Origin of the sequence: Chachezhania sediminis, from assembly GCF_009765275.1 — a bacterium.
Lineage (GTDB): Bacteria > Pseudomonadota > Alphaproteobacteria > Rhodobacterales > Rhodobacteraceae > Chachezhania > Chachezhania sediminis.
The window spans coordinates 1-55,587 of record NZ_VOPH01000010.1 but is presented as its reverse complement, the minus strand read 5'-3'; the positions used below and the strand labels follow the sequence as shown (position 1 = coordinate 55,587).

General features: G+C 65.5%; 56 protein-coding genes and 1 riboswitch. Of the genes, 42 read left to right on the top strand and 14 right to left on the bottom strand.

Annotated elements, in window-relative coordinates; translation table 11 throughout:
• Positions 1-410 precede the first annotated feature (410 nt).
• From FQK05_RS21350 to FQK05_RS21325, 6 genes are all read left to right on the top strand, one after another.
• Entirely contained in the window at positions 411-1,988 is a 1,578-nt protein-coding gene (locus FQK05_RS21350; protein WP_158970734.1) for a hypothetical protein, read from the top strand.
• A gap of 64 nt (positions 1,989-2,052) precedes the next feature.
• Positions 2,053-2,259: riboswitch (cobalamin riboswitch) on the top strand.
• Positions 2,260-2,400: 141 nt separating this feature from the next.
• Positions 2,401-4,347, top strand: a complete 1,947-nt coding sequence (locus FQK05_RS21345; protein WP_158970732.1) for a TonB-dependent receptor plug domain-containing protein — start codon at positions 2,401-2,403, stop codon at positions 4,345-4,347.
• A gap of 2 nt (positions 4,348-4,349) precedes the next feature.
• On the top strand, positions 4,350-5,174 hold the full coding sequence (locus FQK05_RS21340; protein ID WP_233270622.1) for an ABC transporter substrate-binding protein: 825 nt from the start codon (positions 4,350-4,352) through the stop codon (positions 5,172-5,174).
• Positions 5,171-6,163: a FecCD family ABC transporter permease gene (locus FQK05_RS21335; RefSeq protein ID WP_158970730.1), complete on the top strand. Its 993-nt coding sequence runs from the start codon at positions 5,171-5,173 to the stop codon at positions 6,161-6,163. Before FQK05_RS21340 ends, FQK05_RS21335 begins: the two co-directional genes overlap by 4 nt.
• Positions 6,160-6,918, top strand: a complete 759-nt coding sequence (locus FQK05_RS21330; protein WP_158970728.1) for an ABC transporter ATP-binding protein — start codon at positions 6,160-6,162, stop codon at positions 6,916-6,918. The genes FQK05_RS21335 and FQK05_RS21330 overlap by 4 nt, the downstream gene beginning before the upstream one ends.
• Positions 6,915-7,568, top strand: coding sequence for an adenosylcobinamide amidohydrolase (locus FQK05_RS21325; protein WP_407644515.1), 654 nt, complete (start codon positions 6,915-6,917; stop codon positions 7,566-7,568). Before FQK05_RS21330 ends, FQK05_RS21325 begins: the two co-directional genes overlap by 4 nt.
• Before the next feature lie 12 nt (positions 7,569-7,580).
• On the opposite strand, the gene FQK05_RS21320 is transcribed toward FQK05_RS21325, so the two are convergent.
• Positions 7,581-8,012 (bottom strand): helix-turn-helix domain-containing protein, encoded by a 432-nt coding sequence (locus FQK05_RS21320; protein ID WP_158970726.1) that lies wholly within the window; start codon positions 8,010-8,012, stop codon positions 7,581-7,583.
• A gap of 163 nt (positions 8,013-8,175) precedes the next feature.
• On the opposite strand from FQK05_RS21320, the gene FQK05_RS21315 reads away from it, so the two are divergent.
• Genes FQK05_RS21315 through modC form a run of 4 tightly spaced genes read left to right on the top strand, consistent with a single transcriptional unit; the run spans position 8,176 to position 11,524 of the window.
• Positions 8,176-8,976, top strand: coding sequence for a TOBE domain-containing protein (locus FQK05_RS21315; protein ID WP_158970724.1), 801 nt, complete (start codon positions 8,176-8,178; stop codon positions 8,974-8,976).
• Between the two features lie 30 nt (positions 8,977-9,006).
• Positions 9,007-9,765 carry a molybdate ABC transporter substrate-binding protein gene (gene modA, locus FQK05_RS21310; RefSeq protein WP_158970722.1) on the top strand — a complete coding sequence of 253 codons (759 nt, stop codon included), beginning with the start codon at positions 9,007-9,009 and terminating at the stop codon, positions 9,763-9,765.
• Between the two features lie 20 nt (positions 9,766-9,785).
• The gene (modB, locus tag FQK05_RS21305) at positions 9,786-10,439 is read left to right on the top strand and encodes a molybdate ABC transporter permease subunit (RefSeq protein WP_233270621.1); all 654 of its coding nucleotides are present in this window, start codon (positions 9,786-9,788) and stop codon (positions 10,437-10,439) included.
• Positions 10,436-11,524, top strand: coding sequence for a molybdenum ABC transporter ATP-binding protein (gene modC / locus FQK05_RS21300; protein WP_158970718.1), 1,089 nt, complete (start codon positions 10,436-10,438; stop codon positions 11,522-11,524). Before modB ends, modC begins: the two co-directional genes overlap by 4 nt.
• 6 nt (positions 11,525-11,530) lie before the next feature.
• Here the strand turns inward: modC and hisD are convergent, their stop codons facing one another.
• Positions 11,531-12,859: a histidinol dehydrogenase gene (gene hisD, locus FQK05_RS21295; protein WP_158970716.1), complete on the bottom strand. Its 1,329-nt coding sequence runs from the start codon at positions 12,857-12,859 to the stop codon at positions 11,531-11,533.
• Between the two features lie 562 nt (positions 12,860-13,421).
• Here hisD and FQK05_RS21290 point away from each other — a divergent pair.
• From FQK05_RS21290 to FQK05_RS21260, 7 genes are all read left to right on the top strand, one after another.
• Positions 13,422-14,165: a FadR/GntR family transcriptional regulator gene (locus FQK05_RS21290; protein WP_158970714.1), complete on the top strand. Its 744-nt coding sequence runs from the start codon at positions 13,422-13,424 to the stop codon at positions 14,163-14,165.
• A complete protein-coding gene (locus FQK05_RS21285) occupies positions 14,162-15,055 on the top strand; it encodes a crotonase/enoyl-CoA hydratase family protein (protein WP_158970712.1) in 894 nt (297 codons plus the stop codon). Before FQK05_RS21290 ends, FQK05_RS21285 begins: the two co-directional genes overlap by 4 nt.
• Complete coding sequence (locus FQK05_RS21280) at positions 15,052-15,831, top strand: enoyl-CoA hydratase-related protein (RefSeq protein WP_158970710.1); 780 nt, start codon at positions 15,052-15,054, stop codon at positions 15,829-15,831. The genes FQK05_RS21285 and FQK05_RS21280 overlap by 4 nt, the downstream gene beginning before the upstream one ends.
• 96 nt (positions 15,832-15,927) lie before the next feature.
• Positions 15,928-17,064: a C4-dicarboxylate TRAP transporter substrate-binding protein gene (locus tag FQK05_RS21275; RefSeq protein ID WP_158970708.1), complete on the top strand. Its 1,137-nt coding sequence runs from the start codon at positions 15,928-15,930 to the stop codon at positions 17,062-17,064.
• Positions 17,065-17,144: 80 nt separating this feature from the next.
• Entirely contained in the window at positions 17,145-17,681 is a 537-nt protein-coding gene (locus FQK05_RS21270) for a TRAP transporter small permease (protein WP_158970706.1), read from the top strand.
• Positions 17,674-18,981 (top strand): TRAP transporter large permease, encoded by a 1,308-nt coding sequence (locus tag FQK05_RS21265; protein WP_158970704.1) that lies wholly within the window; start codon positions 17,674-17,676, stop codon positions 18,979-18,981. The genes FQK05_RS21270 and FQK05_RS21265 overlap by 8 nt, the downstream gene beginning before the upstream one ends.
• Before the next feature lie 52 nt (positions 18,982-19,033).
• Complete coding sequence (locus FQK05_RS21260) at positions 19,034-20,614, top strand: acyl-CoA synthetase (protein ID WP_158970702.1); 1,581 nt, start codon at positions 19,034-19,036, stop codon at positions 20,612-20,614.
• A 58-nt stretch (positions 20,615-20,672) separates the two neighbouring features.
• On the opposite strand, the gene FQK05_RS21255 is transcribed toward FQK05_RS21260, so the two are convergent.
• Entirely contained in the window at positions 20,673-21,992 is a 1,320-nt protein-coding gene (locus FQK05_RS21255; protein WP_158970700.1) for a glycosyltransferase, read from the bottom strand.
• A gap of 3 nt (positions 21,993-21,995) precedes the next feature.
• Complete coding sequence (locus FQK05_RS21250; protein ID WP_158970698.1) at positions 21,996-22,919, bottom strand: GntR family transcriptional regulator; 924 nt, start codon at positions 22,917-22,919, stop codon at positions 21,996-21,998.
• A gap of 177 nt (positions 22,920-23,096) precedes the next feature.
• On the opposite strand from FQK05_RS21250, the gene FQK05_RS21245 reads away from it, so the two are divergent.
• The 8 genes from FQK05_RS21245 to FQK05_RS21210 are packed head-to-tail and all read left to right on the top strand — an operon-like array spanning position 23,097 to position 30,450.
• Positions 23,097-24,143 carry a polyamine ABC transporter substrate-binding protein gene (locus FQK05_RS21245; protein WP_158970696.1) on the top strand — a complete coding sequence of 349 codons (1,047 nt, stop codon included), beginning with the start codon at positions 23,097-23,099 and terminating at the stop codon, positions 24,141-24,143.
• A gap of 60 nt (positions 24,144-24,203) precedes the next feature.
• Positions 24,204-25,055 (top strand): ABC transporter permease, encoded by an 852-nt coding sequence (locus FQK05_RS21240; protein WP_199252734.1) that lies wholly within the window; start codon positions 24,204-24,206, stop codon positions 25,053-25,055.
• The gene (locus tag FQK05_RS21235; protein WP_158970694.1) at positions 25,055-25,846 is read left to right on the top strand and encodes an ABC transporter permease; all 792 of its coding nucleotides are present in this window, start codon (positions 25,055-25,057) and stop codon (positions 25,844-25,846) included. Before FQK05_RS21240 ends, FQK05_RS21235 begins: the two co-directional genes overlap by 1 nt.
• Positions 25,843-26,907, top strand: coding sequence for an ABC transporter ATP-binding protein (locus FQK05_RS21230; RefSeq protein WP_158970692.1), 1,065 nt, complete (start codon positions 25,843-25,845; stop codon positions 26,905-26,907). The genes FQK05_RS21235 and FQK05_RS21230 overlap by 4 nt, the downstream gene beginning before the upstream one ends.
• A gap of 46 nt (positions 26,908-26,953) precedes the next feature.
• On the top strand, positions 26,954-28,240 hold the full coding sequence (locus FQK05_RS21225; RefSeq protein ID WP_158970690.1) for a nucleotide disphospho-sugar-binding domain-containing protein: 1,287 nt from the start codon (positions 26,954-26,956) through the stop codon (positions 28,238-28,240).
• Entirely contained in the window at positions 28,237-28,599 is a 363-nt protein-coding gene (locus FQK05_RS21220; RefSeq protein ID WP_158970688.1) for a cupin domain-containing protein, read from the top strand. Before FQK05_RS21225 ends, FQK05_RS21220 begins: the two co-directional genes overlap by 4 nt.
• A 13-nt stretch (positions 28,600-28,612) precedes the next feature.
• Entirely contained in the window at positions 28,613-28,957 is a 345-nt protein-coding gene (locus tag FQK05_RS21215; RefSeq protein WP_158970686.1) for a cupin domain-containing protein, read from the top strand.
• Positions 28,954-30,450 (top strand): aldehyde dehydrogenase family protein, encoded by a 1,497-nt coding sequence (locus tag FQK05_RS21210; protein WP_158970684.1) that lies wholly within the window; start codon positions 28,954-28,956, stop codon positions 30,448-30,450. Before FQK05_RS21215 ends, FQK05_RS21210 begins: the two co-directional genes overlap by 4 nt.
• A gap of 45 nt (positions 30,451-30,495) precedes the next feature.
• Here the strand turns inward: FQK05_RS21210 and FQK05_RS21205 are convergent, their stop codons facing one another.
• Both FQK05_RS21205 and FQK05_RS21200 read right to left on the bottom strand, forming a co-directional pair.
• Positions 30,496-31,110 carry a pyridoxamine 5'-phosphate oxidase family protein gene (locus FQK05_RS21205; RefSeq protein ID WP_158970682.1) on the bottom strand — a complete coding sequence of 205 codons (615 nt, stop codon included), beginning with the start codon at positions 31,108-31,110 and terminating at the stop codon, positions 30,496-30,498.
• 300 nt (positions 31,111-31,410) lie between these two features.
• Positions 31,411-32,166 (bottom strand): SDR family NAD(P)-dependent oxidoreductase, encoded by a 756-nt coding sequence (locus FQK05_RS21200; RefSeq protein ID WP_158970680.1) that lies wholly within the window; start codon positions 32,164-32,166, stop codon positions 31,411-31,413.
• 166 nt (positions 32,167-32,332) lie between these two features.
• Here FQK05_RS21200 and FQK05_RS21195 point away from each other — a divergent pair, with 166 nt between their 5' ends.
• The 4 genes from FQK05_RS21195 to FQK05_RS21180 all read left to right on the top strand — a co-directional run bounded on the left by FQK05_RS21195 (position 32,333) and on the right by FQK05_RS21180 (position 35,885).
• Positions 32,333-33,715 carry an aldehyde dehydrogenase family protein gene (locus tag FQK05_RS21195; protein WP_158970678.1) on the top strand — a complete coding sequence of 461 codons (1,383 nt, stop codon included), beginning with the start codon at positions 32,333-32,335 and terminating at the stop codon, positions 33,713-33,715.
• Positions 33,716-33,717: 2 nt separating this feature from the next.
• Entirely contained in the window at positions 33,718-34,488 is a 771-nt protein-coding gene (locus FQK05_RS21190) for an N-formylglutamate amidohydrolase (RefSeq protein WP_158970676.1), read from the top strand.
• Positions 34,489-34,567: 79 nt separating this feature from the next.
• Positions 34,568-35,158, top strand: a complete 591-nt coding sequence (locus FQK05_RS21185; protein ID WP_158970674.1) for a helix-turn-helix domain-containing protein — start codon at positions 34,568-34,570, stop codon at positions 35,156-35,158.
• Position 35,159: 1 nt separating this feature from the next.
• Positions 35,160-35,885 (top strand): glutamine amidotransferase, encoded by a 726-nt coding sequence (locus tag FQK05_RS21180; protein WP_158970672.1) that lies wholly within the window; start codon positions 35,160-35,162, stop codon positions 35,883-35,885.
• Positions 35,886-35,906: 21 nt separating this feature from the next.
• Here FQK05_RS21180 and FQK05_RS21175 read toward each other — a convergent pair whose 3' ends face one another.
• From FQK05_RS21175 to FQK05_RS21145, 7 genes are all read right to left on the bottom strand, one after another.
• Positions 35,907-37,298: a glutamine synthetase family protein gene (locus FQK05_RS21175; RefSeq protein ID WP_158970670.1), complete on the bottom strand. Its 1,392-nt coding sequence runs from the start codon at positions 37,296-37,298 to the stop codon at positions 35,907-35,909.
• Positions 37,295-38,380 carry a branched-chain amino acid ABC transporter permease gene (locus tag FQK05_RS21170; protein WP_158970668.1) on the bottom strand — a complete coding sequence of 362 codons (1,086 nt, stop codon included), beginning with the start codon at positions 38,378-38,380 and terminating at the stop codon, positions 37,295-37,297. The genes FQK05_RS21175 and FQK05_RS21170 overlap by 4 nt, the downstream gene beginning before the upstream one ends.
• 1 nt (position 38,381) lies before the next feature.
• Positions 38,382-39,281 (bottom strand): branched-chain amino acid ABC transporter permease, encoded by a 900-nt coding sequence (locus FQK05_RS21165; protein WP_158970667.1) that lies wholly within the window; start codon positions 39,279-39,281, stop codon positions 38,382-38,384.
• 3 nt (positions 39,282-39,284) lie between these two features.
• Complete coding sequence (locus FQK05_RS21160; RefSeq protein WP_158970665.1) at positions 39,285-39,983, bottom strand: ABC transporter ATP-binding protein; 699 nt, start codon at positions 39,981-39,983, stop codon at positions 39,285-39,287.
• A 15-nt stretch (positions 39,984-39,998) separates the two neighbouring features.
• Complete coding sequence (locus FQK05_RS21155) at positions 39,999-41,150, bottom strand: ABC transporter substrate-binding protein (protein WP_158970663.1); 1,152 nt, start codon at positions 41,148-41,150, stop codon at positions 39,999-40,001.
• Positions 41,151-41,154: 4 nt separating this feature from the next.
• On the bottom strand, positions 41,155-41,916 hold the full coding sequence (locus FQK05_RS21150; RefSeq protein ID WP_158970661.1) for an ABC transporter ATP-binding protein: 762 nt from the start codon (positions 41,914-41,916) through the stop codon (positions 41,155-41,157).
• Positions 41,917-42,126: 210 nt separating this feature from the next.
• Entirely contained in the window at positions 42,127-43,407 is a 1,281-nt protein-coding gene (locus FQK05_RS21145; RefSeq protein ID WP_158970659.1) for an ArgE/DapE family deacylase, read from the bottom strand.
• A gap of 226 nt (positions 43,408-43,633) precedes the next feature.
• On the opposite strand from FQK05_RS21145, the gene FQK05_RS21140 reads away from it, so the two are divergent.
• The gene (locus tag FQK05_RS21140) at positions 43,634-43,906 is read left to right on the top strand and encodes a MurR/RpiR family transcriptional regulator (RefSeq protein WP_233270620.1); all 273 of its coding nucleotides are present in this window, start codon (positions 43,634-43,636) and stop codon (positions 43,904-43,906) included.
• 133 nt (positions 43,907-44,039) lie between these two features.
• On the opposite strand, the gene FQK05_RS21135 is transcribed toward FQK05_RS21140, so the two are convergent.
• A complete protein-coding gene (locus FQK05_RS21135; RefSeq protein ID WP_158970655.1) occupies positions 44,040-44,831 on the bottom strand; it encodes a helix-turn-helix transcriptional regulator in 792 nt (263 codons plus the stop codon).
• 85 nt (positions 44,832-44,916) lie between these two features.
• Here FQK05_RS21135 and FQK05_RS21130 point away from each other — a divergent pair, with 85 nt between their 5' ends.
• The 12 genes from FQK05_RS21130 to FQK05_RS21075 form a co-directional block, all read left to right on the top strand.
• Positions 44,917-45,987 (top strand): ABC transporter ATP-binding protein, encoded by a 1,071-nt coding sequence (locus FQK05_RS21130; protein WP_158970653.1) that lies wholly within the window; start codon positions 44,917-44,919, stop codon positions 45,985-45,987.
• On the top strand, positions 45,987-46,907 hold the full coding sequence (locus FQK05_RS21125; RefSeq protein WP_158970651.1) for an ABC transporter permease: 921 nt from the start codon (positions 45,987-45,989) through the stop codon (positions 46,905-46,907). Before FQK05_RS21130 ends, FQK05_RS21125 begins: the two co-directional genes overlap by 1 nt.
• Complete coding sequence (locus FQK05_RS21120; RefSeq protein ID WP_158970649.1) at positions 46,907-47,713, top strand: ABC transporter permease; 807 nt, start codon at positions 46,907-46,909, stop codon at positions 47,711-47,713. The genes FQK05_RS21125 and FQK05_RS21120 overlap by 1 nt, the downstream gene beginning before the upstream one ends.
• 23 nt (positions 47,714-47,736) lie before the next feature.
• Positions 47,737-48,762, top strand: coding sequence for an extracellular solute-binding protein (locus tag FQK05_RS21115; RefSeq protein WP_158970647.1), 1,026 nt, complete (start codon positions 47,737-47,739; stop codon positions 48,760-48,762).
• A 2-nt stretch (positions 48,763-48,764) separates the two neighbouring features.
• Complete coding sequence (locus FQK05_RS21110) at positions 48,765-49,526, top strand: carbon-nitrogen hydrolase family protein (RefSeq protein WP_158970645.1); 762 nt, start codon at positions 48,765-48,767, stop codon at positions 49,524-49,526.
• A gap of 3 nt (positions 49,527-49,529) precedes the next feature.
• Positions 49,530-50,894, top strand: a complete 1,365-nt coding sequence (locus tag FQK05_RS21105; protein ID WP_158970643.1) for an aminotransferase class III-fold pyridoxal phosphate-dependent enzyme — start codon at positions 49,530-49,532, stop codon at positions 50,892-50,894.
• 15 nt (positions 50,895-50,909) lie between these two features.
• On the top strand, positions 50,910-52,160 hold the full coding sequence (locus FQK05_RS21100) for a flavin-containing monooxygenase (RefSeq protein WP_158970641.1): 1,251 nt from the start codon (positions 50,910-50,912) through the stop codon (positions 52,158-52,160).
• 14 nt (positions 52,161-52,174) lie between these two features.
• Positions 52,175-52,594 carry a RidA family protein gene (locus FQK05_RS21095; protein WP_158970639.1) on the top strand — a complete coding sequence of 140 codons (420 nt, stop codon included), beginning with the start codon at positions 52,175-52,177 and terminating at the stop codon, positions 52,592-52,594.
• Complete coding sequence (locus FQK05_RS21090; RefSeq protein ID WP_158970637.1) at positions 52,594-53,268, top strand: DUF1028 domain-containing protein; 675 nt, start codon at positions 52,594-52,596, stop codon at positions 53,266-53,268. The genes FQK05_RS21095 and FQK05_RS21090 overlap by 1 nt, the downstream gene beginning before the upstream one ends.
• Positions 53,268-54,362 carry an acetylornithine deacetylase gene (gene argE / locus FQK05_RS21085; RefSeq protein ID WP_158970635.1) on the top strand — a complete coding sequence of 365 codons (1,095 nt, stop codon included), beginning with the start codon at positions 53,268-53,270 and terminating at the stop codon, positions 54,360-54,362. Before FQK05_RS21090 ends, argE begins: the two co-directional genes overlap by 1 nt.
• 496 nt (positions 54,363-54,858) lie before the next feature.
• The gene (locus tag FQK05_RS21080) at positions 54,859-55,248 is read left to right on the top strand and encodes an MbcA/ParS/Xre antitoxin family protein (RefSeq protein ID WP_158970633.1); all 390 of its coding nucleotides are present in this window, start codon (positions 54,859-54,861) and stop codon (positions 55,246-55,248) included.
• Positions 55,245-55,587, top strand: a 343-nt coding sequence (locus FQK05_RS21075; protein ID WP_158970631.1) for an RES family NAD+ phosphorylase, incomplete at its 3' end; no start/stop codon positions are given. The genes FQK05_RS21080 and FQK05_RS21075, both read left to right, overlap by 4 nt.

Genomic DNA, 55,587 nt, shown 5'->3' with positions numbered 1-55,587 from the left:
TCGCCTGTGTCGCAGCCCCACGTCGTGCCCCGGACGTCACGACCGGGCGGAGCTTCACCGCGCCGCGGTAAACGGGCGGGGACCAGAAGGCCTGGCCGCGGCGTTCTAGCCGGACCTGGCGGTCGATCCCGGGGACTGCCAGGTACGTCGGAAGCCATGGCCGGCATCGCGAGATCCCAGGCAGTTCCGGTGTCCGGGACCGGCCTGTAACTGCGCCGAAGTGGCATCTGATCCCACGGATCATTGCGCGACGCGCGGGGCCCAGCCCGGCGGCAGTCCTTTTCCCCCGTCGCGTTTGTGCGGCGGCGCCGCCACGCCGCGCGGAAAGGCGTGGGCGGCAAGGGGAAAACGCGTGCGATGGCGGACGAAAGCTGACAGCGTCGAATGCGGCGCTGTTGGGGGTGACTGTGATGAAAAGCGTTCGCGCGCGCGTCTTTCGGTCCATTGCAACGGTGCTGGCCGGTCTGGGGCTCTTGATCCTGTCCTCCTGCGGCGATGCCGAAGGGCTGAAGCCGCCGCAAAAGCAGGTGGTGACCACCGTCCCGATGCCGGCGCTGCGCTTTGCCGGGGACGTCGCCTTCAAGGTGCTGCAGTCCATCGCCACGCCCAGGGGTGACCTGCCGCTGGCGCTGTACGTGGGCCTTGCCGCGGAATCCCAGACCCGCATCGCAATGACCGCGGCCGTCGACCTGCGCCAGGTCCAGCGGGACCTGCCGGTCCTGCTGTCGGGGGAAAAGGATGCCGGATGCGGCATCGCCCTGACCGTCCGGCTGGCTGAAACCGTTGGTCAGGGCACGGACGTGCGGGCCAAGGGCACGGTGCGGGCCGACCTTTACAAGTGCAAGGGCCGCGACACGGCGGACGAGGTGCGGGGGATCCACCTTCTCAGCCAGACAGTCCGGTTCGAAGCTCTTCTGGGCACGGATTTCGGCAATGACTGCGTGACCTTCCAGCTGCGCGACCTGCAGGTCAGCCCCAGCGGCTTCATCGGCTGGATCGCCGATACCATCGGCGTGACCGAACGCATCCGCGCGGCGATCCTGGAAAAGGGCAACGCCGCGCTGCGGGACAAGCCCATCTGCCCGGAACTGCCCCCGGCCTTGCAGGTCCTGGAACCGCACTTCACCGACGGCGGCCCGTTCGAGATCGGGGATGGCGGTATCGGCGCGGGTCTGTCGGGGTCGGTGTCGACCGGTGCCGCGGAACTGATCGCGCTGTTGCGGCTGCTGCAGGCCAAGGGGCACCTGCCGAAACCGCCCGAGGCGGAGATCGGCCGGACCTTGCCCGAAGGGCAGACCGTCGCCTTCGGTATTTCCGGCAACCTCAAGGGACTGTCGGAACCGGTCGACTATCGCCTGGCCCTTGGCATGAAGGCCGTCGCGCCGACCCGGATCGGGCTGGCCGCGATGCTGGACCTGCGCGACATCCAGAAGAAGGTGCCGGCACTGGCCAAGGGTGCACTGCTGGTCGACAGCTGCGCGTCGCAGGTAGAGGTCGATAGGCTGAACGTCGTGGCCTCGGGCCGGAACATCATCGCCCATACCGAACTGGAGGCCCGAAGCTATGCCTGCAAGCGAACCGGCGAAGGGTCATGGGAACGCGGTGCGCAGACCCGGACGGAACGGATCGGCATCCGGGCCGAAGCCTCGGCCAGCATCAAAGACAACTGCGTCGTGTTCCGCCTGGTCGAGGTCGCCCGCGACCCGAAACCGGTGAACGAGGATCCCAGCAAGGCCGAACGGGCCGCTGCGCTGCGGGTGCTGTTCAATCAGGGCGTCAACCTGGTGCTGGAAGGCCGGCCGCTCTGCCCCCAACTGCCGGCAGAGTTGCAGGTTCTCGACCCGGACTTCTCGGTCGGGTCGCCGCGCGAAATCGGCAATGGCGGGCTGGGCGTGGATATCGCGGGGTCCGTCGACCTTGGCGCCCAGACGATCCTGGCGCTGCTGAAGGTCCTGCAGCAGAAGGGCATTCTGCCGCCCGCGCCGTGATGGCAGTTCTGCAACGCATGGCGGCCTGATCCCGCTTTCGGCTTTTCTTTGGCGACTGCCTGGGTCAGGTTGCGCGCGTTCTGGTTCGGGCGGTTCGCCGTCCGATGAAAAGGGAACGCGGTGCGGGGTCTTCGGGTCCCAAGACCGCGACTGCCCCCGCAACTGTAAGCGGAGAGCAGCGTCGAACATGCCACTGCGGTGAACCCCGCGGGAAGGCCGGCGCCTGCATCGACCCGCAAGTCAGGAGACCTGCCAGGACAGATCACCCGGTTCCCGTGCGGGGCGCGCGGCGGACGGCGGACCTTTCCGCAGTGGTGGCAGCAGCCGTCTGCGGATCGGGGCCTTCCCCGTCCAGGACATGATCAGTGATCCCGGTGCGGGCCGTTGCCCGTCGCCGTTTCCGGGGACCGAAATGAAGACTACCCTGTTTTTCGTTGGCGCCAGCGCTCTGGCCGCTTCTCCTGCCCTTGCGCAGGACACCGCCCCCTTCGACCTGGGCGAACTCGTCCTGGGCGGGGGCCTGATCCCGATCGAGGCCGAACGCTATGGCCGGGCCGTGACCGTGATCACCGCCCGTGACCTAGAGGAACGCCAGATCCGCCACGTGTCGGATGCCCTGCGTGCGCTGCCCGGCGTTTCGGTCAGCCAGTCGGGCGGCACGGGCGCCCTGACCCAGGTCCGGATCCGCGGCGCCGAAGGCAACCACACGCTGGTCAGGATCGACGGGGTGGACGTGTCGGACCCGTCCAGCGGCGCCTATGACTTTGCCGACCTGCTGGCCGACGACATCGAACGGATCGAGGTCCTGCGCGGCCCGCAATCTTCGATCTATGGCTCGAACGCCATCGGCGGCGTGATCAACATCGTGACCAAGTCCGCAACAGAACCCGGGCTGGTCACGACCGGAGAGCTGGAAGTAGGCACCGAGGACACGCTGGGCGGCCGCCTGTCGCTGCGCTATGCCACCGACCGGCTGCGGCTTTCGGCATCCGCTGCGCAACGGCAGACCGATGGCTATGACGTGTCCGGCAGCGGCGGCAAGCCCGACGGCGACCGCAACACGACGCTGAACGGCCGGCTGGAATACGACCTGACGGATCAGATCACCGTCGGCGGCACGCTGCGGCGTGTTCAGCGGACATCGGACTACGACCAGTTCAACTGGGGCGCGGCCACGGTTTCGGGGCTGGTGACCGACGCCGACCTTCAGACGAAGGAGACGAACCTCTTCGGGACTGCCTATGCGAAGATCGACCATCTGGGCGGGCTTTATCGCAGCGACTTGTTCTATGGCATGGCCGATATCGATGCCGTGGACACCAACAGCGGGGTCAAGACCTCGGATTACTCCACCACGCGGCAGACCTTCAGCTATCGCGGGTCGCTGGCACTGGATGGCGGTACTGTCGAAACGGCAGGGCAGGTGCTGAGCGTCCTGCTGCAACGGCAAGAGGAGACGTTCCAGAACAACGATGCCAGCCTGGTCTTCGACCCGGCGATGATGGCGAAACAGAAGCGGCGTCAGCAAAGCGTGGCCCTGGAATACCGCGGCAGCTTCCTGGCGGACGCGCTGAATCTGCAGGCCAGCGCACGGCACGACGACAACGATGGCGGCTTCGCCGATACCGACACGTGGTCGCTGGGCCTGTCCTACCTTCTGCCCAACGGGACGACCCGGGCCCATGCCTCTGCCGGGACGGCGGTCCAGAACCCGACGATGACCGAACAGTTCGGCTATAACCCGGGGACGTGGATCGGCAATCCGGACCTGCTGCCCGAAGAAAGCACCGGCTGGGACCTGGGCGTGGAACAGCGCTTCATGGGCGACCGTGGCGTGATCGACGTGACCTATTTCCGGGCCGACCTGACGAACGAGATCAACAGCACCTACAATGCCACGACCGGTGAATCGACGCCCTATAACGAGGACGGGCGCAGCCATCGCAAGGGGGTCGAGGTCTCGACCGATTTCGCCTTCGATAACGGGTTGACCTTGGGGGCGGATTACACCTGGCTGGATGCGACGGACCCGAAGGGCGGGACAGAAGTGCGACGGCCGCGCAACGAACTGGGCCTGCGCGCCTACTACCTGTTTCCGAACGGCTGCACGGAAATCGGGGCCGACATGCGCTACGTCGGCGGCCTGTGGGACTATGACTATACCGCGCCGTCCTATGGGTCGGACCTGTTGAAGCTGAAGGACTTTACCGTTGTGAACCTGACCGCCCAGCACCGGATCAACGCGGCCCTGACCCTGACGGCCCGGGTCGAGAACCTGTTCGACGAACAGTATCAGGAGGTCCTGGGCTATGACGCGCCCCCGCGGACGGCCTATGCCGGCCTGAACATCCGGTTCTGATCGTGCGCGCCCTGCGCCTGTCGGCCCTTCTGGGCCTGCTGGCCGTCCCGACCCCGGTCGGGGCGGCGCCGGCGCGCGTGGTGTCGATGAACCTTTGCACGGACCAGCTGGCGATGCTGCTGGCCGCGCCGGGGCAGCTTCTGTCGGTGTCGTGGCTGGCCCGCGACCCCCGCAGTTCGGCCATGCCGGAAGAGGCCGAGGCCTATCCCTTCCATCATGGCGGGGCCGAGGAGATCTTTCTGCTGAACCCCGACCTTGTCATCGCCGGCCGCTATACCGGGCGCGCGACGGTGGCGATGCTGGAACGGCTGGGCATCCCGGTGCTGATCGTTGATCCGGCCCGTTCGCTGGACGATGTTCGGGACCGGATTGCCGAAGTGGGCGCGGCGCTGGGGCGGGCAGAAGAGGCGGACCGCCTGATAGCCGGCGTCGATGCCCGGCTGGCCAGTTTGCGCGCCGCGGCCCCCGCGATCCGCAAACGCGCGGCGATCTATGCTGCGCGGGGCTATACTTCCGGCCCGGCCAGCCTGTCTGGGGCGATCCTCGATGCCGCCGGACTGGACAATGTCGCGGCCGAGGCCGGGTTTGCCGGTGGTGGGCAGCTGCCGCTGGAACAGTTGGTGATGCTGGACCCGGACCTTGTCGTCCTGCCGACCCGCTGGCCGGCGGCCTCTGTGGCCGAGGAAATCCTGGACCATCCCGCGTTGCGGTCCCTGCAGGCGCGCGCGCGCGTGGCCCCCCTGACCGACAGCGACTGGGTCTGCGGCACGCCGGCCGTCCTGAACGCGGTCGAAACGCTGGCCAGGGCGGCGGAGGCGCTGGAATGATCCGTTTCGGCTGGCTTCTGGCGGAGCTCGCGGCCCTTGTCGCAGTCCTGTTTGCTGCGTCGTTGCTGATCGGTCCGGCCGGGCTTCCGGCCGGTGAAAGCCTGCGGGCGCTGATCGCGGGTGACGGCGGTGTGATGACGCTGGTCATGCGCGAGATCCGCCTGCCCCGGGCCATCCTGGCCGTGCTGGTCGGCGGTTCCCTTGGTCTTGCCGGGGCCGCGATGCAGGGCTATCTGCGCAACCCGCTGGCCGAACCCGGGTTGCTGGGGGTCAGCGGATCGGCCGCACTTGGGGCCGTGCTGGCGATCCAGACCGGCCTGTCTGCCGCCTTCGTTCTGGCGCTTCCCGTCGCCGCGCTGGTCGGTGCGGGCCTTGCGGCGGTGCTGCTCTTGGCGCTGGCGGGATCCCGGGGCGGGTCGCTGACACTGATCCTGGCGGGCATCGCGATTTCGGCTCTGGCGGGTGCGCTGACCTCGCTGGTCCTGAACCTGTCGCCCAATCCCTTCGCCGCCTCCGACATCATGTTCTGGATGATGGGCTCGTTGGCGGACCGGTCCTTCCTGCATGTCTGGCTGTGCCTGCCTTTCGTGCTGGCCGGTGCGGCCCTTCTGATGCCGCTCTCGCGCGGGCTGGATGCCCTGACGCTGGGCGAGGACGCGGCCGAAAGCCTGGGCATCTCGCTGGTGCGGCTGCGGTTGCGGCTGGTGGCGGGGGTCGCCCTGCTGGTCGGCGCCACGACGGCCGTGACCGGAGCCGTGGGCTTTGTCGGACTGGTCGTGCCTCATATCCTGCGCCGGGCCGTGGGTGCGATGCCGGGCCGCTTGCTGCCGGCCTCGGCGCTGGGTGGAGCGGCAATGGTGCTGGCCGCGGACATTGCCGTCCGCCTGATCCTGCCGGACCGGGACCTGAAGCTGGGCGTCCTGACCGCCATCGTCGGCGCGCCGCTGTTCCTGCATCTGGTCTTCCGCACGCGGAGGGAAGGTGCATGACTCTGCTGACCCTTGAAGACCTGACCGTCCGGCGCGGTCCCTGCCCGGTGGTGGAAGGCGCCTCGCTTTCTGTCGCGGGGGGTGAGGTCGTGGGACTTGTCGGCCCCAACGGCGCGGGCAAGACATCCCTGATGCGCGCCACGCTGGGCCTGTTGCCGCATGACGGCCGGTCCTCGCTGGCAGAACTGCCGCCGAGGGCCCGGGCCCGTCAGGTCGCCTGGTTGCCGCAGGCGCGCGAGATCGCCTGGCCCGTGACTGTCGAACGGCTGATCGCCCTGGGCCGCGTGCCCCATGGCCGCAGGGCAGGGCCGGCCGATGCGCAGATCATCGACGCAGCTATCGCGCGGATGGACCTGGACGCCTATCGCTACCGCACCGCGACGCATTTGTCGGGGGGCGAGCAGGCGCGCGTCCTGCTGGCCCGGGCGCTGGCGCAGGGGACGCCGCTGCTGATAGCGGACGAACCGATTGCGGGCCTCGACCCCGCGCACCAGATCGCCACGATGGAGGTCTTTGCCGGTCTGGCAACGGAAGGGGTGGGCACCGTCGTCTCGATCCACGACCTGGGTCTGGCGGCGCGCTTCTGCACGCGGCTGGTCCTGATGGACCGCGGCCGGATCGTGGCCGATGGCAGGCCGCTGGAGGTCCTGACGCCCGAACGGCTGGCCGATGTCTTCGGCATCACTGCCTGGGCTGCGGACACGCCCGAAGGTCCGGTTCTGCAGCCGATGACCCTGTCCCGGAGGCCGCGGTGAAGGTCACCCACGACGCGCCCTGGCTGATTGCCGATCTTCGCGAACCGATGCGGGTGCTAAGCTGGGCCCTGAACCTGCCGGGTTTCGTTGCGGCGGATCGGGTCGTGTTCCGCGAGGTGCGCGACAGCGACCTGCCCGAAGGGCTGGATGCCATGGTCTGGTTGCAGCAGGCGCTGGACGGGGCCGGGCTGGACGATGCCCCGACGCTGCTGACCTCGCGCTCGGTCGCGAGTTACAGGCTTTGCACGGCGCAGGTCGGGGAGCTTACGGCCACCTGCCTTGCGACGGTCGGCCTGTCGAACGCGGAACGCGTCGGTCGCCGACGTGCCCCCGGGCACCGGATCGGCACTATCAACATTGCCGTCGAAACCTCTGCCGGGTTGACCGAGGCTGCCCAGATCGAGGCCCTGACCATCGCTACCCAGGCCCGCACCGCCGCAGTGATGGAGGCCGGCCTGCCGGTTCCCGGCGGCATGGCCACGGGCACCGGCACCGACTGTATCGCGCTGGCGGTCATGCCGGGGGAGGGGGCCTTTGCCGGGCTGCACACCGAGGTTGGCGAGGCCATCGGCCGCGCGGTCTATCAGGCCGTCGCAAAGGGTTGCGCCGATTGGCTGACGCACCGACCGGACCTTCGCGGCGGCGCCTGAGCGCGATCGGCGTCAGTCCTCGTCCGTCTCCAGCCCCAGCCTTTGCGCCTCGCGCCTCGCCTTGTAGGCGAAAAGGTCCCCGGCCCGGATGCGGCGGTGCCGGCCGGTCAGGGTGAAGGGTATTTCCCCGTCCTCCAGAAGCTTGACGACATGGGGCCTGGACATGCCCAGAAGGTCGGCGGCCTGCTGGGTCGTCAGGTCGCGTTCCACCGGGATCAGGTGAAACCCCCGCCCGGCAGAGGCGACGCGCAGCATGTCCAGAAGTGCATCCGCCAGCGCCGGTTCCAGCGTCAGGTCGTGGTCCATGCCGTCGGCCCCGGTCAGGGTCATCCGGGTCGGCTGCCCATCGGTCGTCAGCGCGGCAAGGATTTCGCGCAACTGCCGCGCGCTCCGGATCTCGGCCGGGTCGGACAGGGCGGTGGGCATTTCGCGTGGTCCGGTCATTCAGCCTTTGTCCCCGGTTCGGTCGTCGAAAGGGTAGGGGCGGCGCGGATCATTCGCAATATTCGAAACGACCCCGAAGCCCGGCGCGACTTTCCGTTGGATTTCCGTATGTGGATGGCGATATGTAGACAAAGTACATATCGATTCAACCCCTGAGGATCCGATGACCGACGGCCATCTGAAAGCAGCCCTGTCCCTGGCCCGCGACGGCGCCTCTCGCGTCGGGCATGACCGGATCCGGCTGCTGCAAGCGGTGGACGAACACGGCTCCATCGCTGCCGCCGCGCGCGCCGTGGGCCTGTCCTACAAGGCGGCCTGGGATGCGGTGGGGACCCTGAACAACCTCTTCGCCCAGCCTGTGGTCGAGGCCGGCAAGGGCGGCAAGTCCGGTGGGGGTGCGACGGTGACACCGGCCGGGCAGGCGCTGATCGACAGCTTCTTCCGCATGGAAAAGGCGCTGACCCAGGCATTCGCACAGCTTGAATCCGAACTGGGCACCGCGCCCCTGGCCACCACCAACCTGTTCCGGAGCATCACCTTGCAGACCAGCACCCGCAATGCCTTCCGCTGTACCGTGACCAAGGTGACCGAGGGTGCCGTGAATTCCGTCATCGACATGAAGCTGACGGACGATCAGTCCCTGACGGCGGTGATCACGGAACGCAGCGCCTCCGCCATGGGGATTGCCGAGGGCAGCGTGGTCTATGCCCTGATCAAAGCCCCCTTCGTAACCCTGGCGCCGGGAGAGCTGACGACCCCGATTTCGGCCCGGAACGTTCTGGTGGGCACCGTGTCCGCCCGCCACGACGGCGCCGTGAATTCCGAGGTCACGCTGGATATCGGCGGCGGCAAGACGGTGACGGCGATCATCACCATCGACAGCGCCGACCGGCTGGACCTGAAACCGGGCGACACCGCGACGGCCTTCTTCAAGGCCGGCCACGTCATCGTGGCCCTTCCCTGACATCCTTCCCAAGACCCCAAAGGACCGACCATGATCCGATTTGCCCCGACCGTCCGCAGCGCCGTCATCCTGGCCACCATCGCCTTTGGCAGCAACGCCATGGCAGGCGAGACGACGGTTGCCGTCGCTGCCAATTTCACCGCCGCTGCGCAGGAGATTGGAACGGCGTTCCAGAATGCGACCGATCACTCCGTGACCTTCACCTTCGGCTCCACCGGGCAGCTTTACACCCAGATCACCCAGGCCGCTCCCTTCGACGTGTTTCTGGCTGCCGACCAGGTCCGCCCGGAATTGGCGGAAACCGATGGCTTTGCCGTACCGGGCTCACGCTTCACCTATGCCGAAGGCCAGCTGGTGCTGTGGAGCGCTGATCCCGCTGCCATCGACGGAACGGCGAAGGTGCTGGAAAGTCCCGCCCTGACTCATGTCGCCATCGCCAACCCGGCCACGGCCCCCTATGGCGCCGCGGCGGTCGAGGTGCTGCAGGCGCTGAACCTTTATGACGCGCTGCTGCCCAAGCTGGTCGAGGGCAAGAGCATCAGCCAGACTCACCAGTTCGTGGCGACTGGCAATGCGCAGGTCGGTTTCGTGGCGCTGTCGCAGGTGATCAAGGACGACAGCGGGTCGGACTGGCTGGTTCCGGCCGCCATGTACAAGCCGATCCGGCAGGACGCCGTCCTGCTGAAGATGGCCGAGGGGAACGAGGCCGCCGCGGCCTTCATCGACTTCCTGCAGGGACCCGAGGCGCGGGCGATCATCGAAAGCTACGGCTACCGCGTGGGCGAATAGGTCCGATGTTCGATGCGGCGATGACCCAGACGATCGTTCTGACGCTGCGCCTGGCGGGGCTGACGACGGTGCTTCTGCTGCTGCTGGGCACGCCGCTGGCCTGGTGGCTGGCCCATGGGCGCAGTTTCGGCAAGGATGTCGTGTCGACGCTCGTGTCGTTGCCCATCGTGCTGCCGCCGACGGTGCTGGGCTTCTACCTGCTGATCGCGATGGGGCCCAACGGTCCCTTCGCCGCGATCCTGGGCCGGCCGCTGTCCTTCACCTTCTGGGGGCTGGTCGTGGGGTCGGTGGTCTATTCGCTGCCCTTCGTTGTGAACCCGATCCGCAATGCGTTCGAGGCGATGGGGCCAAGACCGATGGAGGTCGCGGCGACGCTGCGCGCCTCGCCGCTGAACGCCTTCTTTACCGTGGCCCTGCCGCTGGCCAGTCCCGGCCTGCTGACCGGGGCGATCCTGGGCTTTGCGCATACGGTCGGCGAATTTGGCGTGGTGCTGATGATCGGCGGCGGCATCCCGGGGCGGACCAAGGTGCTATCGGTCCAGATCTTCGACTACGTGGAAACGCTGGACTGGGGCAAGGCGCATCTGCTGGCCGGTGGCATGCTGGTCTTTTCCTTCGCCGTGATCCTGTCCATGACCGTGATCGAACGCCGCCTGACGGGACGCCGCGCATGATCGATGCGCGTTTTGCCGGCCGCCTCGGCCGCTTTCGCCTGGACGCGGCCTTCACCGCGCCGGGGCAGGGGGTGACCGCCCTTTTCGGCCCGTCCGGCTGTGGCAAGACGTCCGTGTTGCGCTGCATGGCCGGGCTGACCCGGCTGACCCACGGCCATCTGACAGTGAACGGAGAGACCTGGCAGGACGGCCGCCACTTCCGCCGGACCCACCGCCGGCCCTTGGGCTATGTCTTCCAGGAGGCGAGCCTGTTCGCCCATCTCTCGGTCCGGGCCAACCTGGACTATGGCCGGCGGCGCAGCGCGCCGGCCGACGGGCAGGACATCGGCTTCGACGAGGTGGTGGAGCTTCTGGGGATCGAACGGCTGTTCGACCGCCCTGTCGCGATGCTGTCGGGGGGCGAACGTCAGCGCATCGCCATCGGCCGGGCGCTGCTGTCGCAGCCGCGCCTGCTCCTGATGGACGAACCCCTGTCGGCGCTGGACCGGATCAGCAAGGACGAGATCCTGCCCTACCTTGAACGGTTGCACGCCCGCCTGTCGATCCCGGTGATCTATGTCAGCCACGATCTGACCGAGGTCGAACGCCTGGCCGACACGCTGATCCTGATGGAGGCCGGCCGCGTCCGCGCGCAGGGAGCAATTGCCGGGATGCTGGCCGACCCGGACCTGCCGCTGATCGGGATGCCCCGCCCCGCGGCCGTGATCGACGGAGAGGTGATCGGCAGCGATACCGAATATGGCCTGACCCATGTGCAGGTGCCGGGCGGTGTGGTGATCGTGCCGGGGCTATTGGGCGCGCCCGGTACGCGGACGCGCCTGCGGGTTCCGGCCAGCGATGTCAGCCTGGGCCGCAAGCCGCCATCCGACACGACGATCCTGAACGCCCTGCCGGCGGTGATCCTTGGGGCGGAGCCGACGAAGAACCACCAGGTCACCGTCCGGCTGCAGCTGGGGGCCGACGGGGCTGGGGCGCCGCTTCTGGCGGGGATTTCGCGGAAATCCTGGGATACATTGGGCTTCCGGCCCGGCGAGACCGTGGTGGCACGGCTGAAGGCGGTGGCTTTGGACGTGCCGTCCGCCTGATCGCGCCTATTCCGCCGCTTCGGGACGGGTTGCGGATTCGCCGAAGGGCACGTTCCGCCCGCCATAACGGCGGACGCGCAGATTGCACTGTTCGGCATGGCCGACAAAGCCTTCCAGCATGCAAAGGCGCGATCCGTATTCACCGATCATCACTGCGGCCTCGTCCGTCTCGACCCGTTGATAGGTGTGGGTCTTCAGGAACTTTCCGACCCACAGCCCGCCGGTATAGCGCCCGGCGCGGCGGGTGGGCAGCGTGTGGTTGGTGCCGATGACCTTGTCGCCATTGGCGACATTGGTCCGCGGCCCCAGGAACAGCGCGCCATAGCTGTGCATGTTCTGCAGGAACCAGTCGTCCCGGTCGGTCATGACCTGGACATGTTCCGACGCGATGTCGTCGGCCACCGCCAGCATTTCTTCATGGGTGTCGCACAGGATCACCTCGCCATAGTCCCGCCAACTGGCCGACGCCGTGGCGGCGGTGGGCAGGATCGTCAGCAGGCGATCAATTTCGGCCAGCGTACCTTCCGCCAGTTTCCGCGAATTGGTGACAAGGATGGCGGGCGAGTCAAAGCCGTGTTCGGCCTGCCCCAGAAGGTCGGTCGCGCACATCTCGGCATCCACCGTGTCGTCCGCGATCACCATGGTCTCGGTCGGGCCGGCGAAGAGGTCGATGCCCACCCGGCCGAAAAGTTGGCGCTTGGCCTCGGCCACGAAGGCGCTGCCGGGGCCCACGATCATGTCGACGGGCCGGATCGTTTCCGTGCCCAGTGCCATTGCGCCCACGGCCTGCATGCCGCCCAGCACATAGATTTCATGCGCGCCGCCCAGATGCATTGCCGCGACCATCGCCGGATGGGGCACGCCGTCCCGGGGCGGCGCAGAGGCCACGATCCGCGGCACGCCCGCCACGGCAGCGGTCAGGACCGACATATGGGCCGAAGCCACCAAGGGAAACTTGCCCGCGGGTACGTAGCAGCCCACCGACTGGACCGGGATATGCTTGTGCCCCAGGATCACGCCGGGCAGCGTCTCGACCTCCACATCCGTCATCGACGCGCGCTGCGCTTCGGCGAAGCGGCGGATCTGGGTCTGGGCGAAGCGGATGTCCTCCATGTCGCGGGTGGACACCTTCTGCATCGCGGCCTCGATCTGCGAGGGCGTCAGGCGAAAGCACTCGGGTTCGAACCGGTCGTACCTGGCCGACAATTCGCGGATCGCCGCGTCGCCGCGGGTCTCGATATCCTTCAGCGTCGCCTCGACTATGGCGCGCACCTTCTGGTCGTCTTCGGCGCGCTCCGTTTCGGGTTTGCCGGATTTCAGGTGTTCAATCGCCATGGGCTTGTGCATTCACTGGTTGAAGTGGAAACGCCTGCGGATCGCCGTTCCGCAGGTTAATGGGTTCGTACCTTTCACAGGCCAACACATTCGACAAGTCAGACCCGCAAGAACCGGGTGGAGCCCGTCAGGGCCGATCCGTGCAGCGCCGCGATTCCCCGGGTGCACACCCACGTGGGCCTGACCGTCTGGCCGGTTTGGCCCTTTCCCTGAGGGGAACCCGGATTAGTGTCGGACACTAAGGCCCTGAACAGGTTTCAGCTGCGCATTTCCCTTACGTCGATCACGTCGTTGTTAGACCACTGAACGGACATTTTCCGCTGCGTCTCGCAGGATAAATAGATATTTATTACAGCACAATATACGGTTTTTCGCAATGCGAAACGGATTTCCGAAAATCGTTAATGGACGGTTGACAGCCCCCCGGACTCTCGGCCAATTTGCGCTAATGTCGGACTATGGAGGGAGGAGCCAGATGTCCAGACGGCCATTGTGCTGCTGTCTTGCCGTGCCGGGGAGGCCGGCCGCCATGTGTCCGTGTCGCGAAGCGTGACCCTGCATCATGGCCTTGACAACCAAGACCGACCATGTCGGCTTTGCCTATCAATTGATCGCCGAGGAAATCGAGACCCGCATCCTTCGGGGCGATCTGAAGCCGGGCGACCAGTTGCCGGGCGAGGCGGAGCTGGGCACGATGTTCGGCGTCACCCGCTCGACAGTGCGCGAGGGTCTGAGGCAATTGGAAAGCGACGGGTTGGTCCACCGGCCGTCGCCCCGTCGGCTTGTCGTGACCGTTCCGCCGACGGATCAGCTTGCCACGCGTTCGGGGCGTGCCATGGCGCTGATGAAGGTGACCTTCCGCGAGCTGTGGCAGGTGACCATGGTCACGGAACCGCTGGCGGCACGGCTGGCTGCGGACCATGCCTCGGCCGAGGAGATCGAGAGCCTTCAGGCGCTTCACGCGGAACTGGTCGGCGTCGAAGGCCAGATGGCCGCCACGATCGAGCTGGACGAACAGTTTCATACCCGCGTCGCCGAGATGGGGAACAACCGCGTGCTGGGACTGGCCCGCGAACCGATCGCGTTGCTGCTGTTCCGGGGGTTCGCCCAGATCGCGCCGCACGCGCCGCACTTCTACAAGCGCCAGATCGAGGCGCATTCGAACATCATCGCCGCCATGCGTGATCGCGACTGCGAAAGGGCCGAGAAATGGGCCCGCATGCATATCGAAGACTTTTGGCGCGGCGCCCAGATCGCAGGTCTGGAAGATGCCGTGGCCATGAACCCAAAGGCCCTTTCCGCATGACGTTCCAGACGATTACGACCGACATCGATGATGGCGTCATGACCCTGACGCTGAATCGTCCCGACCGCCTGAACAGCTTTACCCTGCTGATGATGGAGGAGATGATCGCGGCGCTGGATCTGGCCGATGCCGACGACGCGGTGCGGGCGATCATCGTGACCGGTGCCGGCCGGGGCTTCTGCGCGGGCGTCGATCTGGAAGACCCGAACGCCTTTACCTCGGCCCGGGTCGATCCGCGTTCGACGGACCCTGACCTGTGGGCCGATCCGGCAAATCGCGACATGGGCGGCATCCTGGCGATGCGTCTGTTCAACTGCCTGAAGCCCCTGATCGCGGCCGTAAACGGGCCGGCGGTGGGCATCGGTGCCACGATGCAGCTGCCGATGGACATCCGCCTTGCGTCCGAAAAGGCGCGGTTCGGCTTTGTCTTCGCGCGGCGCGGCATCGTGCCGGAAGCGGCGTCGTCCTGGTTCCTTCCGCGGCTCGTCGGCATGTCGCAGGCGCTGGAATGGTGCTATTCCGGCCGGGTTTTCGGCGCTGACGAGGCGCTGGCCGGCGGGCTGGTGCGGTCGGTCCATGCGCCCGACGACCTGTTGCCGGCGGCCCGCGCCATCGCGGCCGAGATCGCGGCGAACACCGCGCCCGTGTCGGTCGCGCTGACGCGGCAGATGATGTGGCGCATGGCCGGGGCCGATCACCCGATGCAGGCGCACCGGATCGACAGCCGCGCCATCGCCGCCCGCAGTTCCGCCGCGGATGCTGCAGAAGGTGTCGCCAGCTTCATGGAAAAGCGCGCCCCGGCCTTCCCGGACAAGGTTTCCACCGACATGCCCGGCTTCTTCCCGTGGTGGACGGAACCCGGCTGGACCGACGCGGAGGAGCAGGCATGAGCGGCGAGATCCTGATCGAACCCAGGGGCCCTGTTACCGTCCTGCGCCTGCATGACCCGGCCACGATGAATGCGCTGACACCGCAGATGGCGCTGGCGCTGCATGCCGCGCTGGACAAGGCCGTGGCCGACGGCGCCCGCGCGATTGTCCTGGCCGGTTCCGACCGCGCCTTTTCGACCGGCGCCAACCTCAAGGCGGCGATCCCGGCCGACTTGGCGGATTTCGACGTCGGCGGCACGCTGGAAGCGGAATACAACCCGCTGATGCTTACGATCCGCGACCTGCCGGTGCCGATCATTTCGGCCGTGAAGGGGGCTGTGGCGGGCGTCGGCGCGTCCATTGCGCTGGCCTGCGATATCATCGTGGCAAGCCGGTCGGCCTATTTCCTGGAAGCCTTTGCCCGCATCGGTCTGATCCCCGACGGCGGTGCGACTTGGCTTTTGACCCGTGCCGTGGGCCGGGTTCGGGCGATGGAGATGATGATGCTGGCCGAAAAGCTGCCTGCGGAAACGGCCCACGACTGGGGTCTGATCACCCGCCTGGCCGAGGATGACGCGGTCGAGGAGACGGCGATGGAGATCGCCGCCACGCTTGCCCGCGGACCGCGGCGCAGCTATGCGCTGATCCGCAAGGCGGCGTGGAGCGCGGCCGACAGTGGTTTCGAGCAGGCCCTGCAGACCGAACGGCAGCTTCAGAAGCAGGCCGGCGAGACATCCGACTTTGCCGAAGGGCTGGCGGCGTTCATCGAGAAACGTCCCCCCGTCTTTCCCGAATGACCCCGCTTGCCGCGGGCCGGTCCGGGACGAAAGGTCCTGGACCGAACCCCGCGAGGCGGGACTGTAGATGACATGGTTTACCGGAGGAGAAACACCATGAAGACCAAGATGAAGGCCCTGCTGGCGGGCGCGGCACTGATGGCCCTGGCCGGCGGCGCGCAGGCGAACCAGCTGAGCTTTGCCGGCGGCTGGCCGCCCAACTCGGCGCCGACCGGCAAGATCGAGGACTTTGCCGCGGCAGTCGAAAAGAACACCGGCGGCGACGTGACCGTGAAGGTCTATCCGCTGTCGCTTCTGAGCTTTTCCGAGGCGAATGCCGGCGTGCGCGACGGTCTCGCCGACATGACGGCGAACCTGATGGCCTATTTCCCGGCCGAGTTCCCGAACTTCAACATGGTTGCCGAATTCTCGGAACTGGTGGAACTGAAGGAATATGCGGGCGAGATGAGCAGCCTGGCCTTCACCGGCGCCACGATGGACTATGTCTTCAACGACTGCCCGGACTGCCTGAAGCAGATCTCGGCGCAGAACCAGGTCTATCTGGGTGCCAGCTCGACCACGTCCTACGTGCTGCAATGCGGTGTGCCGCTGAAGACGGTCGACGACCTGAAGGGCAAGCGGATCCGTGCGGCCGGCGCCTATTGGGCGCGTTGGGCGGAAACCGTGGGCGCCGTGCCGGTGTCGATGTCGATCAACGAGACGCTGGAAGGCCTGAACCAGGGCGTGGTGGACTGCACCGCCTCGAACACGGCCGACTTCGTGAACTTCGGCTTCATCGACGTGGTCAAGTACGTCTATGTCGGTCTGCCGGGCGCCCAGTTCACCGTGAACTACACGATGAACAAGGACAGCTGGAACGACCTGTCGAACGAATCCAAGGAAGGCGTCCTGAAGGCGTCCGCCAAGCTGGCCGCGGACATCGCCTGGGTCTACATCCAGGAAGCCCGCGCCGGCCGTGAACGGGCACCGGAGAAGGGCATCGAATACGGCGCCGCCTCGCCCGAGCTGGTCGAGATGAACCAGGAGTTCATCCAGAAGGACAAGGAAGCCATCGCCGCGATCTACAAGGAACGTTTCGGGATCGAGACGGGTTCGGCCGCAGCCGACGCCCTGACCGAGCTGATGACCAAGTGGACCGGCCTGACCAAGGACGTTTCCAGCGCCGAGGACCTGGCCGAGATCTACTGGAACGAGATCTACTCGAAGATCGACGTCTCGACCTACGGCAAGTGAGCCGTCCCCATCCCTGACGCCCCGGCCGGGCGCCACCCTTTGCGGTGGCGCCCGGTCCGCGCGACAATCGGAGATATTCCATGTTCCTGATCGGCAGGACCCTGTCATACCTGGTCAAGTCGGCGTCCCTTGTGGGGGCGATCTGTGTCGTGCTGATGATGCTGCACGTCACGGCAGACGTCGTGGGCCGCTATCTGTTCAACGCCCCGCTGCCCGGTACGACTGTGGTTGTCGCGAACTACTACATGATCATCGTCGTCTTCATCGCCATCGGCGTGGCCGAGGAACGGCAGTCCCATATCGCCGTCGACGCGTTGACCGACTTGCTGCCGGAACGGCCGCGGATGGCCTTCGCGCAGTTCGCCACGCTGGTCACCATTGTCGTGACCGTCATCCTGATGATCAGCGGCTGGACCGAAGCGGTGAAGAAGACCAATTCCGGCGCCACCATGGAACAGGGTTCGCAACTGTTCGAGATCTGGCAAAGCTACTGGCTGATCCCCCTGGGCGCCGGCCTGATGGCAGCAGTCGCTGCCTATCGCTTCATCGTGACCCTGACCGGCCAGAAGAGCGGTCTGGACGAAGGCACTTCCGACGTGGAGATCATCAATGAGTGATGCCGGAATCGGCCTGACCGGCCTGGGCGTTCTGATCGCCCTGATCGCCATGCGCGTGCCCATCGGCATCGCCCTGATCGGCGTGTCCTTCACTGGGCTCTACGTGCTGATGGGCCCTCGCGTCGCCTGGGGCGCGATGAGCATCATCCCTTACAAGTTCACCTCCAGCTGGATCCTCAGCTCGATCCCGATGTTCCTGTTCCTGGGCTTCATCAGCTATCACACGCAGCTGACAAAAGGCATGTTCCAGGCGGCCCGATTGTGGTTGTCACGCTTTCCAGGGGGGCTGGCCATCGCCTCGATCATGGGGTCGGCCGCCTTTGCTGCCGTGTCCGGATCGTCCATCGCCTGTTCCGCCGCCATGGGCCGGATCGCCATCCCCGAGATGCTGAAGCACAAGTACCACCCGGAACTTGCGACCAGCACCGTGGCCGTGGCCGGCACCATCGGCGCCATGATCCCGCCGTCGATCATCCTGATCCTCTATGGCGTGATCGCGCAGATCTCGATCTCGCAGCTGTTTCTGGGCGGCGTGATCGCCGGACTTTTGACCGCACTGGGATACATCATCGTCGTGCTGGTCCGCGTCGGCCTGAACCCGTCGCTGGCACCCGAACGGGACGAAAGCGTCACGCTGAAGGAAAAGCTTCTCGCCCTGCGGGAAACCTGGCCGATCCTGCTGATCATGGTCGGGATCTTCGGCGGCCTCTTCGGGGGGGTCTTCACGCCGACCGAAGCCGGGGCCGTCGGCGCATCGCTGGCTTGCCTTGTCGCGATCGTCAGCGGCCAGATGACGCTGGGCCGGTTCCTGACCGCCGCGCGCGAGACGCTGATGACCACCGCGGCGCTGCTGCTGATCGCCATCGGCGCCAGTCTGCTGACACGCTTCCTGGCGCTGTCGGGGGCCGGGGACTACCTGTCCGAAGGCATCCTGTCGATTGCGACGAACCCGATCCTGCTGATGGTCGGCATCGTGGTCGTCTACCTGCTGATGGGCATGTTCCTGGAACCCATCGGGGCGATGCTGCTGACGCTGCCGATCATCCTGCCGGTCGTCGATGCGTCGGGATGGAGCCTGCTGTGGTTCGGCGTCGTCCTGACCAAGCTGCTGGAGATCGGGATGATCACGCCGCCTATCGGCATGAACGTCTTCGTCATCAAGAGCGTGGTGGGCGACCTGGTGAAGATCTCGGCCATCTTCCGCGGTGTCTTCTGGTTCGTGATCATGGACCTGTTGATCGTGACGATCCTCTGCGCCTTCCCGGACCTGATCCTATGGCTGCCGAGCCTTGTGAACTGACCTTGCCGGCCCGGGGAAGCCCGGGCCGAAGACCCATTGCCAGAGGTTGAACATGCAGACCAATGACCTAATCCGTCGCGCCCGAACCCAGTCGCTGGCAGACCTGCTGCGCCGGTCCGCGGCGCGGGTCCCGGACCGGACCGCGCTGATCTTCCGGGACCGGACGGACACCTTCGCCGACCTCGACGGTGCCGTGAACCGCGCGGCCCGCGGGCTGATGGCGCAGGGCGTCGCCAAGGGCGACCGGATCGCCCTGTTCGCCCACAACAGCCGCAGTTTCGTCGTCCTGCGCTTCGCGATGGCCCGGATCGGGGCCGTGATGACGCCGGTCAACTTCATGCTGAACGCGGCCGAGGTGGCCTATATCCTGACCCATTCCGGCGCGAAGATGATGATCGCGCAGGATTCGCTGTGCGGGACCGCCGATCAGGCGATGGCCGAGGCCGGGGTGAGCCTGCCCAGATTTTTCATCCCCCATTCCGGAACGCCCGCGCCCGACGGCTGGCAGCCGGAAAGCACCTTGCTGGACCACGAAGACGATGGCGAGGTCTGGGTCGACGTTCATGGCGACGACCCGATCCAGATGATGTACACCAGCGGCACGGAATCCCGGCCCAAGGGCGCGCTTCTGACCTCGGGCGCGCTTTATGCGCAATATGCCAGCTGCATCGCCGATGGCGACATGCGCGAGGATGCGGTAGACCTTCACTGCCTGCCGCTGTTCCACTGCGCGCAGCTGGACTGTTTCCTGTCGCCCGACCTCTATCTGGGCGCGACCTCTATCCTCCACGACAAGGCCGACCCGGCCGAAATGCTGGCGGCGATCGAAGCCCACGGCGTGACGAAGCTGTTCTGCCCGCCTACGGTCTGGATCGGCCTGCTGCGCCATCCCGATTTCGACAAGCGCGACCTGAGCAGCCTGAAGGTGGGCTATTACGGTGCTTCGATCATGCCGGTCGCGGTGATCGAGGAACTGGCCCGCCGCCTGCCTGCCATGCGGCTTTACAACTTCTATGGCCAGACAGAGATGGCGCCGATGGCGACCGTCCTGAAGCCCGAGGACCAGATGCGCAAGCTGGGGTCGGCCGGCCGTCCGGCGCTGAACGTGGAAACCCGGGTGGTGGACGACGACGACAACCCGCTGCCGGTCGGCGAAGTGGGAGAGATCGTGCACCGCTCTCCCCACCTGATCACGGAATATTATGCCGACGCCGACAAGACGGCCGATGCCTTCCGCAACGGCTGGTTCCACAGTGGCGACCTGGGGCGCTTTGACGAGGAAGGATACCTCTATGTCGTCGACCGCAAGAAGGACATGATCAAGACCGGCGGCGAAAACGTCGCCAGCCGCGAGGTGGAGGAGACGATCTTCCGCCATCCCGATGTGGCGGAGGTTGCAGTCTTCGGCATCCCCCATCCGCGCTGGATCGAGGCGGTGACCGCCGTTGTCGTGCCCAAGGCCGGGGCGAAGGTGACCGTGGATGACCTTGTGGCCCATTGCCGGGACGAACTGGCACATTTCAAGGTGCCGAAGCACGTCCACATCGCCGAGCAGCTGCCCAAGAATGCCAGCGGCAAGATCCTGAAGCGCGACCTGCGCCTGACCTTCGCCGAGACGTTCTCGACCGTCTGACGAGTACGATGGGGGCGGGCTGACGGGCCCGCCCTGTTCCTTGCGGAACCGGGCCGACCTACCCGTTGGAGGTCAGGGCTGCCCGGCGATCTGCACGGGCCCGGTGCAGCATGGCCATCACGGCATCTGCCGCGACCTCTGTCCCCGGTCGGCGCTTCATGTCGGCCGAGATCGCGGTCAGCCGGTCCTTCATCGCTTGATCGTGCAGGACGGTCCGGATGCACCGGTGGAGCATTTCCGGCGTCCAGTCACTGCGGTCGATCCACAGGCCAAGGTCCAGCGCAGCGGCGCGTTGCGCATTGTCGTGCCCGTCCCAGCAATAGGGCATCACGATGGACGGCACACCGTGAAACAGCGCCTCGCAAAAGCTGTTGTTGCCGCCATGGTGGATGAACAGGTCGACCTCGGCCACGACGGAGGGCTGGGGAAACCAGTCGCCCAGGCAGACATTGTCGGGCACGCGGTCATAGGTGTCCAGGAAGCTGCCCACATTGACGACGAAGCGCGCGGGGAAATCCGCGAAGGCGTCGATCAGGCGCCGGATCAGGCCAGTGTCCAAGGCGCCCAGCGAGCCGAAGCTGGTGTAGATCAGCGGGCCGGTATCGTCGGGGAAGCGCGGCATCTCGAAAGGGCTTTCGCTCCTAACGCATCCTTCGAGGTAGATGAACCGGTCTTCGGGCAGGGGGTCCTGCCGGTCGTAACGCACGGCAGACGGCGCCAGCAGCAGGTTCAGATCGTCCGAATTTTCCAGGAAGATACCGTCGGGCAGGGGCGGCAGCCCGCATTTGCGACGGAAGGCGTTGTAGCGTCGGTGCGCCCTGGCCGTCGACGTCCGGTAGGCGGCGGCGAAACCGGCGCAGGCCCCGGCATCCGCTGGATCCAGCCCCGACAGGTAGGGCGGCACGGCAGGATCGGGGATTTCGGTTTCCGCGCAGGACACGACGCGCACCCAGGGGCAACCGGCGGCGGCGATTGCCGGGAACATGATCACGTTGTCCAGCAGGATCGCGTCGGGGCGGATCTGGGCCAGGACGGATCGCAGGCTGGCCTCGACCCCGATGGCGCTGTCGACGATGGCCTCCCACGTAGGCGCCACATAGGTCTCCAGCTGGTCGAGGGGCGACAGGTTGAAGTTCGGCAGATGCGTGTTCAGGAAGTCGGTCCAGCGTGCCTCTGTCGTCTGGGCGCCGCCAGTATCGGCCGGGGTCAGATGATATTCCAGGAAACCGTATTCGGCGAAGACGCCCACGAAACCCGGATGGCAGATGAAGACCGGACGCGCGCCCTGCCGGCGCAGTTCCTGCGCGATGCCTACGCAGTTCAGGGCGGCGCCGAAACTGGCTTCGGGGAACAGGGCGATGGTCGGGGCGGTGTTCAAGCGTCAGCCTCTCAGCAGCGGGGAGATGCCGCGATTGGCGGCTTCGGGGCGGCGCACGGCCGAGCGGCGCAGGTGGACGACCATCAGGTCCGCCGCAAGGTCGTATTGTCTGCGGTCGACGCTGTCGAGGATCTCCAGATGTTCTTCCATCGACTTGCGCATCCGGTAGGCCGGGATGGTTCCGTCCTTGCGCGATGCCAGCCGTAACCGGTGATGCGCCAAAAGCGCGCTGCGGGCAAAGCGGTTGGACGAGCTTTCGGCGATCAATACGTGAAAGTCGATATCCGTCCGGCGGAACCTCGCGCCGGTGGCGGCGCTGTCGTCCAGGCGCAGGAAATCTTCCATCTGCGCCCGGATCTGGGTGGCTTTCTTGCCGTCCAGTGCGAAACCGGGAGAGGTGAGTGCCAGAGGCTCCATCACCAGCCGCATCTCGAAGCTCTCGGTAACGGCCCTGGCCGAGTCGATCATCGGCTGGAACGCCCAGGCGCGGCCGGGCAACTGGGTCACCAGCCCTTCGCGCGCCAGTACTGTTAATGCAAAAAGTACCGTACTGCGCGACGCGTCATAGCGACGGGACAATGCGCTGACGGACTGGATCTCTCCCAGCCTCCGGTCGGCACGGTCGGCCAGGATCCGGTCGGGCAGCGACCCTTCGACCCCTTCAAGGTCCGACAGGGCCGCGTCGATGTCATCGGGGGAATCGACTGCCAGGAAGTAGCCGCGCTCCTGCTGCCATTCCAGTATTCCTTGGGATTCCAGTATCTTGAAGGCAGATCGCATCGGCGTGCGAGAGACCTGACAGGCGTCGGAGAACAATTTTTCCGGCAGGTGGTCGCCCGTCTTCAGGCCGCGTTCGAAGACGACGCCGACGACCTGCTTGGCCAGGTTCAGGTGGCTTTGATAGGACGCGCGCCGTGTTCCGGCCAAGTTTTCCCCCGATCTGCCCGGCCGATCGCCCGGGGCATCGTCAATTGCACCAGAACAGAAAATACAAATTGACGTTCTTTTATTTGCAAAAATACAGTGTGGGCAGGCAGCAAGCAATAGCTGCCATCTATATTTCCTGGCGTCGAAGCCGGGGGCCACAACACAGGGAACACTCTGATGGGAATGAAACCTTTCTCCACCACGGGCCTGTCTGCGCTGGCGCTCTTGGCGTCAGTCGGCGTGGCCGGGGCCGAAGGCCTGGTCGTGTCGAACTGGGACGGCTACATGGCCGGTGACGCCATCGACACCTTCAATGCGGAAACCGGCAACGAGGCCGAATTGGTCCTGCACGCCACCAACGAAGAGATCATGGGCAAGCTGATCGCGTCCAAGGGCAAGGGCTATGACGTGGTTTTCGTCTCGTCCCCCTTCGCCGAGGTGTTGAACAATCTCGGGCTTGCCGAAACGCTGGACCATTCCAAGCTGCCGAACATTGCCAACCTCTACCCCGAAGCGAACCAACTGTCGCACGATCCGGGTAACACCTTCTCTATCCCCTATGCCTGGGGCACGACGGGTTTGTGCTATCGGTCGGACCTGCTGGCGGAAGAACCCGACAGCTGGATGGACCTGCTGCAACCGGCGGAAGGCGTCAGCGGCAAGACCACGATGCTGGCCACCGACCGCTGGCTGCTGGGCGCGGGGTTCCTGGCCAAGGGCTATTCCGTGAACGAGGTCGATCCCGAAAAAGTGGCCGAGGTGCGCGACCTGCTGATCGACGCCAAGGGCACGCTGCTGGCCTATGACGACACGACCTTTTATTCGAAACTGGTGTCGGGCGAGGCGGAGTTGGTCCATGCCTGGGACGGCTGGTGCAACTACGGCATCGCCGAAAACGCGGACATCAAGTACGTGATCCCGGAAGAAGGGTCCGACCTGTGGGTCGACACGATGGTCATCCTGAAGGGGTCCGAAAACAAGGACGCGGCCTATGACTTCGTGAACTTCATACTGGACGCGAAGAACCACGGCTGGGCGGCTGAAAACATCCTCTACAAGGTGCCGAACAAGCCCGCGATGGAGGGCCTGTCCGCCGAGATGATCGAGACCTTCCCGAACATGGCCATGACGCCCGCAGAGATGCTGGAATTCGAACAGCTGCGCGACGTGGGCGAGGGGCAGCGGCTCTATGCCCGGACCGTGTCGGAAATCAAGGCGAACTAAGGCGTTACAGGGCCCCGCGGGTCGTCCGCGGGATCCGTCTGCCATGACCCGGACCGATCCATGAAAGACCGCAGTCCCGCCCTGCTGATGGCGCCGGCCCTGGCGTGGCTGACGGCGTTCATGGTCGTCCCATGCCTTCTGATCCTGGCGCTGGCCTTCTTTCGCCGCGGGATCTACGGCGGGATCGAATACACCTTCACGCTGGAAAACCTGGGGCTGGTCTTCGACCCGCTCTATGCCGGGATCTTCCTGAAATCGGCCTGGATCGCCGGGCTGGCGGCGCTGATCGCGGTGGTGCTGGGCTATGCCGCCGCCTTTGCCATTGCCGCTGCACCGGCCCGCCGGCAACCGGCGCTTCTGTTCTTTGCCGTCCTGCCGTTCTGGTCGAACTACCTGGTCCGGACCTATGCCTGGATCGTGCTTCTGAACCGCGAAGGCCTTCTGACAGGTATCGCCCGCTGGTTCGGCTACGACGGTGAATTGCCCAAGCTTCTCTATACCGAACCTGCCGTGGTGGTGGGGCTGGTCTACAATTACCTGCCCTTCGTGATCCTGGCCTGCTATGCTCCGCTGTCGCGCCTGAATGTCGAGATCGGAGAGGCCTCGCGCGACCTTGGCGCCTCCGGCTGGACGACATTCCGGCGGGTGACGGTGCCGATGACCTTCCACGGGATCGCCACCGGTTTCGTCTTCGTCTTCGTGCTGTCCATCGGCAACTTCGTGACGCCCGCGCTGTTGGGGGGCGGGCAGTTCCAGATGATCGGGAACCTGGTCTATGCCCAGTTCCTGACCGCGAACGACTGGCCCTTCGGTGCCGCCCTGTCGATGGTGCTGATTGCGATCATGATGGGTCTGCTGACGCTTCAGACCTTCGCCAGCGAAAAGGCCTCCGGTTCGGGGAGGCATGACTGATGGCGTCCCAGGCCAATCCACGGCTGATGTTCGCGATCCTCGCGGCTGTCTTCGCGTTCCTCTACGTGCCGATTTCGGTGCTGGTCGCGCTGTCCTTCAACGACGGCGGCCTGCCCACTGCGTGGACCGGGTTTTCGGTGAAATGGTATGGCGCGCTGTTCCGCAACGGCGACATCATGTCGGCCGCCTTGAACACGCTGATCGTGGCCATCGTCTCGACCGTCCTGGCCACGCTGTTCGGCACGCTGCTGGCCATCGGGGTGGAAATCCGGCGGCGTAAGGGCCGGTTTCTGGAAACCATCATCTTCGCGCCGATGATCATTCCCGACATCGTGCTGGCCATCGCGCTGCTCAGCTTCTTTTCGCTGTTGAACGTGACCATGGGCCTGCACACCGTGATCCTGAGCCACGTCGTCTTCAACCTGGCCTTCGTCTGTTCAGTGGTCCGCGCGCGGCTGAAGACCTTCGACTGGTCGGTGGTCGAAGCTTCGGCCGACCTGGGCGCCTCCACCGTCACCACGCTGCGGCGGATCGTGATCCCGGTCCTGCTGCCGGCGATCGTTGCGGGTGGGCTGCTGGCCTTCACCCTGTCAGTCGACGAATTCATCATCGCGTTCTTCACCGCCGGGGCGGGGCGGTCGTCGATCACCCTGCCGATGCAGATCTTTGCCATGATCCGTTTCGGCGTCACGCCTGAAATCAACGCGTTGGCGACGCTGATCATGGCCTTTTCGGTCGTGGCGCTGGCCCTGTCGCAACGTCTGAACCGCGGAGGTCTGCCGGGCCAATGATCGAAACGCTGCTGTCGCTGAAGGGCATCGCCAAGTCCTATGGATCGGTCCGCGCCGTGTCGGACCTGAACCTGGACATCCGTCAGAACGAATTCTTCGCCCTGCTCGGCGCTTCTGGCAGCGGCAAGACCACGGTCCTGCGGATGCTGGCCGGGTTCGAGACGCCGACCGAAGGGCAGATCCTGTTGCAGGGTCGGGACATCGTGCCCCTGCCGCCCAATCGGCGGCCGGTGAACCTGATGTTTCAGTCCTACGCTCTGTTCCCGCACATGACCGTTTCCCAGAACCTGGCCTACGGGCTGGAGATGGAGCGGCTCTCCAGGGCAGAAGTCAAAAGCCGCGTGGACGAGATGCTGGAGATCGTGCAGCTGTCGCACCTGTCCCGCCGCAAGCCCGACCAGTTGTCAGGCGGGCAGCGGCAGCGGGTGGCTTTGGGCCGGGCTTTGGTAAAACGACCGCGGCTGTTGTTGCTGGACGAACCTCTGGGGGCTCTCGACAAGAAGCTGCGGGGCGAGATGCAGATGGAGCTGAAGCGGATCCAGTCCGAATTCGGCATCACCTTCATTGTGGTCACGCATGACCAGGAGGAGGCGCTGGTCATGGCCGACCGGATCGCGATCCTGAAGGATGGCGGCCTGCTGCAATGTGGCACCCCGCACGAGATCTATGAGCACCCGGGCAGCCGTTATGCCGCGGACTTCATCGGCGAGATGAATTTCCTCAGTGGCCGCGTCCGGGCGGGCGAGCTGGTGACCGAAGACGGCACGCGGATCGCGGCACCGGTGCCTGCGGACGTGATGCCGGGCGATACCGTCGACATCGCGATCCGGCCGGAGCGGATGAAGATCGGGACGACAAACCTTGAAAACATGGTGAAAGGCCAGGTGGTCGCGACCGCCTATCTGGGTCTGGACCTTCAGGTCCATGTCCAGACCGCGCTGGCCGCGAAGCCGCTGCTGGTCCGCATGACCGCGCAGGAGGTCGATACCGCACAGCTGGTCGAAGGCGACGACGTCACTATCGGCTGGACCGCACAGGACACCCGCGTCTTCAGGGCGTGACGCAACAGGACCGCCATCAATGGCGGCAGCAACAGGAGAGACCAAGATGACACAGAAGACCTTTGCCTTCTTTCCCGAAGCGGCCTTTGGCCCGGCCCTGAATTCGGTCGGCATTGCCCAGGCCGTGGAACGCATGGGCCACAAGGCCGTGTTCCTGTCGGATCCCGGTTTCGTCGAGGTCTACCAGGGCTACGGGTTCGAAGCGCATCCGGTGAACCTGTCGGAACCGATGCCCGCGGAGCAGATGGCGAAGTTCTGGGAAGACTTCATCAACGGTCACATCCCGAATTTCCGCAAGGCGCCGATCGACCAGCTGGACAATTATGTCCGCGAATGCTGGGAAGCCATCGTCGACAGCGCGAAATGGGCGCAGAAGGATCTGCCCGGCATCCTTGCCAAGGTCAAACCGGACGTGATCTCCGTCGACAACGTGATCCTGTTCCCCGCGATCAAGCAGTTCGGGGTGCCCTGGGTGCGCATCATTTCCTGTTCGGAAAACGAGATCGAGGACGACGCGATCCCGCCGCATCTGTCGGGCATGTCGGTGAACGACAAGGCAGGGCACGAGGCGTTCCGCGCCAAGTTCAACGCGGTGATGAAGCCTGCCCATGACGACTTCAACGCCTTCCTGGCGGAATGCGGCGAAGATCCCTATCCGATGGGCCAGTTCTTCGAGGCGTCGCCCTACATGAACCTGCTGCTGTATCCGGAACAGGCAAGATACGACCGGTCGGTCACGCTGGACCCGGCGCAGTTCCAGTACCTGGAAGGCTGCGTGCGGCAGGACGAACCCTACGAGGTGCCGACCTTCAAGGCCAACAATGACGGCCCGCTCATCTATATCTCCTTCGGGTCGCTGGGCGCCGGGGACACGGACCTGCTGAAGCGGCTGATCACGCTGATGGGCAAGACCCGGTATCGCGCGCTGGTCAATGTCGGCGACTACATCGGCGAATATGACGACATCCCCGACAACGTGATCATCCAAAGCTGGTATCCCCAGCCGTCGGTCATTCCGCAGGTCGATGCGGTGATCCACCATGGCGGCAACAACTCGTTCACGGAATGCCTGTATTTCGGCAAGCCCGCGATCATCATGTCCTATGTCTGGGACGGCCACGACAACGCCATGCGGGTGCAGGAAACCGGCCATGGGTTCCGGTCGGACCGTTACGACTGGACCGACGATGAACTGGTCGAAAAGATCGAGGCCTGCCTGACCGATGCCGACATGGCGGCAAAGCTCAAGGCCACGTCGGCCCACATGCAGTCCCGGAACGGGCAGGAAAAGGCCGCCAAGATCCTTGTCGGCCTGGCGGAGAAAGGGGCATGACGAACCTTGCCTCCTCGGCACCGCATATCCACGGGGCCACCACCTATGACGACCTGGTCGACTGGGGCCCCCAGCCCGACATGATCGAAGGGCAATCCCATTCCACCGGGCGGCTTCTGCACAAGGGTCCGGGCAATTCGCCGGAAACCGGGGTCTGGGTCTGCACGCCGGGCACCTGGCGCATCTCTGTCCCGCGGGACGAGTTCTGTCATTTCGTGGAAGGCCGGGTGATCTATCGCCGCGACGGCACGGACGAGGTGATCGAGGCCACGGCCGGCACCTGCGTCCTGTTTCCCGCCGGCTGGGAAGGCACGGCGGAGATCGCCGAAACGCTTCGCAACATCTACATGCTTGTCTGACAGGAAGACCGAAATGAAAGCCCCCATCATGCGCCAACCGCTTTCAGTGACCGACGTGGTCGACTGGGGCGTCATCCCGACGATGATCGAAGGCGAAAGCCGGACATCGGGCCAGGTCCTTTACAAGGGACCGAACGGCGAAAGCGAATGCGGATTGTGGATTTGTACACCTGGGAAGTGGGAATGCCACGTGACCAAGGACGAATTCTGTCACTTCCTCGAAGGGTCCTGCACTTACGTCCATGAAAGCGGCGACGTGATCGAGATCACGCCCGACACCGCCGCCTTCTTCCCGCAGGACTGGAAGGGCGTCTGTACGGTCCACGAGACCATCAAGAAGGTCTACATGATCCGATGAGAGATCCCTGCTTCTATCTGGCGCCGGATTACGTTCCGACAGAAGGTCCGGTCCACGATGCGACCGATCCCGCGACGCTGGTGCATGTGGGCCAGTACGGCGAGCCTGCGCCGGCCCAGTTGGAACAGGTGCTGGATCGGGTGAACGCAGCGCAACGGCTGTGGGCGAAGCTCGATGCCAAGACCCGAGCGGGCTATCTTCATCGTGTCGCCGATGCGATGGAACGCGCCGACATGACCGAGATCGGGATCATGATGACGCGCGAGATCGGAAAGCCCTATCCGGAGGCCATCGGAGAGATCGCGAATATCCCGGCGGTCTTCCGCTATTTTGCCGAAATGGCCCGCGACGATGCGGGCAAGATCGCCGGAAACATGCAGCCGGGGTCGTTCCAGTTCCAGACCTACCAGCCCCACGGGGTGTCGGTGCACATCGTGCCCTACAACTTTCCCCTGATCCTGGGCTGCTGGACCATCGCGGCCTCGCTGGCGGCGGGGAACGGTGTGGTGCTGAAGGCGGCACCGGCGGGCACGATCTGCACGCTGATGTTCATGACGTTCTTCGATGCCCTGCCCAAGGACCTGATCGCCTGCGTCGGCGGCGGGGCGGATGTGGGGCGGCAGCTGATAGAAAGCCCCAAGACCCATGTCGTGGCCTTCACCGGGTCCGCCGAGGTCGGCCGCCAGATCGCGCGCGAATGCGGCGGCCTGATGAAGCCCTGCGTGATCGAAGGCGGCGGCAGCGATCCGATGGTCGTGTCGGCCAAGGCCGACATCGCGGTGGCCGCGTCGGGCGCCGTGACGGCGGCCTACCTGCAATCGGGGCAGGTCTGCACGTCGACGGAACGGATCTATGTCGAAGATGCGGTCCACGACGCGTTCGTGGCGGCGCTGGTGGAACGTGCGCGAAAGCTCCGGATCGGGAAGGGGCTGGGCGTGGCGGAGATTGGGCCGCTGGTCAGCCAGGCGGCACAGCAGCGCGTGCTGGACTGGATCGATACGGCCAGGCTGAAGGGGGCCACGATTGCCCTTGGCGGCGGCGTGCCGCTGGACAACCAGACCGGCTGGTTCGTGGAACCCACCGTCGTGACCGACGTCACGCAGGACATGGGCCTGTTCGAGAACGAGATCTTCGGTCCCGTCGTGTCGGTGGTTCGAACGCGATCCTTTGCCGAGGCGCTGGAGCTGGCGAATGACAGCCGCTTCGGGCTGGGAGCCAGCGTTTTCACCCGCGATCTGGCCGAGGCGCATCAGGCGGTGGAAACGCTTCAGGCCGGGATGGTCTGGGTGAACAATCCGCTGGTCGACAACGACGCGCTGCCCTTCGGCGGGATCAAGGCGTCGGGGCTGGGACGGGCGCTGGGACGGATCGGGCTGGATGCGTTCCGGTCGCCGCGGATGGTGGTCATCGACCCGGTCGCGAAGATGGCGGACTGGTGGTACCCGTACCCCGACGACTGGTTCCTGGACGCCGGCGGCCGCAGCCACGTCTGACCTGCTCCGGGGCGCAGAAAGCGCCCCGGACCGTCGCGCCAAGACCTACCACAGCTGGGTGCGATAGTTCTCCTCCAGCCCGGCGTCGAGCTTCTGGACATCTGCATCGATCGCGGTCTGGTCGCGCAGGATTTCCCCCAGCGTCGGCATTTCCTTGCGGTCTGGCCATGTGTCCGGCTTCCACAGGCCGGACCGGATATAGGCCTTGGAGCAGTGCATGTAGACCTCGGCAATCTCGACCACCATGACCGACAGGGCGGGACGGCCATTCATGCCCAGCTGCGCGCACAGATCGGGGTCGACGGTGATCCGGGCGCGGCCGTTGATGCGCAGCGTCTCGTTCATGCCGGGGATCATGAAGATCAGGCCGACGGCCGGGTTCTGCAGGATGTTTTCCAGCGTATCCAGACGGTTGTTTCCGGGCCGGTCGGGCAGGGCGATGGTGCGGTCGTCCAGCACCTGGGCAAAGCCCGGCCCGTCGCCCCGGGGTGTCACGTCGCCCAGGCCGTCGGGCCCTTGGGTTCCCACCACCGCGAAGGGCGACAGCGACAGGAAGCGGCGGGAATGCGGCTCCAGCGCGGTCAACTGCTTGCGCCGCGCGCCTTCGGAGGCGGGGCGATAGATCTTGCGCAGATCGTCGACGGTTTCGACAAAATCCATTGTGTTCTCCTTCGATGGCCGGACCCGAAGCGCTGGGGAGACGCCCTGGCGTCGAACCTGGCCAGCGACCTGCCAGTTGCAAGTGCATCCCTGGCCAGCCGCGGGCCGGGCAGGGACGACCTGTCTTCGGCCATCCTGCATCGAAGGTCCACCCGAAGGGCAGGGCGGCCGCCGAAATTGTCCCCGGATGTGATCCGGGGACGGTATGCTGACATCCTCAGGCGCCGGTTTCGGAGAAACGGGAAAACGGACGACGCCACGGGCGGCGCCCAGGGCCGGCCTGGCAGCGCGGTGCCGACCTTACATCTTCATCAGCAGGCCGCCGTCGACGGCAAGGTCGATCCCCGTGATGTAGGAGGCCGCGTCCGACAGAAGGAACAGCGCCGCATTGGCCATGTCCTCGGCCGTACCGATCCGCCCCAGCGGGGCATAATCGCCCACGGCCTTCAGGATCTCGGGCTTGTCCTCCCACCGCGCCTGCAGGGGTGTCAGCGCCATGCCGGGGCAGATCGCGTTCGACCGTACCCCATCGGCCGCCAGCTGCATCGCCAGCGACTTGGACAGGGCGCAGACCCCGGCCTTGGAAGCCTGATAAGCGTCCTGCGGCGCCGGGTCGCCGCGCAGCCACTGGATGGTGGAAAAATGCACCATCGACGCCCCGTCTCGTCCTTTCATGAAGGGTACTGCCGCCCGCGCCGTCAGGGCCACCGCCTTCAGGTTGATGTCGAACACCTGGTCCCAGACATCCATGTCCATTTCGAGAACCGAGGCATCGCGACCGAACCACAGCACGCCGGCGACATTGGCCAGGTGGTCGATGCCGCCATGGGCCTTGCCCGCATCCCCGATCGTTTTGGCGATGAACGCGGCATCCGTCAGGTCGCCTTGCGCATAGGTCAGGCCCGGATGGTTCGCCAGGCTTTCTGGCGCGGGCTTGATGTCGATCCCCGTGACCGTTGCCCCTGCGTTCAGCAGGGCGGCTGCAAGCGCCTCTCCCATGCCGCCACCGGCGCCGGTGACCACCGCGTGACGCCCCGAGAAATCATATGTGATCATGACAGCCCCTTGTCCTGCCTTGTGCTGAAACACCCGCCGACCGGGTGCAGGAACACTAGCCGAACTGCGACACGTTACAAGCCAGTTTGGAAAAAAGTTGCTAATCTGGAAAATTGTTCCTATTCGATATCCATATCGGAAACTCTCCCAGACGAAGGCGCCGCCCATGTCGCAGACCCAGTTCAGCGTGATTTCTCCTGTCGACGGTCGGGAGTACCTGACCCGTTCCTATGCCACCATGGCCGAGATCGAGACCAAGATCGCCGCCGCCCGTGCCGCAGCACCCGCATGGCGCCGGATGCCGCTGGCCGATCGTGCCGCGCTGGTCGTGGCCTTCGGGGCGGAGATGCAGAAGCGCGGCGCCGATCTGGCAGAAGCAGTCGCCTGGCAGATCGGACGTCCGCACTGGCAGGCGGACGAAACCGGCCGCCTGGCCATGGTGGGCGAACTGCTGGCCGAAGGGGCCGCCGCGACCCTTCAGGACGAAGCCTTCCCGGAAGAACCGGGCATCCGCCGCTACACCCGCGCCGTTCCGGGCGGGGTGCACCTGTCGATCTGCGCCTGGAACTACCCCACGGCGATGCTGGGCTATCTGGTCAGTCAGCCGCTGGTGTCGGGCAATGTCGTGATCCTGAAACATTCGCCCCAGACCCCGGTGATCGCCGAAATCGCGGCAGAGGCCTGGACCGCCGTCGGCGGCCCTGCAGGTGTCTTTCAGACCTTGCACCTGTCGCACCCGGACGCCGAGCGGCTGATCGGCGCGGGCACCTTCAACGCGGTGAACTTCATTGGATCCGTCGGGGGCGGCAAGCGGGTGCACCGTGCCGCCGGCGGGACCATGACCCAGGTCCATCTGGAGCTGGGGGGCAAGGATCCGACCTACATTCGTGCCGATGCCGATATCGCCGGTCTGGCCGCGGATCTGGCCGAAGGCACGTTCTCGAATGCCGGGCAAAGCTGCTGCTCGGTCGAGCGGATCTATGTCGATGCCGCCGTGAAGGACGACCTGATCGAGGCGCTGGTGGCCGAAGCCCGGAAGTGGACCATCGGCCATCCCTTCAACGACAAGGCCATGCTGGGCCCCGTGGTCCGGCAGGAAGCCGCGGACAGGATCCGGGGACAGGTCGATCAGGCCGTGGCCGCGGGGGCGAAACTTGTCTATGCGGGCGATGACAGCGCCGGCGGGGCCTATGTTCCGGCGCAGGTGCTGACCGACGTCTCGCACGACATGCAGATCATGGTCGACGAACTCTTCGGTCCCGTTGCCTGCGTGCAGGCCGTGTCGGGGGACGAGGAAGCGATCCGGCTGATGAACGACAGCGAATTCGGCCTGTCCGCCAGCATCTGGACCCGCGACATCGACCGTGGCGTGGCGCTGCTGGACGAGGTCGAGGCCGGCACCGTCTACCTGAACCGTTGCGACCATGCGGATCTGTACCTGCCCTGGGGCGGGATCAAGAATTCCGGTCTTGGCCGCACCAACGGCCGCGTGGGCCTGATCGAGACGACGGCGCCGAAAAGCTATCACGTCCGCAGCAAGCTGGGCTGAAGATGAAGCTGTCCAAGGCCGAAATCGACCGTCTGGCCGCCGGAGCGGTGGAGGTGCTGCACAGGGACAGCGCCTCTGCGCTGCTGCTGCTGTGTGAGCATGCGGGGAACGGGGTTCCGGCGCCCTGGGGGACGCTGGGGCTGGATCCGGTGTACTTCACCACGCACTATGCCTTCGATCCGGGCAGCCGGGACCTGACGCGGGCCATGGCCGACCGGCTGCAGGCGCCGGCCGTGCTGTCGCGCTATTCGCGGATGTTCCTGGATTACAACCGCTATCCCGAAGACTGGGACCGGATTCGCCCGGATCTGGGCGGAATCCCGGTGCCGGGGAACATGGATCTGACCGAAAGCGACCGCGACCTGCGCCAGAAGGTGGCGGCCGATCCGATGGGCGCGGCGATCGCGGCGCTGCTTCCCGGGCGGGCGGCTGCCGTCTCGATCCATACCTTCACGCCGGTGATGGCCGGGCATGTCCGGCCTGTCGACATCGGTCTATTGTGGAAGGTCGACAGTCCCTTCATGCGGCGCGTTATCGGGACGGTCGAGGAACTGGCCCGGCCACTGGGCCTGAGGGTGGGGGAAAACGAACCCTATGACTGGCGCCTAGCCAATGGCTATTGCCTGGAGACGCATGCCATGGGAAATGGCCTGCCATGCGCCTGTATCGAGGTGAACAATGCCCTGTTTTCCGATCCGGAAACTGTGACGGCCATTGCCGGTGTCCTGTCGGATGCGCTGAAGGCGGCTTTGGAATACCTGGAAGCGGCGTAGGTGCCGCGGTTGCAAGGACTGGACCGGCCACTCTCATATCGGTAAAATCCGGTGTCCACAGACAGTTACGGAAGGTGGGATGACGCGCGAACTTGGAGAGATGATCCGTCAGACCCGCAAGAAAATGGGCCTGACCCTGCGCGAACTGGGCGAACAGTCGGGCCTGACCGTCTCCCAACTTTCCAAACTGGAAAACGGCAAGCAGCGGATATCGGTCGACGTTGCCCTGAAGATCGCGGGCGTGATGCATGTGCCCGTGACCTCTTTCCTGGCGTCGCCCCGTGCGATGCCGCAGGGCAGGCGATCCGTCACCCGGGCCGGGACCGGCACGATCCACGCCACCGACGGCATGCGGTTCGAGGTCCTGTGCAGCGATTTCCGCGACAAGCGCAACATCTTCTGGAACGTCACCGTCACCGGCAGGACGCCGGAGGAAAACGGCGGCTGGCGCGCCCATGCGGGCGAAGAGTTCGTCCAGGTCCTGTCCGGCCGGCTGGAACTGCACACCCGCCATTACGAACCCCTGATCCTGGAACAGGGGGACAGCGTGCTGTTCGACAGCGATACAGATCACGCCTATGCCAGCATCTCGGAGGAACCGACGCTGCTTTTCATGTCGAACTCGATGCTGCACCTGCCAGGCTTCGACCTGCCGGACGGGGCCGCCTGAGATGGCGCCGTTCCTGTTGCTGAAGACCGGCAGCCTGGAGGAACTGGGCCGGCCCTACATGGACCGCCACGGCGATACCGAACGCAGCTTTTTCGCGGCCACCGGCCTTGACCCCGAGGAAATGCGGGTGATCGACGTCGAACGGGACGAAGCTCTGCCGGCGATGACCGATCCGATTGCGGGGGTGATCGTCACGGGATCGGGCGCCATGGTGACTGAAGGGCTGCCGTGGATGAAACGCTCCGGCGCCTGGTTGGTCGAGGCGGTGAAGGCCGGCATCCCCGTGCTGGGCGTCTGTTTCGGACATCAGCTGATGGCGCAGGCTCTGGGCGGCGCGGTCGGCGAGAACCCGAAGGGCCTCGAATCCGGAACGCTGCCGATCACCATCGATGCGGCGGGCGATCCGCTGCTGGGGCCCTTGCCCCATCGGGTGATGATGCAGGTCCACCATTACCAGACCGTGCTGACCAGCCCGCCGGGGGCCCAGGAGCTGGCCCACAGCGCGCAGGATCCGCACCAGGCGCTGCGCTATGGCCCCGTAGCCTGGTCCATCCAGTTCCACCCGGAAATCACCCGGCCGATGATGGTCGACATGCTGGACCTGCTGCGCCATCAGCATGCAGCCGAAGGCTATGATCCCACGGCCATGATGGCGACGACACAGGACACGCCCGAAGGGCCGGTCCTGATGCGCCGTTTCGTGGATATCGCCCGTCAGGCGCGCTGACGGGCGTTCGGACGTCGGGTGTTACACGAAGTAGCGCTGCCATTCGAAATCGGTGATCCGCGCGGCCTGCCAGGCCTCGAAGGCTCTGACCTCGTTCAGCAGGCTTTCGGTGTAGTGGGTCACGAAGACCTCGCCAAAGACCTCCTTGCAGAAGGCAGAGGCGCCGAAATCCTCGGCCGCGGCGCGCAGGGAATCCTGAAGCGGTTTCGCCGCGCCGTCGGGTGCCATGCCGGGCTGGGCGGTGGGCGGTGTCAGGCCCCGTTCCAGCCCCCTGGTGCCGGCGGCCAGGATCGCAGCAACCGTCAGATAGGGGTTCACGTCCGCCCCGGCCACGCGGTGTTCGAAACGGCAGGCGCCCGCATTGGGCGTGGTGATCGCACGAATGGCGGCGGCGCGGTTTTCATAGCCCCAGCTCACGTCCTCGGGCGACCACGCGCCGCGGTCGAAGCGGCGGAAGGAATTGACCGTCGGCCGGAACATCGCGTGGGTGTCGGGCAGGTATTCCAGCATCCCGGCCAGGAACTGCTGACCCACCGGCGACAGGGCCCCTGTGCCCGCGGCCATGGCCGGCTGGCCGTCCTGCCAAAGGCTGACATGGTGATGTCCGCCACAGGCGCTTTCCCGGCCGGGGGGCTGGAAACGGGTCATGAAGGTCGCAACCAGACCACGTTCGGCGCAAAGCTCCTTCAGGTGCAGCTTGGCACGGACGGCATCGTCCGCGGCTTCGACCGCGGGCTTCGGCTTCAGCGCGAATTCGTACATGCCATAGCCGTATTCGGTGACCATGGACGCGACGCCGATACCCAGCGAATCCATGCGCCGCATGAACTCTGTCACCAGGTCCTGATAGTCGCCGCCGCGGACCAGGTCGTAATTGACCAGCGAATGGCCCCAGGGTTTCAGCTCGCGATACCGGCCCTGCTGCATCAGAGCGTGGTCGGCATGGAAGATCCCGAATTCGTATTCCAGCGCCACCTGGGCCTCGTACCCCTGTGCCCGCAGGGCCGCGTCCGCATTGGCCAGGACGTGGCGCGGGTCGACGGCGCAGGGGCTGCCGTCCAGCATGTAGCCGGTCGAGATGACCGAGGCCATGTCGGGCCGCCATCCGTGTTGGCGAAGCGACGCGGGGTCGACCAGCGCCTTGATGTTGGGAAAGCCGTTTTCCTCGTTCGCCATGTAGGACCCGAAGATCGTATCGCCATCCGGCTGCCCATCGCCCCGCGACACGCAGTAGAGGATGCCATTCAGCGCATCGCCCGAGGTCGACAGCTTGAACGGCGTGATCTTGGACCGCAAAAGCCCGGTGATGTCGACGACATGGGTCTGCAGGAATTCGACCCCTGCGGCCTTCATCCGTTCCTGGGCGGCATCATATTCGGGGCCGTAAGCTGCGGCCTGTTCTTCGAAGTTCATTCTGCTTTGTCCATTCTGCTGTTGCGTCGCAACAGGGCCCCGATGGCCTCGTCCAGTTCGTATCGCCCGCTGATCCCCTGCGGGCGCAGGGCCATGCAAAGGACGATGACCACGCCAAGCGCCACGCCCGACAGGCCCAGCATCGCGGGCATCTGGATCCCCAGGACCGAGACGCCGGTTTCCACGGACCGGATTGCCTCGAGCCCGAAGGACAGCAGGATCGTGCCCAGCATCGCGCCGGTGACCGTGCCCATGCCGCCCAGGATCAGCATCGCCAGTGTCAGGAAGACCTGCTGGAAATAGAAGACCTTGGGGCTGATCGTGCCGGCGAAACCGGCATAGAGCATCCCCGCAGCCCCGCAGATCAGTGCCGACAGCAGCCAGGCCCGGCGGCGCAGGGCCCGGGAATCCAGCGCCAGCGCCTCGGCCGCCTGCAGGTTGTCGGCAGTGGCACGCAGTTGCAGGCCGGTGGCGCTTTCCCGGAACAGGCGCGCGATGACGATGGCCGCGACGGCGCCAGCGATGATCGCGGGCAGACCGAAGATCTTGGGGATGCCGAAGAAGGCCTGGTTGCCCTTGAACAGTTCCGGCCAGTGCAGGAACACCGAATGGACGATGACCAGGAAGGCCAGGCTGACGATGGTCGCCGCCACGCCCGACAGACGCGAGATGATGCGGCCGGAGACCAGCGCCAGGACTGCGACCACCACGAACGAGATCGGGATGGCGATGACCGGCGACAGCGTGATCTGCGACAGACCGAAGGGCGCATGCGGGATCGACAGCTTCTTCAGCGCGACGGGCGTGGCCAGGATCGCCAGACCATAGGCGCCAAGGCCCACGAAGGCGGAATGGCCCAGCTGCGGTACGCCGGAATTGCCCATGAAGACCTGCAGGCCCACGACGATGATCAGGTTGACCAGCGCAGCAGCGGCCAGGTGCTGATAGTAGTTGGGCGCGAAGCCGATGAAGTAGAGGCCGATGGCCACGACCGGCAGGGCGGTGATGATCCCCCCGGTCAGCCCGCGGAGGATCCAGCGCGATGCCGCCGATGGGGTTGCGGGCAGGGCGTCGGTGGTCATGTCAGATTTCCTTGTCGCCCAGTTCCTGCCGCGACCCAAGCAGCCCTTCGGGCCGGTAGACCAGGATCGCGATGACGATGACATATGTCAGCGCCTCTTTCAGGCCGCCATGTTCCTGCGGCAGGGCGACCAGCAGGCCGACCTCGATAAAGCCCAGAAGCATGCCGCCCACGGCGGCGCCGGACAGGGATCCGAAGCCGCCGATCACGCAGGCGACGAAGGCCTTCATCACAAGGCCGAAGCCCATGTCGGGCGAGACGCTGCCCCGGCGGGCCAGGATGAAGACCGCCGCGACGCCCGCCAGCACGCCGGAAATGGCGAAAGCCATCGCGATGACGCGGTTGGCACGGATACCCATCAGGCGGACGGTGGAAAAGTCCCGTGCCGCGGCGCGCATGGCGATGCCAAGGGTGGAGCGGTTCAGGAACAGGACCAGCGCGCCGATGGACAAGGCGGCGGCCAGGAACTCCATCACCTGCAGGGACGACACGGTGAAGCCGCCCACATGCCAGGTGGCATTCAGCCCGTTCAGCACCGGCACCGCCTGCGGCCGCGGAGAGATCAGAAGCTGGAACAGGTTCTGCAGGATGATGCTGACCCCGAAGGCGGTCAGCAACCCGGTCGTCGTGGGCGCATTGCGCACGGGCCGGAAGGCCACGCGTTCCAGAAGGACGGACGCCGCGCCGGCCGCGGCCAATGCCAGCAGGATCGCCAGCCAGGGTTGCGACAGGCCAACGGCGACCGCCAGGAAGACACAGTAGCAGGCGCTGGCGATGACCTCGCCATGGGCGAAATTGACCAGCCCCATGATCGAAAAGACGACCGCCAGCCCCAGCGCCACAAGGGCATATTCGGACCCGAAGGCCAGGGCGTTCACGAATTGCTGGACGAAATACTCCATGGCTCAGGCCCCCAGATACATCGACATGAGGTCGGATCCCGCCAGTTCCGCGGCCGTCCCGGAATAGCGCAGCTGACCGGTGCCCAGCACATAAGCCCGGTCGGCGAACCGCAGCGCCTGCGCCGCGTTCTGTTCGACCACCAGAACCGTCAGACCGTCCGCCTTCAGCGATCCGATGAAATCGAAGATCCGCGCAACGATCATCGGTGCCAGCCCCAGCGAGGGTTCGTCGAGAAGCAGCATCCGCGGTCTGGACATCAGCGCCCGGGAAATGGCCAGCATCTGCTGTTCGCCGCCCGACAGCGTGCCCGCGGCCTGCGCGATCCGTTCACCCAGCACGGGGAACAGGGTGCAGTACCGGTCGATATCCGCTGCGACCCCGGCCTTGTCCGACCGCGTCGCGGCGCCAAGGCGGAGGTTTTCCGCAACGGTCAGGTTCGCGAAGACATGTCGCCCCTCGGGACAGGCCGTCAGGCCGCGGACGATGCGCGCCTCGGTCGGCAGGCGGGTGATGTCCTTGCCGTCCAGGATCACCCGGCCCTTCGACGGGACCAGCCCGGTGATCGCCCCGATGGTCGAGCTTTTGCCGGCACCGTTCGGGCCCAGAAGGGCCACGAACTCGCCCTTGGCGACCGACAGGTCCAGCCCCCGCACGGCCTGAACCGCACCGTAGGAGACCGTCAGCCCTTCAAGTTGCAGCATCGTCCGGCCGGCCTCTCAGCGCCAGGCCGGGACGTAGGCGGGCACCGAATCCGCGATGACGGTGCGCTTGCCCCCTTCGAAGCCGATGACAGGCACCGTCTTCACCGGGAAGCCGCCTTCCTCGAAATAGGAGATACTGTCGGACGTCACCCCCGGATTGCCGCCCTCGGCCCGCAGGGCCTGGCGGATCGCGGCGGCGTCGGTCGACCCGGCCTTCATCGCGGCGGCATGCAGGACGCTGACCATGTCGGCGCCAAGCGCGTCGAAGATCGACTGGACGGGGAAGCCCGCGGCCCGGCATTCGTCCAGGAAGACGTCGATGTCCGACCCCATGCCGGTCAGGCCATGGGTGGCGAAGATCACCTTGTCCAGCGCCGCCGGATCGGTGACGGAACCTTCCAGCGACGGGTCGTCGAAGCCGTCGGCGCCCGCGACCCAACCTTCATAGCCATTGGCCTGCAACTGGCGGATCAGGATGCCGACATCGGGCAGCATGGCCGAGATGTGGATGACGTCCGGCGCGGGATCCATGGCCTTGATCTGGGCGATCTGCGGCGACCAGTCGGTGATGCCGAAGGAATAGTTCAGCGTGCCGATCACCTCGCCGCCCAGATGCTCGAAGGTTTCGCCGAACCACTGGGGCAGCATTTCCGACCAGCTGCCCGCATCGGCCGAGGTCATGAGCAGCGCCCGACGCGCGCCGGCGGCATAGACCGCTTCGGCGGTGGCGGCGGCATTCACCGGGTCCGGCACCGCGCCTGCCAGGAAATTGTCGAAGCCCGCGACCTGCATTTCGACCTGCGTGTTCGGCGCCGAGAAGACGGTCACGTCATAGGGTGCGGCCAGTTGCGCGATCGGGATCAGCGAATCCGGGAAGGGCACGCCGGTGATCACCTGCACGTTCTGGTCCAGCAGCTTCTGGGCGATGGTCACCGACAATTGCGCGTCGGACCGGGTATCCTCGATCAGCAGCTCCATGGTCGGGCCCTCGCCCGCCTTGTTCAGCTTGTCCGCCATGCACTTGGCGCCCTCGACTTCGGCATAAGGCGCATAGGGTCCGGTCAGCGAAGCGGCCATGCCGATCTTCACGACATCTTCGGCCATGGCGACCGAAGGCGCGACGATGGCCGTCGTCAGGGCCAGGCGGAAAAGGGTCTTGGCGTTCATGATGTCATACTCCCTGGACTGTGTCCCGTTGATCGCCGGTCCCGGTTTCTGTGCCCGGCCCGACGTAGACTTCGATCACCCGCGGGTCCTTCCAGACGCGTTCGGGTGTGCCTTCGGCGATCGGCCGGCCCTGATCCATGACGAACAGGTGGCGGCAGATGTCGTTGATGAATTTCAGGTCGTGGTCGATCACGACGATGCCCGCGCCCATCTGGGTCGCCACCAGCCGGATGACCTCACCCAACTGGTCGGTTTCCTCGTCGTTCAGGCCCGCGGCAGGTTCGTCCAGAAGCAGGATCTGCGGTACGGTGGCCATGGCGCGGGCCATCTCCAGCCGGCGCTGGCTGCCATAGGACAGCTCTCCGGCCAGGGCGTTCGCGTGACGCTCCAGCCCGAAGGTCTTCAGCAGCGCGGAAGCAGAGACACGGGCGGCGCGGTCGGGTGTCAGCTGACGGCAGCGGGAATGCGCGACCTCGACATTCTGCATCACGGTCAGGCTGTGGAAGACCCGGAGGTTCTGATAGGTCCGCGCGATCCCGGCAGAGCAGATCGCACCAGGGCCGGTTCCGGTCAGGTCCCGCCCGCCCAGCACGACGGTGCCCGCATCGGGGCGCAGAACGCCAGTCACCACATTGACCAGTGTCGACTTGCCTGCGCCGTTCGGCCCGATCAGGCCGACGATCTCGCCCGGATCACAACGCAGGACGGCGTTGTCCAGCGCCTGAACGCCGCCAAAGGCTTTGCGAATTCCCGAAACAGAAAGCACGACATCTCCGATCTTCGGCCGGAGGGCAAGGCCGTCCGGGATGGATCGATGCTAGGCGGCGCACATCTGTGGAGCAAGAAAAAAGTTTCCATAATCGCAACTTTTGGCAACTTAGGAAAATCCGTAGTCCGGGCCGGGGACGAAAACGGGCCCGTCCACAGGGGGCGGGCCCGCCGGTGCGGATGAAAATCGGCGGAAAAAGGGCGCCGTCTATTTCTGGCGCAGCCCGCACCAGTCGGCGATGAAGAGGACCATGGCCTGTGTGACCTTGCGCAACGACACCAGGTCGACCCGTTCGTCGAAGCCGTGGGCCATTTCCGCCCGGGGGCCGTAGACCAGTGCCGGCATGTTGCCGTAAAGGCCGAAGAAACGCGCATCTGTGGTTGCGGTCGACGCGACGGTGTCCAGCGACGCGCCAAAGACCTCTTCATGCGCACCGGACAGGGCGGCCACCGGAGCCTCGGCATTCGTCAGCCGATACCCTTCCGCCTCGAACCCGTTATAGGTGACCGACGGCGGGTTGTTGGCCAGGAACGGGACATCGCGCGAGGCGCGGGCGATGGTCGCCTCGATCTCGGCCTTGGCGTCCTGGATCGACTGGCCGGGATAGATCGATACCCGCACGTCGAATTCGCACCAGGCCGGAACCGAAGACGCCCAGTCGCCCCCTTCGATCTTGCCGACGTTCAGGTTGATCGGGTGCGGCACGTCCTTGTAATCGGGATCGTCCACCTTGCGGGCGTTCCAGTCGGCCTCCAGCCCTTTCAGCGCCTTGATCACCTCGAACGAGGCCATGATCGCATTGGCGCCGTCGCCCGCGACAGCCACGTGGACCGGGATGCCCTGGACACGCACCTTGAACCAGATCACGCCGATCTGGGCGCGGATCAGGCAGTGATGCAGGGGTTCCGGGATCAGCACCGCATCTGCGCGATAGCCGCGTTCCAGACAGGCCAGCGCGCCGTTTCCGGTACATTCCTCCTCGACCACGCTTTGGACACAGATATCGGCCGCGGGCGCAAAGCCCGCCCGGTCGATGGCATCCAGCGCCGACAGGCAGGCAACAAGTCCGGCCTTCATGTCGCCGGCGCCTCGGCCATACAGCCAGTCGCCCTCGCGGCGGGGCTCGAAAGGCGGGGTCGTCCACATCTCGGCCGGGCCTTCCGGGACGACATCGATATGGCCGTTCAGGATCAGCGACTTGCCCGTCGGGTTTTCGGCCCGCGCGGTCCCGACCACGTTCCACGCGTTGTCATAGGAGATGTGGGCGGGCGAGAAGCCCGGCAGGTGCCTGATCCGGTCCAGGTCGATCTTGAACCGGTCCACGTCCATCCCACGCGCCTGCATCTGGCGGGCCATGAAATCCTGCGCCGTCGCTTCCTTTCCCCTTAGCGAGGGGAAACGGACAAGATCCTGGGTCAGGGCAATCTGCGCCTCGAACCCGTCGTCGACGGCGCGGGTCAGGGCAGAGCGGATGGCGGGGTCGGTCATGGGGCGGTCTCTTGCGAAATGGGATCAATGCCCGATCCTGCACAGCATTTTTTCCGGATTGCCAGTCCCACGTTGCCACTGTGGCCGAGCGTTCCGTCAACCGAAAGCTATCAAGCGTAACGCACAGCCGGTCCTGGATGGACTTTCCAACATTCCAGCCACAGGGCAGGCGGATACCGACGGACCCTGGCGGCCGCGATCCGGGCGGCGACTGGCGCAGAACGGAATGAGTATGGACGAGGACGAGAAGCCCACAGGCTTGCGCGACAGCCTGACCCGGGACTTCGCGCGGCTGACCCGGGCCGAGAAATCCATCGCCAACGTCATGCTGATAAACTCCGGCGTGCCGGCCTTCGAAACCGCGGCCGCGATTGCCGGGAAGGTGGGCGTCAGCCAGATGACCGTGGGGCGGATCCTGCGGACGCAAGGCTATCGGGGCGCGGGGCTTCATGGATATCGTACTGCCGTTGCGCCCGGGTTCGTGGCTTTTCTGGGATAATCGGTCACCGTTTGCCTCCTTGGCGGGCCTGTTGCGGGAAGACGGGGCCGGCCACCTGGGCGCGGGCGTTTGGCAGCGGCTGAAACATATGCGGCGCCTGCAGGACCGGTTCGGCGCCGACCAGGACTGAAGGTCAGTCCGCCAGCAACGGCATCACCAGCGAGAAGAGTTCCGCCTGCGAGCTGATCCCGCATTTGCGGTACAGCTGCTTGCGGAAGACCTTGACGGTTTGCGGGCTGATCTCCAGCCGCAGCCCGATGGAAACCGAACTGTGCCCTCGCAGGATCAGCAACGCGACCTCGGCCTGCCGGCGACTCAGGGCGATTCCGCGGCGTTCGCTGAAACGGATGCGCAGGCGGCCGACCAGTTCCGCATCGTCGTAGTCGCCGCTGGAGGACAGCCCCGCCCATTGCTTCGCGATCAGAGAGCAGGCAATCTCGCTTAATCTTTGGGCAATATCCATGTCCCGGGGGGTAAATTGGCGGTTCGAACTGGCGTCGCGGCCCAGGCAGACATGCACGGATACCCCTTCGGACGGGTAGGCGACATAGGCCACCTCGTCGACCAGCGTGGTGCGTCGGTAATAGGCCGCATAGTATTCGTTCCGCTGGAACTGGTCCGGGGCGAAGTCCCGCAGGCGGTACAGCCCCGCAGGCACCCGGGCGACATGCAGCTCGTGGAACGGGTCTAGCAGGTAGGCTCCTGAAATATAACTGCTTTCCAACTTGTCGTGGACCGAAGCGACATGGGTGTGAGCGTACAGGATTTCCGGCCTTCCGGTCTGGAAATAGGCCAGCATCGTGGCGTTGTCGATTTCGTAGCTGCGGTCCAGCCAGGCATAGAACGCGGGTGCGAAATCCTCTGTCCCGAGGGCAGAGATGGCCGCGGCAAGGTGCGCTTCGGTGGTATTCGGTAAGGCCCGCATGTACCCCTCTGGGGGTATATACCCCCCTTTTCCTGCATTCTAGCGAATGAACCCCATAACCGGGGGTATGCCGCATGAGGGCCCAATGAGCCAGAAGAACATTGCCGTGGATGTCGACAAGGTGGTGAAGCGCTATGGCAGCGTGACTGCGCTGCACGGTGTGTCGCTGGATATCCGCGAGGGCGAGTTCTTCACTCTGCTGGGCCCGTCGGGCTGCGGAAAGACGACTCTGTTGCGCTGCATCGCAGGGTTCGAGGACGTGTCGGACGGCCGGGTTCGCCTGATGGGCCAGGACATCACGCCCTTGCCCGCGCACAAGCGGCCGGTGAACACGGTGTTCCAGCAATACGCGCTGTTCCCGCACATGACCGTCCTTGAAAACGTGTCTTTCGGACTGTCCCGGCGCGGCTGGACGGCACGGGATGCGGAAGGCCGGGCAAAGCAGATGCTGAAGCTTGTGCAGTTGTCGGATTTCGCGAAACGCAAGCCCGGGCAACTGTCGGGCGGTCAGCAGCAACGGGTCGCGCTGGCGCGCGCGCTTGCGCCGGAACCGCAGGTTCTGCTGCTGGACGAACCGCTGTCGGCGCTGGACCTGAAGCTGCGTCAGGCGGTGCGGGTCGAGTTGAAGCAGATCCAGCGCGAAACCGGGATCGCCTTCGTCTTTGTGACCCATGACCAGGAAGAGGCCCTGACAATGTCGGATCGGATCGCCGTCATGTCGGCCGGTCACGTCCAGCAGATCGGCACCCCGCGCGAGATCTACGAGGCGCCCGTGAACCGCTTCGTCGCCGACTTCATCGGCGAAACCAACCTGCTGGAGGTCGCTGTGCGACAGGTCGACGGCGACCGCGCCACGGTCGTCCTGCCGGGTGGCCACGTGGTCGAGGTGCCGGCGGCCAGCGGCGCGAAGGTCGGGACCGGCCACCTGTCCGTCCGCCCCGAACGGATGTCCACGGCGCCGGGCGGCGGCGATCTGACCGTCCTGGTCGAGGATCATGTCTATCTTGGAACCGATATCCAGCTTCACGCGCGGCTGGACGACGGCGCGCCCCTGGTCGTGCGGATCCAGAACGGCGCCGCGGCAACGATCCCGGCACCGGGCACGAGGCTGGCACTGGATGTAGAGGCAGGCGCCGCGCGCCTGCTGGCGGACTGATGGCGGGCGTGGCCCCGGGCGGGAGCGGTTCCGGATCCGACATCTATCGCGGCAACGGGCCGCGGCTGATGCTGCCGGTCTGGGTCTTCATCGGGATCTTTCTGCTTTTGCCGGTGATCCTGATGGCGGTCTATTCCTTCCTGACCAAGGAATTCCGCGGCGGCGTGATCTGGGACTTCACGCTGGCCGCCTATGACCAGTTCTTCCTGAACCGCGGCCTGTTCGGGGACGAGCCCGCGACCATCGAATGGACCTATATCGGGATTTTCTGGCGCTCGATCTGGCAGGCCGGCCTGGCGACTGTGTTCTGCCTGCTGATCGGCTTTCCAACCGCCTGGTACGTGGCCACGCGGCCCGCCAGCACGCGGTCGGTCTGGCTGTTCCTAATCACCATTCCCTACTGGGTGAACCTTCTGATCCGCACCGTGTCGATGAAGTTCCTGCTGCGCGACACCGGGCCACTGAACGAATTTCTGATGTGGACCGGCCTGATTTCCGACCCGCTGTCGTTGATCAACACCAATTTCGCCGTGCAGGTGGGGCTGTTCTATTCCTACCTGCCGTTCATGGTGCTGCCGATCTATGCCGCCGTCGAACGCTATGACTTCTCGCTGTCCGAAGCCGCGGCCGACCTCTACTGCAACAACTGGACGACGCTGCGGCTGGTGATCCTGCCGGCGGTAAAGCCGGGGATCGTGGCGGGCTGCATCCTGGTCTTCGTGCCGTCGCTGGGTGCCTTCCTGGCCCCCGACCTGCTGGGCGGGGCCAAGACCTTCATGATCGGATCGCTGATCGAGGAGCAGTTCAAGGGCGCCGCCGGCAACTGGCCCTTCGGGGCCGCCGCCGCGATGATCCTGCTGACCCTGGTCATGGTCGTCCTTCTGATCCACGCCCGCGTACAAGTTCGGGAGGACCGGTGATGGCCAAGACCGACATCCGCCGCTTTGCCGGATTCCGGGCCACGACATGGCTGTGCCTGCTGGTGCTTTATGCGCCCCTGGTGATCGTCGCGATCTACAGCTTCAACGCCTCGACCTCGATCACCCGCTGGGGCGGGTTTTCGCTGAAATGGTATGTCGACGTGTTCTCGGGGCCGGAGGCGCCGAAGTTCCGGGCCGCCGCGATCAACTCCTTCGCTATCGCCATCGGGGCAGCCACCTGCGCCACGATCATCGCCACCGCCGCCGCCGTCGCCATGAACCGGGCCGGGCGGTTCCGCGGCAAGCTGGCCAGCCTTGCGCTGATCAACCTGCCCCTGATGGTGCCCGAGATCGTGACCGCCGTCGCCTCGCTGATCTTCTTCATCACCATAGGGTTCAAGACCGGGCTGCTGACGATCTTCGTGGCGCACCTCGTGTTCTGCATTCCCTTTGCCTACCTGCCGATCGCGGCGCGGATGAAGTCGGTCCCGGACATGTTCGAACAGGCGGCGATGGACCTTTACGCGACCCCGTGGGAGGCGTTCCGGCTGGTCCTCTTGCCGCTGATGGTGCCGGGGATCCTGTCCGGGTTCCTTCTGGCCTTCATCATCTCTCTCGACGACTTCCTGATCACGAATTTCGTCAAGGGCGCAGGCATCGAAACCCTGCCCACGGCGATCTTCGGATCGGTCAAACAGGGCATCAAGCCCAACATCATGGCCATCTCGACCCTGCTTCTGGGCGTCTCGGTGGTGCTTGTCACGCTGTCCTGGCTGATCGGACGGGCGGGGCAGAACAAAAAATGACCAACAACAGCGGAGCACATTTCATGAAGACCTTCCTGACCACGACCGCACTGGCAATGACGCTGGCCACCGCAGCCGCAGCCGAGGGCGAACTGAAGATCTATCACTGGTTCGAATACATCCCGCAGGAGCTTCTGGACAAGTTCGCGGCCGAATACGACGTGACCGTGACCATGGACACCTACGACTCGAACGAGGCGCTGCTGGCGGCGCTGAAGGCGGGCAAGCTGGGCGAATACGACGTGGCGGTCCCGGGCGACTACATGGTCAAGATCATGGCCGACGAAGGCATGCTGGACACCTTCACCCCGGACGAGCTGCCGAATTTCGGCAATATCCAGGACCAGTGGGTCGATGTCGAATTCGACAATGGCCGGCACAGCACCATCCCCTACCAGTGGGGCTCGACCTCCTTCTCGGTGAATACCGAGATGTACGATGGGCCGATGGACAGCCTGTCGCTGATCTTTGACGCGCCGGACGAACTGAAGGGCAAGATCAACGTGCTGGACACCGCGGGCGAGACGCTGACGCTGGCGTCCCTCTATGCCGGCATCCCGCAATGTACCTCGGACCGCGAACAGCTGAAGGCGTTGAACGCGCTGGTGCAGGGGGCGAAACCCGACTGGGCGTCCTTCGGGTCGGACGTGGCCAAGGACGTGCTGGTGTCGGGCGACGCGGCGGCCGGGATGATCTGGTCGGGCTTTTCCGCCAAGGCCCGCGCCGAAGGCGCGCCGGTGCAATATGTCTTTCCCAAGGAAGGCATGATCGTCTGGATGGACAACGTGGCCCTTCTGAAGGACGCGCCGAACCGCGACAACGCACTGAAGTTCATGAACTTCTTGCTGGAGCCTGAAAATGCCGCCGCCGTCACCAACTATGCCCAGTACACCGCGGGCGTCGATGGCGTGGCCGAGTTCCTGGACCCCGAGGTCGCCAATTCCCCCGAAGCGAACCCGCCAGCGGACGTGAAGGGCGTCTTTGTCCAGTCCTGCCCGGAAGAGGTGCAGGTCCTTTACGATGCCATCTGGACCAATCTGAAGAAGTGAAAATGAAGCTCGCGCTTTGCCAGACCACGCCCCTGATGGGCGATATCGAGGCGGGATTTGCCCGCCTCGATACCATGACCCGTGCCGCGGCGCTGGCCGGGGCGGACATGATCGTCTTTCCCGAACTGTTCTTGCCAGGCTACAATCAGCCTGCGCTTCACGCGTCCCTGTCCCAGCCCCTGGGCGGTGAATGGTGCACCCGCGTGGCTGCCATTGCCGAGGCGGCGCAATGCGGCATCACGCTGAGCTGGGCGGAACGGGACGGCAACAGGGTCTTTAACGCTGCCACCGCCTTCGGCCCCGATGGCAGCGTTCTGGCGCATTATCGCAAGATCCAGCTGTTCGGCGCGATGGAGCAGGCCAGCTTCGACTTCGGCGACAGCTTTGCCATCTTCGAGTATTGCGGCATCCGTACCGCGCTGCTGATCTGTTACGACATCGAATTCGCGCCGCATGTCCGCAGGTTGGCGGAACAGGGCGTTAAGCTGATCCTGGTCCCAACGGCCAATTCCGTCGATTTCCCGCACGTCTCGAACGTCGTTGTCCCCGCCCGCGCGGCCGAGATGGGCATAACCATCGCCTATACCAATTATTGCGGATCCGAAGGCGACCTGACGTTCGACGGACGTTCCCTGATTGTCGGCCCCAACGGGAAGGCGCTGGCCAGCGCCGGCCCGGGGCCCACGCTTCTTGTCACCGATCTGGACGTGGCCGTGCCTGACTGGCTGCTGTCCACCCAACTTGCCGACTTCCGGAGGGTTTGACCCATGTCGCTCGATCTCGATATCTCTACCGATGGCGTACTGACTGCCGACACCAACCTGGTCCAGTCCTGGGCCGACCTGAACCTGCTGAAGCAGGACGGCAGCCGCACCGTCATCGTCAGCGCCGACGGCGCGATGGTGAAGGACAGCGAAGGCAACGAGCTGATCGACGGCATCGCCGGCCTGTGGTGCGTGAATGTGGGCCACCGCCGGCGCGAGATCATCGACGCCATTACCGAGCAGCTGGAAACGCTGGATTTCTATTCCACGTTCTACAACTTCACGCACCCGGCCGCGGCGGCGCTGGCGACGAAGCTGGCGGAACTGGCACCCGGTCACCTGAACAAGGTCCATTTCGGCAATTCCGGCTCGGTCGCGAATGAAACCGCGATCCGGATCCTGCACCACTATTACAACCGCCTTGGCCAGCCGAAAAAGAAGCGGATCCTGTCCCGCATCGGCGCCTATCACGGGTCCACCCAGCTGGCCATTGCCATGACCACGCCCAGCTATTCCGAAGGCTGGGACAAGGCGGGCGAACTGGTCCATCACCTCAAATCCCCGCATTACTGGCGCGAGGGCGGAGAGATGACGGAAGCCGAGTTCCTGGCTTCCCTCGTCGACGACCTGAAGGCCACGATCGAAGGCTATGGCGCGGAAACCATCGCCTGCATGGTGGCCGAACCGATCATGGGCGCCGGCGGTGTGATCGTGCCGCCGGAAGGCTATCACCAGGCGATGGCCGCGGTCTGCAGGGACTACGAGATCAAGTACGTGGCGGACGAGGTCGTGACCGCCTTCGGCCGGCTGGGGCATTTCTTTGCGTCGAAGGACGTATTCGGCGTCCAGCCCGACATCATCAACACCGCGAAGGGCCTGACCTCGGGGTATCAGCCGCTGTCGGCCACGATCATGTCGGACGAGATCCACGAGGTCATTTCCGGCCCCGGCGGCATGTTCTTCCACGGCATGACCTATTCCGGCCACCCGGCCGCGGCCGCCGCAGGCCTGGCGAATATCGCGCTGATGGAGAAGGAACAGATCCCCGAACGCGTCCGCACCACCGGCAAGCGGTTCGAAGGCAACCTGCGCGCGCTGGCGGATCTGCCGATGGTGGGCGAGGTGCGCGGCAGTCACTTCATGATGGGGATCGAGTTCGTGCGGAACAAGGACACGAAGGAACCCTTCGATCCTTCGGACATGATCGGCCTGAAGGTCGCTAAGGCGGCCCAGAACCGGGGGCTGATCGCGCGGCCGCTTGGCAATATCCTGATCCTGTCGCCGACGCTCATCATGGACGACGCGATGATCGACCGTGTCGCCGCGATCCTGCGCGAGGCGATCACCGAAGTGCAGAACGCGCTGTAAAATTGGGGGGCTGACATGACGGACGAGAAAACCGAGGTTCTGGTCGTAGGCGGCGGCCAGGCCGGCATCGCAATGAGCGAGCATCTGGGCGCCGAAGGCGTCTCCCACATCGTGCTGGAACGCGGCCGGATTGCCGAAAGCTGGCGCACAAAGCGCTGGGATTCTCTGGTTGCCAACGGTCCCGCCTGGCACGACCGTTTCCCGGGGCTGGAATTCGCGGGCGACCCGGATGCCTTTGTCGGCAAGGAGGACGTGGCCGCCTACATGGAGGCCTATGCCGCCCAGATCGACGCGCCGGTGCGCTGCGGGGTCGAGGTGGCGTCGGTCACCCGGCTGGAGGGGAAGCAGGGCTTTCGCGCCGAAACCAGTGCCGGCCCTATCGAGGCCGACTATGTCGTCGCCGCCACCGGCCCGTTCCACACGCCGCTGATGCCGAAGCTGGTGCCGGACACGGCCGGCCTGACCCAGATGCATTCCATCGACTACCGCAATCCGGACGCCTTGCCCGACGGCGCGGTGCTGGTGGTGGGCGCCGGTTCTTCGGGCGTGCAGATCGCCGCGGAACTGCGTGAAGCGGGCCGTGACGTGTACCTGTCGGTCGGCCCCCACGGCCGCCCGCCGCGCAGCTATCGCGGGCGGGATTACTGCTGGTGGCTGGGCGTCCTGAACAAGTGGGATGCCGAAGCGACGCCGGGGGTCGAACATGTCACCATCTCGGTCAGCGGCGCCAAGGGCGGCCATACGGTCGACTTCCGGGCGCTGGCCCATGCCGGCATCACGCTGGTCGGGCGGACCGAAAGCTATGCCGACGGGCACCTGACCTTTGCCCCGGACCTGGCCAGGAACATCGCCGAAGGCGACCGCAACTACCTGGCCGTGCTGGACGAGGCCGACGCCTTTGCCGCCGACAACGGCCTTGATCTGCCCGAAGAGCCGGAAGCGCGGCAGATCCTGCCCGACCCGGGCTGCGTGACCCATCCGGTTCTGGACCTGGACCTGGCCAAGGCCGGGATCACGACCATCATCTGGGCCACGGGCTTTGCGCTGGACTATGGCTGGCTGAAGGTGAACGCGCTGGACGCAGACGGGAAACCGTCGCACCTGCGGGGCATTTCCGATGAACCGGGTGTGTATTTCCTTGGCTTGCCTTGGCAGACCCGGCGTGCTTCCTCCTTCATTTATGGCGTCTGGCACGATGCGCGTTACATCACGGACCACATCCTGAAACGCCGCGCCTACCTCGCCTATCCCGGCAAGACCGCCTGACCCCGGAGATCCAGATGGCCCATACCCGCATCCGCAAGTTCAACACCCGCGATACCTATCCCGAACAGAAGCTGGACAACGACCTGTGCCAAGCCGTGGTGGCGCGTGGGGCGACCGTCTTCCTGCGCGGCCAGTGTCCGCAGGACCTGGACACCGCCGCCAATATCGAAAGCCACGATCCCGTAGAACAGACCCACAAGGTAATGCAGAACATCCGGCAACTGATCGGCGAGGCCGGGGGCGAGATGGAGCACCTGTGCAAGGTCGTGGTCTACCTGACCGACGTGCGCCACCGCGAGGCCGTCTATCGCACGATGGGCGAATACATCCGCGGCATTCACCCCGTCTCGACCGGGGTCGTGGTGACGGCGCTGGCACGGCCCGACTGGCTGGTGGAAATCGACGCGACCTTCGTGATCCCGGATCAGGCCTGATGACCTTTTCCATCGTTGCCCGCTGTGCCGAGACCGGCCAGTTCGGGGTCGCTATCTCCTCCTCCTCGCCCGCGGTGGCGGCGCGCTGCGCCTTTGCCCGGGCGGGCGTGGGCGCCGTGGCCAGCCAGAACGTGACCAATCCGGCCCTGGGGCCTGCCGTGCTGGACCTGATGGCGGGTGGCCTTTCCGCGGCCGACGCGGTGACCCGGGCCATAAGCACGGAAGCCTATCCCGATCATCGCCAGCTTCTGGCGGTGGACGATCAGGGGCAGAGCTTCATCCATTCGGGCGCGAAAGCGTTGGGGATCTGGACATCCGCGACCGGGGACAACTGCGCCTCGGGCGGGAACCTTCTGGCCGATGACGGCGTGCCCGCGGCCATCGTGGCCGGCTTCGAAGCCGCGACCGGCGCCCTGGGCGACCGGCTGATCGCCGCGATGCAGGCGGGACTGGCAGCGGGCGGCGAGGCCGGTCCGGTCCATTCCGCGGGCCTTCTGATCGTCGACGCGCAGGCCTGGCCCTATGCCGAACTGCGCTGCGACTGGACCGAAGACTGTCCGATCCGGGCCATCGCCACGGCGTGGACGGTCTACAAACCTCAGGCCGATGCCTATGTCACCCGGGCGCTGAACCCGGTCGATGCCCCGTCCTATGGTGTGCCGGGCGACGAGTGATGAACGAGGTCGAAATCCTGTCCCGGCTGGTGGGGTTTCCCACGATCACCGACGGTCCGAACCTTGATCTTGTCGACTGGGTTCGGGTGTTTCTGATCGACTGCGGCTTCGCCGTGAACCTGGTGCCGTCCGACTGCGGGACCAAGGCCGGCCTGCTGGCACGCCGTGGCGAAGGACCGGGCGGTGTGCTGCTGTCGGCCCACAGCGACGTGGTGCCGGTGTCGGGGCAGGACTGGGATCGCGATCCCTTCACCTTGGCCGGTTGCGGGCGGCGCCTTGTCGGCCGCGGCACAACCGACATGAAGGGCTTTCTGGCCTGCGTCCTGGCCGAGGCCTGGCGCCTGAAGGGCCGCCCCCTCGCGAAACCGATGATGGTGGCGCTGTCCTGGGACGAGGAAATCGGCTGTCAGGGCATTCCCCACATGATCGACCGGGTGATCCCGACGGTGGGCTGGCCGGGGCTGGTCATCGTGGGTGAACCCACTGGCATGCGGCTTTGCATCGGGCACAAGGGCAAGGCGGCCTATCGCGCGACATGCCGCGGCACGCCCGGCCATTCGGCAATGGCGCCCAGGTTCACCAATGCGCTGCACTTGGCAGCCGACCTGATCGGCGCACTGCGTCGTGTCCAGGACCGGGTCGCGGTCAGCGGCGCGCGGGACGACGGTTACCAGGTGCCCTATTCGACGCTCCACGCCGGCAAGATGTCGGGCGGCATCGCGCTGAACATGGTCCCCGAGGAAGCCGTCGTGGATTTCGAGATCCGCCACCTTGCGGCAGAGGATCCCGACGACCTGCTGGCCGAGGTGATGGACGGCCTGCCTGCCGGCATCGCGGTGGAGAAAGTCACGTCCTATCCGGGCCTGAATGCCGATCCGATGCATCCCGCCATCGCCGGACTGGCGTCGCGCCTGTCGAACCCGGCACCGGTCCGTGTGTCCTATGGGACCGAGGCGGGGTTCTTTGCCGGTCTTGGACTGCCGACCGTGGTCTGCGGCCCGGGCGATATGGCCGACGGACACCAGCCCAATGAATCCATCGAACTGACCGAACTGCGCCGCTGCCGGGCGTTGATGGGGCGCCTTTTCGGCTGACGCCCTTTTCCGGCTGCCGGCCCGGCAGAAGCCCGATATCGGGGCGTGTGTTCCATGGGGGCCGCGGCGGTGTGTCTTCACCGCTGCGCGGGCCGGCATCTGGTCCCGTCGCGCGGAGTTCAAGGGCGGATCACCTCGACCAGTCACCTGCGGCTTTTCGGGCTGAAGTCCTGGGGCGCGGTCACGGTGGGATGGTTGCAGACATCGCCCTGTGCGATCCGGCCCCGCGGCGGACGAACTGGCAGGATGGCCTGCACCACGGATCGGACCGTGCGCGGCGGGAATGCTGAGCCGTCCACGGTTGACCGGTCCGCACCTTGTTGCGGCGCAGACGGTCCCGACTGATGCGTGAATAATCCGCGGCATCAGTAGCTTGCACTTCGCCCGCAATGCGCCGGGCCTGTCCCGGGGCGGACTGAATCCATCGGTCTTCCCGATCATATGACCTTTACATATGGTCCATATGGACTATATCTTGGGTCAAGGAGTGCATGCCATGCAGATCACCGCGCGTATTGCAGAACCGGCTGACCGGACAGCCATAGCGCTGAAGGCCTATGCCCGTGCGGCCGAAGCCTGGGGGCTGACCCAGCACGAGGCGGCGGGGTTGGCCGATATGTCGGACAGCACCTGGAAACGCGCGAAAAAGCCGGGCTATGCCGGGGAACTGACGCATGACCAGATGCTGCGCCTGTCGGCGATCATCGGCATCTACAAGTCGCTGGAGCTGTATTTCTCGGACCCGCTGTCGCGGACGTGGATGACGCGGGCCAATACCGGGCCGCTGTTCGGCGGCGAACGCCCCGTCGATACGGCCATCGGGGGCGGGTTGCCTGCGATCCTGAACATCCGCACCTATCTGGACGCGCTGCGGGGCGGGTCGTGAAACGGACCGACCTGTCGGACCGCGGCCTGATCCGGCTTCTGCCCGCCACCTATCACAGGCCTCCGGTCCTGCGCGGGCTGGTGGACAGCGACGAGGAAGCGGCGATCCTGGCAGAGATCGAGGGGATGACCAGCGCACGCCTTGTCGCCGAACGGGGCCGCAGCCTGCATCTGGATCCGCGCGAACTGGCCTGGGAACGGCGCAAGGCCGATCTGCGGGTCTATGGAAACAGCCATGTCAATGCGGCCTTCACCTATACGCGCTCGGGTGGCAACCGTTTCAACGCCGAAGGGCGCGGCGCCTGGTACTGTGCTTGGGACGTCATGGTCTCGGTGGCCG

Bases quoted from the DNA above. Each gene is read 5' to 3' on its own strand.
- FQK05_RS21350 (WP_158970734.1), top strand. From the start codon at position 411: ATGAAAAGCGTTCGCGCGCGCGTCTTTCGGTCCATTGCAACGGTGCTG.
- FQK05_RS21175 (WP_158970670.1), bottom strand. From the start codon at position 37,298: ATGAACTTCGAAGAACAGGCCGCAGCTTACGGCCCCGAATATGATGCC.
- FQK05_RS21080 (WP_158970633.1), top strand. From the start codon at position 54,859: ATGCAGATCACCGCGCGTATTGCAGAACCGGCTGACCGGACAGCCATA.
- FQK05_RS21160 (WP_158970665.1), bottom strand. From the start codon at position 39,983: ATGCTGCAACTTGAAGGGCTGACGGTCTCCTACGGTGCGGTTCAGGCC.
- FQK05_RS21155 (WP_158970663.1), bottom strand. From the start codon at position 41,150: ATGAACGCCAAGACCCTTTTCCGCCTGGCCCTGACGACGGCCATCGTC.
- FQK05_RS21090 (WP_158970637.1), top strand. From the start codon at position 52,594: ATGACCTTTTCCATCGTTGCCCGCTGTGCCGAGACCGGCCAGTTCGGG.
- FQK05_RS21215 (WP_158970686.1), top strand. From the start codon at position 28,613: ATGAAAGCCCCCATCATGCGCCAACCGCTTTCAGTGACCGACGTGGTC.
- FQK05_RS21225 (WP_158970690.1), top strand. From the start codon at position 26,954: ATGACACAGAAGACCTTTGCCTTCTTTCCCGAAGCGGCCTTTGGCCCG.
- FQK05_RS21165 (WP_158970667.1), bottom strand. From the start codon at position 39,281: ATGGAGTATTTCGTCCAGCAATTCGTGAACGCCCTGGCCTTCGGGTCC.
- argE (WP_158970635.1), top strand. From the start codon at position 53,268: ATGAACGAGGTCGAAATCCTGTCCCGGCTGGTGGGGTTTCCCACGATC.
- FQK05_RS21270 (WP_158970706.1), top strand. From the start codon at position 17,145: ATGTTCCTGATCGGCAGGACCCTGTCATACCTGGTCAAGTCGGCGTCC.
- FQK05_RS21290 (WP_158970714.1), top strand. From the start codon at position 13,422: ATGGCCTTGACAACCAAGACCGACCATGTCGGCTTTGCCTATCAATTG.
- FQK05_RS21100 (WP_158970641.1), top strand. From the start codon at position 50,910: ATGACGGACGAGAAAACCGAGGTTCTGGTCGTAGGCGGCGGCCAGGCC.
- modB (WP_233270621.1), top strand. From the start codon at position 9,786: ATGACCCAGACGATCGTTCTGACGCTGCGCCTGGCGGGGCTGACGACG.
- FQK05_RS21245 (WP_158970696.1), top strand. From the start codon at position 23,097: ATGGGAATGAAACCTTTCTCCACCACGGGCCTGTCTGCGCTGGCGCTC.
- FQK05_RS21200 (WP_158970680.1), bottom strand. From the start codon at position 32,166: ATGATCACATATGATTTCTCGGGGCGTCACGCGGTGGTCACCGGCGCC.
- FQK05_RS21145 (WP_158970659.1), bottom strand. From the start codon at position 43,407: ATGACCGACCCCGCCATCCGCTCTGCCCTGACCCGCGCCGTCGACGAC.
- FQK05_RS21105 (WP_158970643.1), top strand. From the start codon at position 49,530: ATGTCGCTCGATCTCGATATCTCTACCGATGGCGTACTGACTGCCGAC.
- hisD (WP_158970716.1), bottom strand. From the start codon at position 12,859: ATGGCGATTGAACACCTGAAATCCGGCAAACCCGAAACGGAGCGCGCC.
- FQK05_RS21205 (WP_158970682.1), bottom strand. From the start codon at position 31,110: ATGGATTTTGTCGAAACCGTCGACGATCTGCGCAAGATCTATCGCCCC.
- FQK05_RS21320 (WP_158970726.1), bottom strand. From the start codon at position 8,012: ATGACCGGACCACGCGAAATGCCCACCGCCCTGTCCGACCCGGCCGAG.
- FQK05_RS21195 (WP_158970678.1), top strand. From the start codon at position 32,333: ATGTCGCAGACCCAGTTCAGCGTGATTTCTCCTGTCGACGGTCGGGAG.
- FQK05_RS21330 (WP_158970728.1), top strand. From the start codon at position 6,160: ATGACTCTGCTGACCCTTGAAGACCTGACCGTCCGGCGCGGTCCCTGC.
- FQK05_RS21125 (WP_158970651.1), top strand. From the start codon at position 45,987: ATGGCGGGCGTGGCCCCGGGCGGGAGCGGTTCCGGATCCGACATCTAT.
- modA (WP_158970722.1), top strand. From the start codon at position 9,007: ATGATCCGATTTGCCCCGACCGTCCGCAGCGCCGTCATCCTGGCCACC.
- FQK05_RS21220 (WP_158970688.1), top strand. From the start codon at position 28,237: ATGACGAACCTTGCCTCCTCGGCACCGCATATCCACGGGGCCACCACC.
- FQK05_RS21275 (WP_158970708.1), top strand. From the start codon at position 15,928: ATGAAGACCAAGATGAAGGCCCTGCTGGCGGGCGCGGCACTGATGGCC.
- FQK05_RS21140 (WP_233270620.1), top strand. From the start codon at position 43,634: ATGAGTATGGACGAGGACGAGAAGCCCACAGGCTTGCGCGACAGCCTG.
- FQK05_RS21120 (WP_158970649.1), top strand. From the start codon at position 46,907: ATGGCCAAGACCGACATCCGCCGCTTTGCCGGATTCCGGGCCACGACA.
- FQK05_RS21285 (WP_158970712.1), top strand. From the start codon at position 14,162: ATGACGTTCCAGACGATTACGACCGACATCGATGATGGCGTCATGACC.
- FQK05_RS21335 (WP_158970730.1), top strand. From the start codon at position 5,171: ATGATCCGTTTCGGCTGGCTTCTGGCGGAGCTCGCGGCCCTTGTCGCA.
- FQK05_RS21180 (WP_158970672.1), top strand. From the start codon at position 35,160: ATGGCGCCGTTCCTGTTGCTGAAGACCGGCAGCCTGGAGGAACTGGGC.
- FQK05_RS21095 (WP_158970639.1), top strand. From the start codon at position 52,175: ATGGCCCATACCCGCATCCGCAAGTTCAACACCCGCGATACCTATCCC.
- FQK05_RS21130 (WP_158970653.1), top strand. From the start codon at position 44,917: ATGAGCCAGAAGAACATTGCCGTGGATGTCGACAAGGTGGTGAAGCGC.
- FQK05_RS21315 (WP_158970724.1), top strand. From the start codon at position 8,176: ATGACCGACGGCCATCTGAAAGCAGCCCTGTCCCTGGCCCGCGACGGC.
- FQK05_RS21135 (WP_158970655.1), bottom strand. From the start codon at position 44,831: ATGCGGGCCTTACCGAATACCACCGAAGCGCACCTTGCCGCGGCCATC.
- FQK05_RS21185 (WP_158970674.1), top strand. From the start codon at position 34,568: ATGACGCGCGAACTTGGAGAGATGATCCGTCAGACCCGCAAGAAAATG.
- FQK05_RS21170 (WP_158970668.1), bottom strand. From the start codon at position 38,380: ATGACCACCGACGCCCTGCCCGCAACCCCATCGGCGGCATCGCGCTGG.
- FQK05_RS21190 (WP_158970676.1), top strand. From the start codon at position 33,718: ATGAAGCTGTCCAAGGCCGAAATCGACCGTCTGGCCGCCGGAGCGGTG.
- modC (WP_158970718.1), top strand. From the start codon at position 10,436: ATGATCGATGCGCGTTTTGCCGGCCGCCTCGGCCGCTTTCGCCTGGAC.
- FQK05_RS21345 (WP_158970732.1), top strand. From the start codon at position 2,401: ATGAAGACTACCCTGTTTTTCGTTGGCGCCAGCGCTCTGGCCGCTTCT.
- FQK05_RS21115 (WP_158970647.1), top strand. From the start codon at position 47,737: ATGAAGACCTTCCTGACCACGACCGCACTGGCAATGACGCTGGCCACC.
- FQK05_RS21240 (WP_199252734.1), top strand. From the start codon at position 24,204: ATGAAAGACCGCAGTCCCGCCCTGCTGATGGCGCCGGCCCTGGCGTGG.
- FQK05_RS21230 (WP_158970692.1), top strand. From the start codon at position 25,843: ATGATCGAAACGCTGCTGTCGCTGAAGGGCATCGCCAAGTCCTATGGA.
- FQK05_RS21210 (WP_158970684.1), top strand. From the start codon at position 28,954: ATGAGAGATCCCTGCTTCTATCTGGCGCCGGATTACGTTCCGACAGAA.
- FQK05_RS21235 (WP_158970694.1), top strand. From the start codon at position 25,055: ATGGCGTCCCAGGCCAATCCACGGCTGATGTTCGCGATCCTCGCGGCT.
- FQK05_RS21280 (WP_158970710.1), top strand. From the start codon at position 15,052: ATGAGCGGCGAGATCCTGATCGAACCCAGGGGCCCTGTTACCGTCCTG.
- FQK05_RS21260 (WP_158970702.1), top strand. From the start codon at position 19,034: ATGCAGACCAATGACCTAATCCGTCGCGCCCGAACCCAGTCGCTGGCA.
- FQK05_RS21265 (WP_158970704.1), top strand. From the start codon at position 17,674: ATGAGTGATGCCGGAATCGGCCTGACCGGCCTGGGCGTTCTGATCGCC.
- FQK05_RS21110 (WP_158970645.1), top strand. From the start codon at position 48,765: ATGAAGCTCGCGCTTTGCCAGACCACGCCCCTGATGGGCGATATCGAG.